41 protein-coding genes, 2 tRNA genes and 3 pseudogenes (1 of these 46 running past the window's edge) are annotated in these 57671 nt (G+C 40.3%); 21 read left to right on the forward strand and 25 right to left on the reverse strand.

All coding sequences use genetic code 11. The features are described from left to right. Nucleotides 1–84 (reverse strand): transposase (locus JW841_12145; protein MBN1961690.1); only part of this gene is annotated, 84 nt, incomplete at its 3' end. 8 nt (nt 85–92) lie between these two features. Here JW841_12145 and JW841_12150 point away from each other — a divergent pair. From JW841_12150 to JW841_12175, 6 genes are all read left to right on the forward strand, one after another. Further along, nucleotides 93–308, forward strand: a complete 216-nt coding sequence (locus tag JW841_12150; GenBank protein ID MBN1961691.1) for a hypothetical protein — start codon at nt 93–95, stop codon at nt 306–308. A gap of 546 nt (nt 309–854) precedes the next feature. Continuing rightward, nucleotides 855–2357: a hypothetical protein gene (locus tag JW841_12155; protein MBN1961692.1), complete on the forward strand. Its 1503-nt coding sequence runs from the start codon at nt 855–857 to the stop codon at nt 2355–2357. An 8-nt stretch (nt 2358–2365) separates the two neighbouring features. Continuing rightward, nucleotides 2366–2674 carry a hypothetical protein gene (locus JW841_12160; protein ID MBN1961693.1) on the forward strand — a complete coding sequence of 103 codons (309 nt, stop codon included), beginning with the start codon at nt 2366–2368 and terminating at the stop codon, nt 2672–2674. Between the two features lie 345 nt (nt 2675–3019). Further along, nucleotides 3020–7558, forward strand: a complete 4539-nt coding sequence (locus JW841_12165) for a peptidoglycan-binding protein (GenBank protein ID MBN1961694.1) — start codon at nt 3020–3022, stop codon at nt 7556–7558. 290 nt (nt 7559–7848) lie between these two features. Further along, nucleotides 7849–9402: a hypothetical protein gene (locus JW841_12170; GenBank protein ID MBN1961695.1), complete on the forward strand. Its 1554-nt coding sequence runs from the start codon at nt 7849–7851 to the stop codon at nt 9400–9402. 70 nt (nt 9403–9472) lie between these two features. Beyond that, entirely contained in the window at nt 9473–10180 is a 708-nt protein-coding gene (locus JW841_12175; protein ID MBN1961696.1) for an SDR family oxidoreductase, read from the forward strand. Between the two features lie 356 nt (nt 10181–10536). On the opposite strand, the gene JW841_12180 is transcribed toward JW841_12175, so the two are convergent. After that, entirely contained in the window at nt 10537–11565 is a 1029-nt protein-coding gene (locus tag JW841_12180; protein MBN1961697.1) for an NDP-sugar synthase, read from the reverse strand. 157 nt (nt 11566–11722) lie between these two features. Continuing rightward, nucleotides 11723–13699 carry a (Fe-S)-binding protein gene (locus JW841_12185; protein MBN1961698.1) on the reverse strand — a complete coding sequence of 659 codons (1977 nt, stop codon included), beginning with the start codon at nt 13697–13699 and terminating at the stop codon, nt 11723–11725. A 420-nt stretch (nt 13700–14119) separates the two neighbouring features. On the opposite strand from JW841_12185, the gene JW841_12190 reads away from it, so the two are divergent. The 5 genes from JW841_12190 to JW841_12210 all read left to right on the forward strand — a co-directional run bounded on the left by JW841_12190 (nt 14120) and on the right by JW841_12210 (nt 19436). After that, a complete protein-coding gene (locus tag JW841_12190) occupies nt 14120–15922 on the forward strand; it encodes a zinc-ribbon domain-containing protein (protein MBN1961699.1) in 1803 nt (600 codons plus the stop codon). An 86-nt stretch (nt 15923–16008) separates the two neighbouring features. Beyond that, nucleotides 16009–16293, forward strand: coding sequence for an Asp-tRNA(Asn)/Glu-tRNA(Gln) amidotransferase subunit GatC (gene gatC, locus JW841_12195; GenBank protein ID MBN1961700.1), 285 nt, complete (start codon nt 16009–16011; stop codon nt 16291–16293). 3 nt (nt 16294–16296) lie between these two features. Beyond that, a complete protein-coding gene (gatA, locus tag JW841_12200; GenBank protein ID MBN1961701.1) occupies nt 16297–17754 on the forward strand; it encodes an Asp-tRNA(Asn)/Glu-tRNA(Gln) amidotransferase subunit GatA in 1458 nt (485 codons plus the stop codon). After that, nucleotides 17751–19196: an Asp-tRNA(Asn)/Glu-tRNA(Gln) amidotransferase subunit GatB gene (gatB, locus tag JW841_12205; GenBank protein ID MBN1961702.1), complete on the forward strand. Its 1446-nt coding sequence runs from the start codon at nt 17751–17753 to the stop codon at nt 19194–19196. Before gatA ends, gatB begins: the two co-directional genes overlap by 4 nt. A 69-nt stretch (nt 19197–19265) precedes the next feature. Then, a complete protein-coding gene (locus JW841_12210; protein ID MBN1961703.1) occupies nt 19266–19436 on the forward strand; it encodes a hypothetical protein in 171 nt (56 codons plus the stop codon). A gap of 43 nt (nt 19437–19479) precedes the next feature. On the opposite strand, the gene JW841_12215 is transcribed toward JW841_12210, so the two are convergent. From JW841_12215 to JW841_12275, 13 genes and pseudogenes are all read right to left on the reverse strand, one after another. Continuing rightward, nucleotides 19480–20505, reverse strand: a complete 1026-nt coding sequence (locus JW841_12215) for a hypothetical protein (GenBank protein ID MBN1961704.1) — start codon at nt 20503–20505, stop codon at nt 19480–19482. 354 nt (nt 20506–20859) lie between these two features. Then, nucleotides 20860–23853, reverse strand: a complete 2994-nt coding sequence (locus tag JW841_12220; GenBank protein MBN1961705.1) for a UvrD-helicase domain-containing protein — start codon at nt 23851–23853, stop codon at nt 20860–20862. Nucleotides 23854–24713: 860 nt separating this feature from the next. After that, nucleotides 24714–25175: a type II toxin-antitoxin system HicB family antitoxin gene (locus JW841_12225; protein MBN1961706.1), complete on the reverse strand. Its 462-nt coding sequence runs from the start codon at nt 25173–25175 to the stop codon at nt 24714–24716. Continuing rightward, nucleotides 25141–25350 carry a type II toxin-antitoxin system HicA family toxin gene (locus tag JW841_12230; GenBank protein ID MBN1961707.1) on the reverse strand — a complete coding sequence of 70 codons (210 nt, stop codon included), beginning with the start codon at nt 25348–25350 and terminating at the stop codon, nt 25141–25143. The genes JW841_12225 and JW841_12230 overlap by 35 nt, the downstream gene beginning before the upstream one ends. A 599-nt stretch (nt 25351–25949) precedes the next feature. Beyond that, nucleotides 25950–26011: transfer RNA gene (locus JW841_12235), tRNA-OTHER, on the reverse strand. 134 nt (nt 26012–26145) lie between these two features. Beyond that, nucleotides 26146–28830: a DEAD/DEAH box helicase family protein gene (locus JW841_12240; protein ID MBN1961708.1), complete on the reverse strand. Its 2685-nt coding sequence runs from the start codon at nt 28828–28830 to the stop codon at nt 26146–26148. A 133-nt stretch (nt 28831–28963) separates the two neighbouring features. Beyond that, nucleotides 28964–30085: pseudogene (locus JW841_12245) on the reverse strand (Fic family protein). Between the two features lies 1 nt (nt 30086). Further along, a pseudogene (locus tag JW841_12250) lies at nt 30087–30656 on the reverse strand (site-specific DNA-methyltransferase). A 3-nt stretch (nt 30657–30659) separates the two neighbouring features. After that, nucleotides 30660–30848, reverse strand: a pseudogene (locus tag JW841_12255) (site-specific DNA-methyltransferase). Further along, entirely contained in the window at nt 30845–31060 is a 216-nt protein-coding gene (locus tag JW841_12260) for a hypothetical protein (GenBank protein ID MBN1961709.1), read from the reverse strand. Before JW841_12260 ends, JW841_12255 begins: the two are co-directional and overlap by 4 nt. A gap of 12 nt (nt 31061–31072) precedes the next feature. Further along, entirely contained in the window at nt 31073–31648 is a 576-nt protein-coding gene (locus JW841_12265) for a recombinase family protein (GenBank protein ID MBN1961710.1), read from the reverse strand. Nucleotides 31649–32060: 412 nt separating this feature from the next. Continuing rightward, nucleotides 32061–32137, reverse strand: a tRNA-Thr gene (locus JW841_12270). A gap of 68 nt (nt 32138–32205) precedes the next feature. Beyond that, the gene (locus JW841_12275) at nt 32206–34149 is read right to left on the reverse strand and encodes a DUF3857 domain-containing protein (GenBank protein ID MBN1961711.1); all 1944 of its coding nucleotides are present in this window, start codon (nt 34147–34149) and stop codon (nt 32206–32208) included. A 137-nt stretch (nt 34150–34286) separates the two neighbouring features. Here JW841_12275 and JW841_12280 point away from each other — a divergent pair, with 137 nt between their 5' ends. Further along, nucleotides 34287–35909: a HAMP domain-containing protein gene (locus tag JW841_12280; protein MBN1961712.1), complete on the forward strand. Its 1623-nt coding sequence runs from the start codon at nt 34287–34289 to the stop codon at nt 35907–35909. Nucleotides 35910–35964: 55 nt separating this feature from the next. On the opposite strand, the gene JW841_12285 is transcribed toward JW841_12280, so the two are convergent. The 3 genes from JW841_12285 to JW841_12295 all read right to left on the reverse strand — a co-directional run bounded on the left by JW841_12285 (nt 35965) and on the right by JW841_12295 (nt 39915). Beyond that, the gene (locus tag JW841_12285; GenBank protein MBN1961713.1) at nt 35965–36729 is read right to left on the reverse strand and encodes a hypothetical protein; all 765 of its coding nucleotides are present in this window, start codon (nt 36727–36729) and stop codon (nt 35965–35967) included. A 50-nt stretch (nt 36730–36779) separates the two neighbouring features. Next, entirely contained in the window at nt 36780–38606 is a 1827-nt protein-coding gene (dnaK, locus tag JW841_12290; GenBank protein MBN1961714.1) for a molecular chaperone DnaK, read from the reverse strand. A 253-nt stretch (nt 38607–38859) separates the two neighbouring features. Continuing rightward, nucleotides 38860–39915 (reverse strand): DnaJ domain-containing protein, encoded by a 1056-nt coding sequence (locus tag JW841_12295; protein MBN1961715.1) that lies wholly within the window; start codon nt 39913–39915, stop codon nt 38860–38862. A 123-nt stretch (nt 39916–40038) separates the two neighbouring features. Between JW841_12295 and queD the strand changes: the two genes are divergently transcribed. Together queD and gap are read left to right on the forward strand one after the other, a co-directional pair. Continuing rightward, nucleotides 40039–40401 (forward strand): 6-carboxytetrahydropterin synthase QueD, encoded by a 363-nt coding sequence (gene queD, locus JW841_12300; GenBank protein MBN1961716.1) that lies wholly within the window; start codon nt 40039–40041, stop codon nt 40399–40401. A gap of 237 nt (nt 40402–40638) precedes the next feature. Beyond that, on the forward strand, nt 40639–41634 hold the full coding sequence (gap, locus tag JW841_12305; protein MBN1961717.1) for a type I glyceraldehyde-3-phosphate dehydrogenase: 996 nt from the start codon (nt 40639–40641) through the stop codon (nt 41632–41634). 27 nt (nt 41635–41661) lie between these two features. On the opposite strand, the gene JW841_12310 is transcribed toward gap, so the two are convergent. After that, nucleotides 41662–42261, reverse strand: a complete 600-nt coding sequence (locus JW841_12310) for an HNH endonuclease (GenBank protein MBN1961718.1) — start codon at nt 42259–42261, stop codon at nt 41662–41664. Nucleotides 42262–42809: 548 nt separating this feature from the next. Between JW841_12310 and JW841_12315 the strand changes: the two genes are divergently transcribed. From JW841_12315 to JW841_12325, 3 genes are all read left to right on the forward strand, one after another. Beyond that, nucleotides 42810–43076, forward strand: coding sequence for a hypothetical protein (locus JW841_12315; protein MBN1961719.1), 267 nt, complete (start codon nt 42810–42812; stop codon nt 43074–43076). Nucleotides 43077–43182: 106 nt separating this feature from the next. Beyond that, a complete protein-coding gene (locus tag JW841_12320) occupies nt 43183–45114 on the forward strand; it encodes an Hsp70 family protein (GenBank protein MBN1961720.1) in 1932 nt (643 codons plus the stop codon). Between the two features lie 142 nt (nt 45115–45256). Further along, nucleotides 45257–47581, forward strand: a complete 2325-nt coding sequence (locus JW841_12325; GenBank protein MBN1961721.1) for a tetratricopeptide repeat protein — start codon at nt 45257–45259, stop codon at nt 47579–47581. Nucleotides 47582–47688: 107 nt separating this feature from the next. Here JW841_12325 and JW841_12330 read toward each other — a convergent pair whose 3' ends face one another. After that, entirely contained in the window at nt 47689–49185 is a 1497-nt protein-coding gene (locus tag JW841_12330; GenBank protein ID MBN1961722.1) for a SpoVR family protein, read from the reverse strand. Nucleotides 49186–49326: 141 nt separating this feature from the next. Between JW841_12330 and genX the strand changes: the two genes are divergently transcribed. The 3 genes from genX (at nt 49327) to JW841_12345 (ending at nt 51665) form a co-directional block, all read left to right on the forward strand. Further along, nucleotides 49327–50298 carry an EF-P lysine aminoacylase GenX gene (gene genX / locus JW841_12335; GenBank protein MBN1961723.1) on the forward strand — a complete coding sequence of 324 codons (972 nt, stop codon included), beginning with the start codon at nt 49327–49329 and terminating at the stop codon, nt 50296–50298. Beyond that, nucleotides 50298–50936 carry a tRNA (guanosine(46)-N7)-methyltransferase TrmB gene (gene trmB, locus JW841_12340; protein MBN1961724.1) on the forward strand — a complete coding sequence of 213 codons (639 nt, stop codon included), beginning with the start codon at nt 50298–50300 and terminating at the stop codon, nt 50934–50936. The genes genX and trmB overlap by 1 nt, the downstream gene beginning before the upstream one ends. 138 nt (nt 50937–51074) lie before the next feature. Continuing rightward, nucleotides 51075–51665 (forward strand): hypothetical protein, encoded by a 591-nt coding sequence (locus JW841_12345; protein MBN1961725.1) that lies wholly within the window; start codon nt 51075–51077, stop codon nt 51663–51665. 39 nt (nt 51666–51704) lie between these two features. Here the strand turns inward: JW841_12345 and JW841_12350 are convergent, their stop codons facing one another. From JW841_12350 to JW841_12365, 4 genes are all read right to left on the reverse strand, one after another. Beyond that, entirely contained in the window at nt 51705–53105 is a 1401-nt protein-coding gene (locus JW841_12350) for a hypothetical protein (GenBank protein MBN1961726.1), read from the reverse strand. Nucleotides 53106–53259: 154 nt separating this feature from the next. Then, nucleotides 53260–54672 carry a penicillin-insensitive murein endopeptidase gene (locus tag JW841_12355; GenBank protein MBN1961727.1) on the reverse strand — a complete coding sequence of 471 codons (1413 nt, stop codon included), beginning with the start codon at nt 54670–54672 and terminating at the stop codon, nt 53260–53262. A 164-nt stretch (nt 54673–54836) separates the two neighbouring features. Beyond that, nucleotides 54837–56084, reverse strand: a complete 1248-nt coding sequence (locus tag JW841_12360; protein ID MBN1961728.1) for a serine hydroxymethyltransferase — start codon at nt 56082–56084, stop codon at nt 54837–54839. 173 nt (nt 56085–56257) lie between these two features. Continuing rightward, on the reverse strand, nt 56258–57190 hold the full coding sequence (locus tag JW841_12365) for a rhomboid family intramembrane serine protease (protein ID MBN1961729.1): 933 nt from the start codon (nt 57188–57190) through the stop codon (nt 56258–56260). A 410-nt stretch (nt 57191–57600) separates the two neighbouring features. On the opposite strand from JW841_12365, the gene JW841_12370 reads away from it, so the two are divergent. Further along, nucleotides 57601–57671, forward strand: partial view of a hypothetical protein gene (locus tag JW841_12370; GenBank protein MBN1961730.1) — the 5' portion only. The gene runs 184 nt beyond the window's last position; 71 of the gene's 255 nt are visible here — the first part of the coding sequence; the start codon lies at nt 57601–57603; its stop codon lies off the right edge, out of view.

A 57671-nucleotide genomic window follows, 5' to 3' on the forward strand; every position in this document is an offset into this window, starting at 1 on the left:
ATATTGCATTAAACGACTGATACATACTTGTGGCGGTATTGATATAAATAAATGAACATGATCTTTTGATATATGACCTCGCATTATTTAGTATGTCAATTCGTGGTGCCCAAGTAATGACAGCAATAGCATTAACAAAGCCAGGAGTTGCATTAGGACTTGCTGGTACTGATGCCAAAGGCAACGGTATCGTCCATGAACATCGATTATATCAATTAATAAGGCAAAAAAATCTCAACCATGACCACGTGATTAAAATTGAATTTCTCGATAAAGGTGTTCAAGCTTTTGCTTTTACTTTTGGTTAAAATTCTCTAAACCTGAATAAATACATGCACACCATTTAACAAATACTTATACGCGTTTGTTAAAACTATGATATAATTTTTTATTTAATTTATCATTATTAACTACTTGTTCGCCAATGTTTTATAAATTGACCAAAAGTTTAACCTTAATAATTAAATGCATACGCTTCTTGCTTATACTTTTTTTTCTTGTTAGCAATTTTTTCTGCACCTCGGCTTTTGCTCTACAGATTCATAACCTTCCAAAAAAATGGGAAATATATTTAGCCGTTGATAAAAATGATACGCTTTGGGTTATCTCAACAGGTCAATTCGGGCTTTATAAATATGAAAATGATAAATTTATTTATTATATGCAACCATACAATGTAAAATTATCAACCAATTCAATTTTTATTGATAGTCGAAATCGTAAATTGGTAAGTATAGGAAATGGAAATATTTTATTGTTTGATAATAATTTATGGAATCGTCTTCATATTCCAACCGGCATGAGTTTTTATAATCACATAAGCTTCGCAGAAGATTCTACCGGTAGATTCTGGGGTGGGATATCTAAATCCTGTTTGGCATCAAATTATAGCGCGCCAAGAATTTAATCTTTATCCTATCGACGGACCTGATACCAAAATGATGATTAGCAATGTTTACGACTTTGCTGCAGATGATAGTGGTAGACTATGGGCATTTACTACTGATCATGGCTTTAAGGTTTTTGCTGACAATAAATGGACAAATTTACCTATGCCATGGAAAAAACTGCCCGGATATGCTCATCTTGATTTTGATCCAATATTTAAAATAATGTATCTTGTTACTGAAAATACGGATAATTTTGATACTTCGACTAAAATATATGAACTATCTACTGAGGTAATAAACACTTCTATAATAGCAAGCAATAACAATTCTATTATTGCATCTATGCCTGCATGTCAGCATATTAATTATCTCCAACGTGATAAACGGAGCAATCTTTGGATACCGTGTCAATGGCCACGCGCAGTTTATATGCACAACGGTAAGCATTGGCAAACATTTTTACAGCACCGCCAACTTCACGGACGGATGGTATATGCAAATGATGGTCATGCTTATGTCGCTACAAATGATGCAAAAATTCTCGCATTTAATGGCACACAATGGCAAGAACTACCCGACGATTACCAACCACAAGTGTGGCAACAAAAACAACCACTATGGCAGCTTTATCAAGAGCCATCACAACGCGTTTCTGCTCATGAACTATTAAGTTGGCCAGATAAATACCATGATCAAAAATTCAGAGTAGTTGGTACCATTGCTACTAATTTTTTGCCTGGTGGTATTTGTGCTCATTTCGGTAAAGCGAACACTATAATCATGCCGATAATGCACGAGCAACTCCATTTTTCTTGGTGTCATCCGCAAGTAACTGGCGATGTGATTAAACATTGTCGCAAAAATCAATATGCCCTGTTAAATGAATCAATGAAAGAATATGTTGGATATTTTAGAACGCAGCCAAATCTCGATATCAATTCAGCACCAGAGAGAAGCTATCTCTACATTACTGAATGTTATCCTTTACCAGCTAAAGAAAACCAAGCCGCACATAAAGCTTATAGCGAATACATGCTGGTAATGCGCAAAAGCGATGAATATGATAGACAAACAAATCAATATCGTTCAGCAATCGCTACTATTGAATATCTTGATAACCAACTGAATATGCGTGCCTCGCGGCCACAGCAAATTGAATTGCCACAAATAAATTATCAATACTTGTTGAAGGACAAAACACTTACGTCAATTTCTCATAAAAAAATGGCCCCCAGAATAGCCCGAGCCATTATATTTTCTCCAAATGGGCAGCTGGTTGCGGTAGCTATTGATAATAATATTGAATTAAGATCACTAGATGGTAAGATATTGCGTATATTTAGTGGTCATCAAGACCGCATTGAAGCAATCGCATTTTCTCCTGATGGTATGCAGCTTGCGAGTGTCAGCTATGACCGAACTTTGCGTCTTTGGGATATTAGTGGCAAGCTCAACATACCACTTTAGCCGCAAGCATGAATGGGCATGGCAGTACAAGACTATGGGATTATACGCACCGTTTTTCTTTATTTTTTGATTCGCAATATTCAGACCGAAACACTAAAGTAATATTCTCACCTGACAGTCAATATTTTATCACTATAGGATATCCAGCCAATCTATGGCATCGTGATGGTGTCTTACTACGTACAATTGGTGGGTGGAGATTTACTGATGCTGCTATTGCTGCTGACAATAGTTATTTTGTTGCTATTGTAAATGAGTACATAGTTGCTTGGCCGCTTGATAGCAGCATAAAACCGATATTTGCCATACCTTATTAAAGCTCGTCGAGTTACCATTTCTCCGAATGCCAAACACTTCATAGCTATCGATGCAGCAGGAAAAACTACTATGTTATCAAGCCAAGGAAAACTGATTTTCTAGCATTGCTTTGCGCTGTAAAAGAATATTAAATTATTATTTGTATCATTCGTTTTTTTAAAAAACCAAACTAAGTATTTGTCTCACTGCAGCAGAAATTTTTTCATCTAGCAATTCATTTTTTTTTAAAAAAAAAAGTAACCACACTATCTTTATCAAACGTAAGTCCAGTTAATTGAAGTCTCCGGCCGTTGTTTTTACTCTTAGCGCCTAGAAGGCATATGCCTATCTTGCAGGAGCTACCTATGTCAGAGTTAAATTCTACTTACGAGAATGATGCTAGATTTAATTTTTTACGCTATCAAGAAGAACTACAGCGCGAACTTGAACGGCAACGCGAACTCGAAAGACAGCGTGAATTAGAAAGACAACGCCAACTTGAATTGCAAATGCTGGCCTTAGAACAGGCTGAAGAAGATGCGCGTCAAGAGTCATTAAAAGCCATAAAAGAACAAGATCAGCTCGAAACAAACTTCAACAACACCGCCCAAAAAGACGAACAAACCACTAAAGCGCAACAGGCAATTAGACAAAATGATCTATGTTTAAACAGTTCTGAGGCGGAAAAAGAACCTTCATTATGTATTATCTCTGCAAAACAAACCGACACCTTAAACAAAATAGCAGATGATCTTGCAATTGATTGTGCAACACTACAAAAGCTTAATCCTCAAATACTCGATACTCAGGCGCCTCTTATCGAAGGGCAAACAATAATTACTGGATACGAGCAAAATGAATCGACAATTAATAATACAACTATTACAGAAATAGATGTCGATTCGCTTGGAAATAATCTGCCACAGCCACCACCACGCGCTTTTTGGAATATTGGTACGGTTGGCTTCGGTATGAACACCGATGAATTCAATGAAACAGCAAACACCTTAACTAATCAGGTACTTGAGTTATCAAATAGTCAACTTACAGATCCACCTAAACCCCTGACAGCTAGCGAATTGGTTTTTGCTCTTGAAAATGCCGGCATTCCTCAAGATCGTATGGACCCTGCACAAATTAAAGCTGCGGTTGCATACATAAATGAAAGTCCTGCCGGAGCAGTTGCAGAATTTGGCGGTGGACCACCTAAAGACCTCGCAGAACAATCGATGCGATTAAGTCTAGCCATAAAGCAATTTCTTTATCTTGATCAGTATGGTGCGCCAGAGCTTGATCGCGAACAAGTAAAGGCCGTACTTTGGAGTGCTGCGCGAGTGCCAAGTCATGCACTTGATAATGTTGCTGATACAGATTTGCAAACAACTGTGCAAAATGTAGCAAATGCCCTAGTTACTCCGGGTAAACAAGAATTTAAAGTAGGTGAACATACACAACATCTTACCATATCAGACAATTTTCATCTTGATGCTACTGAATGTAATCCACCATCAAAATTAGGCACTATAGTTAAAATTGGTCTTGGCGTTGCTAGTTGGATCCCAGGTCCGGTTGGTATGGGCGCGCGCTTAATTAATGGTGCTGTTTCGCTCTATGAGGGAATTAAAGATGGCGATGTTTTCGGTGCTATTACTGGCGGCGCCGCTATGGTTGGCGGTGGCGCAAGTCTTCTTGGTAAAGCAGGAGCTATAAGCAGCAAAACTGCCGATACAATAAATCGTGTAACCGACGGTGTCACTTCTGCTACAAACGGAGTTGAAAAAATAAATGAAGGTGGCTTTACTAATATTGTCGCAGGTGTAGCTGATATTGCTACTGGCTCTGCAGGGGCAAGCGGTAAGGGTCTAAATGCCGCTAAAACTATAAACACTGTTGCTACTGGCTTAAGTACTGCTGAAGGTTATATACAAGCTAATAAAGCGGTTAATGATGCCAACGCTACCCTAGCTGCAGCTCAATTAAGTGGTGACCAAGATGCTATTGCAGCAGCACAAAAATCTCTTGATGACGCTAAGAACGCTCGTACAAATGCTTTACTTGGCGGACTAGCGACTGGGGCTAATTTTGCTGCAAATAACTTAAGTAAAAATGCTTCAGGTGATCTTAAAGCTGGTTTACATACTGCGGCTACAACGTTAACTGTCGCAAGCAATATCAATAACGATAATTACTTAGCAGCAACACAGAGTTTAGTAGCTGGTGCTGGTGTGGTAACCGGTGATCTAGGTAATAAAGATTTATCTTCGCGTATGGGTCATGCTGCTACTGGTTTGAATGTAATTACTAACTATGTTAATGCCGACAAACAACTTGATCAAGCACAAGCACTTTTGGAGGCTGCTTTTATTTCAGGTGATGATGAAGCTATTGCGGCAGCGCAAACAAATCTTGATGCTGCCAAACAAAATCGTAACAGCGCAATTATTGGTGGCGCTGCCACATTAATCAGTACCACATCTAATATAATTGGTTCTCAAGATCCTCAAGCTCAGAAATCTAAGCTGCAACAGCAACTTGATACTTCAGCCCATATTCTAACTACTCTGCAACAATTTCACGATGGCAATTATATTGGCGCGTCGCAAGCGCTCAACGCTGCAATCGCTGATTTGTCATCTGTTTATGGTGCAAAAGACCTTTCGCAACGTCTTCATCATGCAGATGGGGTATTTAATGCAATAGATACATGTTACAAAGCTGACCAAGCAGTATCCCAAGCACAAGATGAACTCAACCGCGCAAAAACAACGGGCGATCTTGCAGCTATCGAGCTTGCCGAGAAGAATCTTGAAAATGCAAAAAATAATCGCGAAACAGCGCTGCTGGGTGGTATGGCAACTTTAGCTACTACGGCTAGTAATGTAGTTGGACCTCAAGACCCAAAAACTCCTCGATCGTCGCTGCAAAATCAATTGGCCGATGTTGGTAAAGTATTTACAGGTATTAATGCGATAAATACTGCACTTAATAATGACGACTATATGGCTGCTACTGCTGCTGGGGTTGGTCTTGTCGCGGTTATCGCCAAAGATGGCAGCCGTAGTGAAGCTGATTTATACGCTGCGCAAAAAGTAGTAACAAGCGCCAATGCCTTAAGCCAAGCTCTTGAAAGTGGCAATACTGATGCAATCAATGCAGCGGGAAAAATGTTTCAAAATACCTTGCAAAACGAAATAGAGGCTTTTAATAAAAGAAGACTTCCACCTGAGCCTACTCTTATTGCAAACAATGCTACAGATAAGTCAAATACATCTGCCAGCGTGCCAACTAATTACCAAATAGATAATTCTACTGATAATAGGTCTAACACTTCAGATAGTAGTGCAAACAATAAAATTGGCGAAAACGAAGTGGTAATCACTGACGAAATTATATCAGTTGAAGCGTTAGTGCTACCCTACTCTGATGAAGTCCTCAATTATCAAAAACTCATCAATCAAACTAATAACTATTACGGTTGGGATAGTATTGCTGAAGATGGGCTATATGGACCGCAATCACGTCTTGCAGTTGCGCGCATACAACAAGCTTTTGCTAATGAATATCAACTTGCAGTAACTGGTGAGCTAGATACTGCAACGCAAAAAGCTCTTGAAGACTTAACCATGCGTATCGCTTACGCGCAAACCGGTGGTTTAGATACTGCCCCAATACCAACCAATGGTGATAATACACATGGTATAAACGATAGCGATGATGCATCAAAATCAGTTAATGCTCTAGCTATTGATAACAGCCGCATTACTTCTATTGATAGTGCAATCATTACCGCTTTGCAACTTGAACAATTGCCCCCTGGTGGCAGCATTAGATTTAAAGGTGAAATTACTGCTGAAGGCAAAGCTATTATTGGATTCTATGGTGCTGGTAATACTGAAATAACGATTACGCGCAGTAGTACTAAACCTAATCAATTTATAACTAGTTTTCAGTTAGGTGGCAAAGCCGGTGCTTTACTTGGTGCTGACAGTACTGTTGGGCCAGCGGGTTATGATCTTAATGGTAAATTAGGAATAGGCGGTGCAAGTAAGTTTGAAATTACTAGCGACTTTTCACAACCTGGTGAAGCTACCGCTTGGCTTGCTTTTATGGCTGATATGGTTGGTATAGATGTTCTACCCGATGCTGTGCATACTGGTCTGGATGCTATTGCCAGTGCTACTGGCTTAAATATTCCTGGGGCATCGCGTACCTATTTACAAAGACATTTTACAGCTATTGAAGGCACCGCAAATATACATGGCAAAGCAACCGCTAGTGCCACAGCTGCAGCCGGTGCTAAAGGTGAAGGCACTAGCTACACTGAAGGGAATTTACGCTTTGAAAAAAACAATGATGGTACTTATAGTATTATCGGTAGCGGCTCAGCTGGTATTGATATAACCGGTAAAGCAAAATTCTCTGATACTATTTCTGTAGAGATTAAAGCAGGTGAACTTAAATTAAAAGTTGGTGTACGTGGTAAGTTAACTTACGACAGCAGTGGTAATTTAATTAGTAATAACACGTCGTTAACTGTTAGCGGTTCATTTATGGCTCTTGGTAAAGGTGTCAATGTAACAGGCACAATTGATCTTGATGCTATACTGCGCAGCACCCCGGCTTTAGCCGATACGGTTATGCAGGCATTAAGCACAAATAATCCCACTCTATTACAAAATGCTCTTGAACAATATTTTGCCAGTGGTGGTGCCTTAATTATCAATGGCACGGTGAAAACTTTTGATGAGAAAGAGGCCAAACTTTGCGGCAAGGCGGAAGAATTAGGCGTTGGTGGTAACGTTGGGTTATCTGGTGGTTATCTTAGCAGTACTCAGGTAATGCAAGGTCAAATTATTATCGATGCTAATGGTTTAATGATTAATGAAAAATATTTTAAAATATAATTAATAACTCAGTTTTATCTACCTAAAATAACTTCTTGACTATCTCTGACATATGCCTACCTTTAAAAGCAAGTGCTGGGTCGACTCTTGCCCAATATGTTTGGTCGCCGAATTGGTCTTTTAGCAAATATTTAATTCGGCTAAAATCAAAGCTTATTGCCTTGTAATTTAGGGGTGTCCCTAATTATTCTAGCAAGCTTTAATATTTAATAGTACAATTGATAAATATCGTAACGCATATGAAACAAAGTAAATTCAAGATGATGCATCATCTATTTCCAGGAATTAAAATGGCCAGTCGTTTTACTTTTATATTCATAATCTTAGTTACTAATAGTTGCACCAATAGAAGCAAAAAGAATGATGCAAGCGACACTAACCCAGATTTAAGTGCACTTTGTAACAACAACATTAAAGAGGCCAACGAAATTTGTGATGGTACTGACTTAGGCAATGCTACTTGCGCTAACCAAGGTTTCACCACTGGACAACTTTTCTGCGCTAGCGATTGTAAAAGCTTTGATTACTCTAATTGCGTTGGCAGAACTCTTGGTTGCGGTAACCACATTATCGATGGTTATGAAAGTTGTGATGGTGATATTTTTTTAAACGGCATCACAACTTGTGAAGCCGCAGGCTTAGGAGTTGGTATGTTAAAATGTAATGACCGCTGCGAAATTGACTATAGCGGTTGTGCAAAAGCAAAAACTAGTTGTGGTAGCCAAGGCAATACCGCCAATCTCTGTGACCCTTGTGACCTTTGGGGTGGCCCTCTTGACCCTGATTGTATAACTTGGTGTGGTGCTGACAGCATCGTGTGCGCTGATTATTTTGATTATACAAATCGAGTATGGACTTGCGAACACACCATGCAAATGCGTGATCCTGATTGTGGTATCTGCAATAATGGCATCTTAGAAAACCATGAACTTTGCGATGGTGATAATATTGGCAAAGGCAAATGCAGCGACTGGGGATATACTGGCGGTATTTTAGCTTGTCGCCATGACTGCGCTTATGATTTTTCTAATTGCACTTTTGACGAATGTCATGATGGCATCATCGGGGTTACCGAAATATGCGACGGTGATCAATTATCGGATCAAACCTGTCAAAGCTTAGGCTATAACGCTGGTGAACTTAAATGTCAAAATGATTGCTTAGCCTTTGATACTACAGCATGTACAACTACCGCTATCTGCCCTGATGATATAGTAAGTGGACCGGAAACATGTGACACCCTAAATATGAATAGTGAAACTTGTGTTTCACTTGGTTTTAATGCAGGCACTTTAGCTTGTGCTTCTGACTGTATGTCTTTTAATGTTTCAAATTGCCATGGCATTTCAACTTGCGGCAACGGACATCGCGATCCCAAAGAGTATTGTGAAGGAGACGAATTTGGCCCCTGGGGAATTTTGTGCATTAGTTTAGGTTTGGGTAGTGGAACGCTCACTTGCAATATCGACTGTACGGTAAACACTTCTACCTGCAATGCAGCTGATCCCTGTGCTGCTACTCGGTATGCTAACGGGTTGTGTGATGTCTGCGATATAATTGGTGGTAAACCTGACCCTGAATGTTTAAGCTTATGTACAGCCAATGGCGTCTGCGCTAACCGCTTTGATTTCAATACTAATCGCTGGACATGTACTCATGCTGGCTTAGTTGATCCAGATTGCGGCACTTGCGGTAATGGTATAATTGAGATTAACGAATTGTGTGACGGTAACCGATTTGCGCATGGTAAGGATACTTGTATGGCTTATGGCTATTTAGGCGGTACGCTTAGCTGCCGACCTGACTGTGTGCCAAATTTTAATGCTTGCATTCATACAAATTAAATTATTTTATGTAATAAAAAGTGTCCCTAAATATCTCATATCTAAAACCACAATCAATGAGGAATCTTTTATGAATAAGGCTGACATTAATGGTAAATGGGCTTTAGTAACTGGCGCCAGTCGTGGTATCGGTCAACAAGTAAGTTTAGGTCTTGCGCAATATGGCTGCAATTTAGTGCTACATAGTCGCAATCTTGAACATACAGCTTCACTAGCTAAAGAGCTTATCTCTAGCGGCATTCAAGTTTATCAAGTTGCAACCGAATTATCAGATCAGCAAGCTGTCGATAAATTAGCAAAAAAAGCCCAAGATTTCTCTGGTGGCATAGATATTCTTTATAATAATGCTGCAGTAATGCCGCCATTCCGCTCTAATTGGTTGAAGGTACCACCTGACGATTTTCGCTTAGGCTTTGAGATAAACGTCATTACTCTTGTACGTCTTTGTCATTTACTAATTCCAAATATGATTGATAAACATTGGGGACGTATCGTTAATGTATCTTCAGGCATTACTAATCAACCCGAACTCATCGCTTATGCTCTCACTAAAGCCGCCGTCGATAAATTTGTAAAAGATAGTGTTGTACGCCTAAAAAGCACTGGAGTACTAATGAACCTCTTAGATCCTGGTTGGTTACGTACTGATATGGGTGGTATAAACGCTCCGAATTCGGTAGAGTCCGTTCTACCTGGTGCTTTAGTACCAGTGCTATTAAATGATGAAACAAGTGGTGTACTTTTTCATGCACAAGATTATGTAAACCAGGTTATTTAGGGGGTGTCCCTAGTAATTTTACTTATTGGGATAATTGAGTATCGCGAAAAAAATGTCACTACTATGCATTTTTTACATCAAATGTAACATACTCTAACATACATCAGATATAATCTCTTCTTGATATTATCATATTTTGACGCCACCTATAAGCAATAATCCTATGGCATAAATATTGCTAATTTTATTTAATAGACAAGAGTAGCTGCTTGTTTCTGCCCATCAAGTAGCCCGCTTGTTTTTGAAGAACTGGCCACGAGAAAATTCGAGGTCACCTCTTCTTCTTGCGTGCGGGCCGTAAAGATGCTCTTTAGGTCTTTACGGCCCATCATCATCAGTTTGCATTACAAATATGGTTAATTGCCTAAAGGCAATGACGATTTACGACTGACAAGCTGCCAAGCGATTTCGCTCTCAGCATCAATACGAGCATCTTTTAAAGCAATACAGTGATGTAACTCAGCATGATGACCTACATGAACATCGTCTTGCAATATCGCATATGGCCCTACCCGCACACCTTCAGCTAAACGAACACCATTACCAAGCAATACTGGAGGGACAATATTTACCCCAGGAGATAACTCAACATCCTTACCCATACGCACAACCTCAGCCACCGCTCGCCTTGGTGAGATAGCAAAACCAGCTAATGGGTCGGCATGCGCAAGCTTAACGTTTTGTTCAAGTACATCAAGGTTGGCTTGAAAATATCGTTGTGGTGTTCCAGCATCCGCAAAGTATCCATCAACGATATAACTATTTAGAACTTCGTCATTATCTAAAGCTTTCATATAGGCATAACGATTAATGCAGGTGTTCACTTCTAATGGAATATAATCAAGAAAACGAGGTTCAAGTATATGTACACCTGCAAACATGTATGCTTTAAGAGATTCAGAATTTGCACCTTGACCTAAAATGCGCCGTATGCGCCCAGTTGCATCGACCTCAATTTGACCGAATTCATTTTGATTTTCATCTTGGCGTAAAACCATGGTCGCCAATGCCCCACTATAGCGATGATGATTAATAGCTTGCTTAAGATCTACATCGATAATTGTATCGCTATTGACTACAACAAAGGTCTCTTCACTTAAGAGCTCATACATGCGTTTGAGCCCTCCACCGGTACCTAAAATTTCATCTTCTTCGCTATAAATTATCTTCACACCATAATTACGACCTTTGCCTAGAGCATCACGAATTTGTTTGCCATGATGATGTACATTAATAATCACTTCATTAATACCATGATGTGCAAGCAATTTCAGCGAATATCCGATTAGAGGTAGGTTACCAACCGGTAAAAGCGGTTTAGGCGTGCTCTCAGTAATAGGACTTAATCGCTTGCCAAAACCAGCAGCTAAAATGAATCCTTTCACAGTGGCCTCACCGTACACCGGGTAACAGCCGGACGTCAAAGCACAGATGACATTTTTCTGAGTATTTTTTACCCAGGGTATAAACACAACAGAGTATTTTTAGCATAACGTTATCTTGGGGCTGTTAATCATACATCACTTTTACTATGAAAGGTTATTATTCTTTTGTGGACAAGGCTTGTGCGACAATTTCAGCCAGATCAAGCACCTTAACATTATCATCTTTATCAAGGGCAGCTACACCGTCTTTTAACATAGTAAGACAAAACGGACAATTGGTGCCAATCGTATCGGTATTGCAAGCTACAGCTTCACGAGCGCGATGAACATTAATACGCTCACCGATTTTTTCTTCAAGCCAAAAACGAGCGCCTCCTGCACCGCAACACACCGCACGTGATTTATTGCGTGGTAACTCAACTAATGTAGCGCCTGGCACCGCTGCAATAACTTCTCGTGGATCATTATAATTATTTTGATAACGACCAAGGTAACATGAATCATGATAGGCAATATTAATAGTAACAGTATTCTTCAACTTCAGTTTACCGCTAGCGATTAGTTCATTAATTAAAGTTGTATGGTGCATAACTTCATAATTGCCACCAAATTGTGGGTATTCTTTGCTAAAAGTATGAAAACAATGCGGACAGGTAACCAGTATTTTTTTGACCTTATAATTATTTAACAACTCAACATTAGTTTCAGCCATCATTGCAAACAGATATTCGTTACCAGCTCGGCGAGCACTATCGCCAGTACAGCCTTCTTCTTTACCGAGAATGGCAAAATTCACCCCGGCAGCTCGTAAGATATTCACCATTGCTACGCTAACTTTTTTTGCACGATCATCAAAAGAGCCAGCACAACCTACCCAATATAATAGTGGTGTTTCACCGTTACCGGCAACGTCAGCTATTCTCGGTATATCTAAACCTTCGGCCCAGGTATCACGTTGGTCAGAGCCTAAACCCCAGGGATTTTGATTTTGTTCAATACCTTTAAAAGCTCGCGCAAGTTCGGGGGCAACATCGCCCTCCATCAAAACCTTATGTTGGCGCAACCCAATAATTCGTGGAGTTTGTTCGATTAGTACTGGGCACTCAGTCTCGCAAGAACCACAGGTGGTACATGCCCAAATAGTATCGGGGCTAATGCGCTCGCCAACTAATTCAGGTAATGCACTTTTAGCTTCTTTATCGCCCGAGATTATCGTTTTGCGATCAGCCGCTAACGCATGCTTGAGATCGAGGTTAAGCTGACGATGTGATAACGGTTTATCGGTAAGCTTAGTTGGACAATACATATTACAACGGCCACACTCTGTGCACGAATAAGTGTTAAGGGCCATATGCCAAGTTAAATCAGCCGTTGAGCGAATGCCAAACTCTTCTGCCTCTTCGAGATTTATTTTTTCTATTTGCCCATATGGTCTTAAGGTTTTAAAAAACACATTAGGAAAAGCAGTAATGACATGAAAATGCTTGCCTATGGGCAAGAAATTTAAAAAAACTAAGATTAAAGTGCAATGAATCCACCATGACGCAACGCCAATGAAGTGCGCTGTGTCAACTCCTAAAGGAGCAAGCAACATTGCCGCAGTGGCGCCAGCCGGGCTGTAATCAAGTGAACAAGGAGCACATCCATTGCGTGCTAGTAACTCACCACCGAAAGTGAGAAAGTCAGTGATCATGAGCGTGAAAATCATGCCCAAAACAAAAATACCTTCCCATGAACGACCAACGCGAGATTCATGAGGCTTCAGACGTCGCCACAATCCGTAAATAACCCCTATTAATACTAATATTTCAAAAATATCTTTAATTAAGATGTAAATCTGCCCTGCTCTGCCCCCAAGACCGGGTAGATGCCACTTTGGATCATAGGCATGCACAAAATGAGTAATGGTCGCGATGGCCACCACCAAAAAGCCACTAAAAATGAAAATATGTGCGATGCCAGCAATAAAATCGCGTGGCATGCGCCACTGACCAAGGGCGAATTTTAAAGTGTTGATTAAACGTTTAGGAATTTGGTTAAAGCGCATATCACGTTTTAAATGTAAAAGTACGCGAAAACGCGGGCCTATTAATAACGCAAAAACCGTTAACGCCACTACAATCATTACAGTCATAATTGCGGCCGTTACCATGACGATGCCTGCTCCTTTAGTAAGCTACTTATGATACTAAAAGACAACTGCAACAGGCGAAAACCATGTCATTGGGGTTTTGGTCAAGGGTTTGTAATGTCGAAACATATAATAAGCTATAGCAGCATGAGACTTAGTTACATATTCATTACACTCTGGTTACCTTTGCAGCTTGTAGCTGCACAAAATTAACTTATCTAAGTAAGGTGATGTTCAATCCACCCGAATGTTCACATGTTATTTAGGCAATGGAATTCAGCATCGTATGGATACTGCAAAAACTCAATGTACTCATTAAACTTATGCAATCTAAAGGCGTCAAAAAAACCAACAAAGTTGCCAACAACGCCAAAATAGCGATATCTATTAACTCAGCAAAAAACCTAACCAAGAAAATCAGCGATGGACGTACGCTGCGAAAAATGCCTGACTTTATACGAGCTTGAAACAGCTCGCGTACCGCCTGAGGGTGTTGCGGTAAAATGCGGCAATTGTAATCATGTCTTTCGTGCCTACCCTGTACCAGAAACAATTAATAAAAGTGCCCTACGCTTGCGTTATCCAAACGGTGAAATTACCCCTGTTGATGATATGGCGACTTTGCAGCGTTGGATCGTTGAACGACGGGTTTCTCGCAATGACGAATTAGCTATTGGTAACGATAATTGGCAACATTTGAGAGATATTGATGATCTTGCACCTTTTTTTGCATTAGTAGGCGATACCGAACCTTTATCAACTAGCGATACTACAAATAAATTGCCTCCATTAACTTTAAAACCACCACCAATCAGTACAAATTCAGCTTCAATCACCAACTGGAAAAATAACACCCAACCGCTACCGCAGTTTTTAACAGCGGGTATAAAACTTAATTCTAAATCTGTTGAAAACAGTGATTCACAATATGTAGTTTCTGATATTCGCAGCAATTGGCAAAACCAAGAAGAATACGTTTATAACTTACGTGCGCAGCCCAAGAATCACCTTAATTTAATAATTTTATTAGCTGTTTTATTAATCACTCTGCTTATTGGGACAATTTTATTATTACGCCCTGAAATAAAAAAACGTGTATTCGGCCATAAAGTAAATTCTCTTATTTTGCAGCAACTACACAATGCTAACGTAGAATTACATCGTGACAGCTATGCTGCTATTGAGCATGCGCGCAGTATTTATGAAACTATTTTAATAGCTGAGCCAAAATATGCTTTAGCAAAAGCTAGTCTCGCTCAGGCTGAACTAAATCGCGCTGATTATCTTGCAGAAGAAATTAATGAAATTGAAGTTGCCCTAACTACTACTTTCGCAGATGACCGTGAAGTAGCTGCTAAACAACATGAAGCAATTGTTGAGCGTAAAAAAGAATTTCAACAAAGAGTTAATAATGCTTTTAATCAAGCTAAAGGTGCAATTGAATTAGACCCAGATGGTGCTGCTGGTTTGCTCGCTATAGCTGACTACTATCGCATTATGAAAGCATTTAATCGTATGCGACCGCTACTTAAGCAAGCACGACAAATTGCACCGCAAGACCCTTGGTTAGCCTATATCGAAGGTACAAGCGTTGCTGATGATCCCACACTAACCGAACGTGCTATTCGCCACTTCGACGAAGCTCTTGAAGCTGCGCCCGATTTGATGCGAGTACGTTATCGGCTTGCTCGCATTTTTCAAACTCAAGGCAATAGCAGTAAAGCCTTATTTCATGTTGAAACCATATTAAAAACTGTGCCTGATCATGAAAGGGCACGTGCTCTACTAAATGAATTAAATCCACCACCACCACCACCGCTTAAACCCACACTATCGAATCTATCAACAGATTATGAACTTGATAGCGCTACGTATCTGCAACATTTTACTCTTGCTGAACGCTTGCGGAGATCTGAAAAAACTGAGCTTGCCATTAAGCACTACAATCTCGCATTAGCACAAAAACCAAACGATGCCGCTGCATATACTGGCATCGGCTTTTGCAATTTAGATACTGACAATTATCAAAATGCCTTGCAAAGCTTTAAAAAAGCTTTAGCAGCAAAACCAGATTTTGCTGATGCGCATTTCGGCATAGCCGAAGTTTATCGTATGCAAGATAAGAAAGCAGACGCTATTAAACACTATCGTAAATATCTCGAAATTACTCCCGAAGGAGATGACGCATCCTTAGCTAAGCGTATGCTTTCTAAACTTACTCAATAGACGCAAATAGTTTTTTAAGCTTTGGCCTTTGCTTTTTTGCTATTTACCTTTTATAGCCCTCAAAAGAACTGGTATTTGGAGTCACTATGATCGACAAAGACCTAGTGTTATATGTAGCGCGTTTAGCACATTTACGGCTCTCAGAAGCAGAGATCGCCGCTTTTACTCAAGATCTCGGTAAAATTCTCGACTATGTACATAAGCTTGACGAACTCGACACTAGTAATATTGCCCCTACAGCCCATGCAGTACCATTACCCACAAAATTTCGTAATGACCAAGCACAATCCGGTATTGGTCTTGATAAAGCTTTGGCTAATGCACCTGAACCGCTTGGCAATGGTTTTGGGGTACCAAAAATCATCGAGTAAACTATGACAAAGTTATATGAATTAACCGCCCATGAATTGGCGCAAAAGCTAGCTCAAAACGAAATATCAAGCATCGAAGCTACGCAAGCATGTTTAGAGCGTATTGAGGCTACCAATAACCTCGGTGCGTATTTGCATGTTGACAGTGTTGGTGCCTTAGCTTTGGCTAAAGCGAGTGATGAGCGACGCCGCGCTAATAATACCAACGGTCCACTTGACGGTGTGCCAATGGCTCTTAAAGATATTTTTCTTACAGAGGGCATGCCAACAACTTGTGGATCAAAAATCTTAGCAGGTTTTAAACCGCCATATAATGGTACAGTAGTACAAAAACTAAAAGATGCTGGAGTGGTGCTGCTTGGCAAACTCAATATGGATGAATTTGCCATGGGCTCATCTAATGAGTACTCTGGCTTTACTCCTGCACGTAACCCTTGGGACCCTGAACGTGTACCAGGCGGTTCTTCAGGTGGTTGTGCAATTGCGGTAGCGGCTGGTTTGGCATTTGCCACTTTAGGTACTGATACAGGTGGCTCAATTCGTCAACCAGCAGCTTTATGTGGTGTTGTTGGGCTTAAACCAACTTATAGCCGGGTGTCACGTTTTGGGGTTATTGCTTATGCAAGTTCTTTAGATCAAGTTGGTCCACTAACCAAAGATGTGACTGATTGTGCGCAGGTCTTGCAAGTAATTGCGGGGCATGATCCACATGACTCTACTAGTGCAGATGTAGCAGTACCAGATTATACTAAAGATATAGAGCAAGGTGTGTCAGGGTTACGCTTAGGCATACCTAAAGAATACTTTGCTCCGGGTATCGATGCACAAGTGCGTGCTGCGGTTGAAGCGGCTATTAAAACCTACGAGCAACTCGGTGCAAAAATAAGCGAGATTTCATTACCTCATACAGACTATGCCATCGCTGCTTATTATTTAGTAGCAACAGCAGAAGCCTCAAGTAACCTGGCTCGTTATGATGGCGTTCGCTATGGCCCACGACGTGACCCAGGTTTAGGCTTAAATGAAATGTATGATGATACACGCTCACAGTTTGGCAGTGAAGTTAAGCGACGTATCATGCTTGGCACTTACGCTCTATCAGCAGGTTATTACGATGCCTATTATGGCAAAGCCCAAAAAGTTCGTACTTTAGTACAACGTGATTTTGCTAATGCATTTGCACAATGTGATGCATTGATTACACCTACCAGCCCAAGCCCTGCATTTAAATTGGGCGAAAACGTCAGTGATCCTATTAAAATGTATCTCGCTGATGTTTTTACAGTAAGTGTGAATATGGCCGGGCTACCAGGTATCTCGCTACCTTGTGGTTTTACCAAAGACGGTTTACCCATCGGTATACAGCTAATTGCTGCCCCAATGGCTGAGGCTTTACTTTTACGTACAGCTCGCGCCTATGAGCGTGAGCATAAATGGCATTTGCAAAGGCCAGCATTATGACTCGCTACGAACCTGTTATTGGCTTAGAAGTTCATGCGCAACTGCGCACCCAGAGTAAACTTTTTTGCAGTTGCTCAACTGCGTTTGGCGCCGATGTCAATCTTCATACTTGTGCAGTTTGCCTTGGTATGCCCGGTGTCTTACCAGTGCTTAATCGTCATGCAGTTGATTTAGCGATACGTGCTGGTTTGGGCTTAGGTTGCACCATACATCCACGCAGCCAATGGTCGCGTAAAAATTACTTTTATCCCGACCTACCTAAAGGTTACCAAATCAGCCAGTACGATCAACCGATTGCTACTGATGGTCAATTAATTGTTGAGGTTGACGGCGCAACAAGTACCGTACGCATTATGCGTATTCATATGGAAGAAGATGCTGCTAAAAATGTTCACGACGACCTTATTGCTGGCAACCGCAGCTATGTTGACTTCAACCGTGGCGGCACTCCTTTAGTTGAAATAGTCAGCCAACCAGATATTCGCTCTGCTGCACAAGCTGCCGCTTATATGAAAACCTTGCGGCAAATCTTGCGCTATCTTGGGGTTTGTGATGGCAACATGGAAGAAGGTAGTTTACGCTGTGATGCCAATGTTTCAATACGTCCGGTAGGTGAAACTAAGCTAGGGACTCGTACCGAGCTTAAAAACATTAACTCTTTTCGTTTTGTGCAACAGGCAATAGAATACGAAATTGAACGTCAAAAAGAGGTATTAGCATCTGGCGGTACCATCGTTCAAGAAACACGACTATGGGATACCCAAGCTAAAGTTACCCGTTCGATGCGCTCAAAAGAAGAAGCCCATGACTATCGTTATTTCCCTGACCCTGATTTGCCCAATTTAGTGCTTGAACCTTCATATATTGAAAATATTAGAACTGAGCTACCAGAATTACCCGCGGCAAAATTAAAACGTTATACTACCGAACTCGGTTTATCAAATTATGACGCGAATATCCTCACCGAAGATGCAGAAATAGCGCTGTTTTTTGAAAAAGCATTGGCAGTATTTAAAAAGCCAAAAGCTATCGCCAATTGGGTAATAAACGAAGTGTTACGCAAACTAAAAACTCAAAACGATGATACTGCGGCTGCTGCAACCTTGACTGATGCATATGCACAACAAATTGGCGAGCTAGTTGAGCTTGTCGAAGATAATATCATTTCTGGTAAAATTGCCAAAGATATCTTTGCTGATCTTAAAGCTGGTGATTCACCGAAACGCATTGTTGATGAGCATGGTCTCAAACAAGTTAGCGATGTTGGCAGCATTGAACCACTTATCGACGAAGTACTGGCTAAAAATCCTGAATCGGTGGCTAAATATAAAGCAGGCCGTACCAATATGCTGGGCTTTTTTGTCGGCCAAGTAATGAAACAAACCGGCGGTAAGGCTAATCCTAAGCTAGTAAATGAGTTGATCCAAAAAAAGCTAAGCTAGTCAGGGAGTGTCCCTTAATTATTCCTTAATTATTATTACTTATGTACACATAATAATCAGAACTTTATAATGGTAAAAGTATTACCAGCGGCTGAAAAACTTACTGCCGCTGATTACGCTGATGTAGTGGGAAATTTATCAAGCTACGAAAGCGGAGGTTTGCATGCTCAAGATGCCGGATTATTAACCAATTTTGATCCTAATCAAGAAGCAATCGAAACAACGAAGAATATCATTTAGCGCTATTACAGGCTGCTGATGCTTTAACTTCTGGCTGATTTACTTACGGTGTAGCTTTAACTTTTTTCTTTTTACCTTTTTTACCCTTTTTACCTTTGACTTTTGGAGCTTTTTTCATCATTTTCTTCATCATTTTTGCTTCTTTAGAACCTGGCGGAAATGCCCCAGGTTGCATCGCACCATCTGGTCCTTTAGCTGGGATAGGAGTAGCTCGATGAACTCCTAAACCTGGCATTGCTTGCATTGCTTGAGTTAAAGCTGCATTGAATTCATCTTTGGTTTTTGTTGCAGCAAGTTTATCTAAAACCTCCTCGATTTTAGTTTTCATCTGCTGAAACATTGTAATCATTTGTGGTTCAAATTTTATTTTTGCAATTGACGCTTTTGCTCGCTCAATAGAAGCAGCCCAACTGTCGGCAAGTTTTTTAGGGATCCATTTGCCTTCAACTTTAACAAATTCTTCTTCGGTTGGTTTTTCACCTTCGATTTCAATTTTTACCACAGCCTTGTCGCCATCAACACTAACTACTGTAGTCTTAGCACTTTTGAATTTATCAAGATTGCTTACGACACCCGTTGCTTTTTTAGCTTTTGCTGCGGCTTTTGAGGCTTTGATAAGATCCGACATTAATCCAGAGATAGTTCCAGAAAGAAAATTTTCAATATCAATAGCTTTTAATCCAGCAACCGTTTTAACTTCGCTGTTGGCTAAGGTTGTTAAAATTTTCACCATTGCATCATAGCCATCAGGATCGATCTTTACCATTTGCAGCTGGGGCATCTGCAAAATAAAATCTTTTTTATCTTGGGCGACTTTTGTGGCTTTTTGCGCTAGCAAAAATGCTTCATCCCAAACCTTAGGGTCAAGTTTTTCTGCAAGCGCTGTAACTAATCCTTTAACATCATTTTGATAGCTCGCAGGCAAGCTTGCCCATAGGGCTTGCGGCTTACCATTGGCCGCTTCGACGGCAGCATGCACCATAGCATCTGGCTGCTCACTGCTACTACATCCAGTAAGAATAAAAGTCGCAAGTGTTATAATTTGATAAACCTTGGAATGCAGCTTCATTTGGGCTCCTTGTTCCAAATACGCTTTTCAATGTTAGTTTTAAAAACATTAGTCATAAGCAATATTTCAAATGATAAAATTTTGAATTATCTAAGTTTAATTATTAGGCAAAACTATGCTATAAATATCCTCTTATTATTTATGCGAGTCAATTTTAATTTTAATTTAATAAAACTTACGGTAAATAATACTGCTTAACTATTTTTATAGGGTTAATTATGAATCAAATAGCCTCTATCTGGGCCAGTTTTTGCTTAGCTTTAATTATAAAACCAGACGTTCTCCAGTTATTATTAATTATGTTCAAGTTGCTAAGTTGACTTATCTTGAGTTAGATCTTTAATCATATTTTTTCTATAATAACTCAAGTTGTTTTGCGGCAGCTTTTTGGGTTTTTCGTTTTAATTCTTGTTGGCGTTTCTCTAATAATACTTGTTCAATATCATCAATAAATGGCGATGCTGCTGTGTCAATCATTTTCCCGAATCTTAAACGTTTACGTGCCCGAGTTAAAAAAAGCTTATCACGCGCTCGCGTCATACCAACAAAAAACAGACGACGCTCTTCAGCTAAACTTGCAGCAAGTTCATTGCCAAAACGAAGTGGTATTAAACCATCTTCACATCCCACAATAAATACTACTTTAAATTCTAAACCTTTAGCAGCATGTAAAGTTAATAAAGTGATTTTTTCAGCTCTTGGGTCAAAAACCTCTGGGTCATCACCTGGCGCCTGAACTGGCAAACCTGAATTAGCGAAGGCTTCACATAATATCTGGCTTTGACTATTGTTACGAAAGAGTATGGCAAAATCACTAAATGATAAATTAGTAGTTTCATTACCGCTTGCCCGTTTGCTATCAAACGAAAAAAATGAATGGCCTGCAAGCAACTGTTCAATATTATGAACTACAAATTCAGCTTCGGCTCGTTCGCTTGCTGCGCTGTGAATTATTAATTTGCATCCTCCTTTAATTATCGGTTCAATTTCACGCGCTGGTACTAAACTCATAGGTGCAATTGCTTGCAAAGCAGCCTTGATAATTGCATCTGATGAACGATAATTACGGTTAAGCTTAATTTGCTTTGTGCTGGGATAATCTTTTGTAAAACGCCAAAATAATTCGACATCGCTACCCCGAAAAGCATAAATTGATTGATCCGGATCACCGATAACACAAATATTTGCATTTGGTGGAGCTAATAAAGTCAATAAACAATATTGCAAAGGATCAACATCTTGAAACTCATCAACTGATATCCATACAAATCGGTGTTGTAATTGTTCTTTAATTTTTTGCGAATCTTTTAATAATAAAACCGGCAAGCGAATTAAATCATCAAAATCAACAGCATTAGCGTTATGTAGTGCTTGTTGATATGTTTTATATGACCCAGTTAAATCGTTAGGTAAATTATCACCAATATTGCGTTTATAACGTGTAATTTCTTCTCGTAGTTTATGTGCTGTCGATAATTTCTGATTAAAAGCTTTGGCAATCAGTTCTTTTTGCTGCTGTGCATCTAAAACTTCGAAGTTTAGCGATAGCCCTATATACTTACCAAATTCACGTAATATTATTAACCCTAAACTATGAAATGTAGCTATTGTGACGTTTGTATAATCATCAGGTATTAGTTTTGCTAAACGCTCTTGCAGCTCATTGGCTGCACGTCGGGTAAAAGTTATCGCTAGGCACTGCTCGGCAGTTGCGCCATTTTTAATTTGCCAAGCAATCCGATGCGTTAAAGTACGCGTTTTGCCGGTACCAGGGCCTGCAATAATTATTACTGGCCCTTCACGTAATTGCGCCGCTTGTTTTTGCTGAACATCAAGACCGGCTAGCAATGATTTTTTAAAGGTGACTTCACTTTCTAACTCTTTATTATTTTGGGGTATAAATTTATTGGGCAAACCTTCATCCTTGCTATTCTTAATCTCACTTTCATAAGGGTCGACTTTAACAGAATCTATATTATCTTGTTTTTGCATATCATTATCGATCTCTGATTTATCTTGGATAGTATTTTCTTTCTTTTCATTATAATTTGTTACTTTGTCTGGTAAATTAAATAAAAGCGCCGTTTTATTAGTATCCGTAAGCTCTTTGGGTTCAAAAAGACGAATGACGCCATATTCTCCGTCATAACCGGCGTCGCACTTTACTTTGCCATGGCGTAACCGAGTTAAAGCTTCAACTAATAAGCTTGAAGAATTATGAGCAATGTCTTCTAGTGGTGCATGTTCAAGCACATAAAATTCTGAGCCTAAATTATTAAGAAGATTTTGATATGCTCGGGTTACCGTCTGACTAGTAGCACCAACCCGATTTATTTCACCTAAAATTTCACATAACGGCACCAAACTTTTATATCCTGCAGCATGTTCAGGTTTAAAACCATCAGAACGATCCGCCAGCTCTTCTACTCTATGTAATACGCCAACAGTTACAGGCTTTCCACATGTAGGGCACAACCCATTATTATCTATGGTTTCTTTTGGAGAGAGGCGTTGCGAACAATCTCGATGACCATCAAGGTGATATTTACCCTCTTCTGGGAAAAATTCGATAGTTCCATTATAACCTACGCCCGTAGCTAGTGCTTGGCGTATAGCAAAAAAATCCATTGTTGTATTAAAACGACATGATTCACGACCTAATTTTGCCGGTGAATGTGCATCCGAATTTGAGATTAAACGGTAGCTATCTAAAGCAGAAAGGCGCCAATTCATAGCTGGGTCAGATGATAAACCAGTCTCAACTGCAAAAATGTATTTAGTTAAATCATCGAAACATTCTTCAATGCTGTCAAAACCTGACTTTGAGCCAAGCACGGCAAACCATGGCGTCCAAATATGAGCTGGCACAAAAAAACCGTCAGGCACTGTCTCAAGTTGTATTTCTAAAAGGTCATGGGCATCAAGGCCAAGAATAGGTCGCCCGTCTGAAGTTATATTACCAATTGAACCTAACTTAGCAGCGAACGCTTTTGCCTGAATGAAATCAGGTGCATAAATAAGATTATGTACTTTGCGAGTGCATTCAGCTTTTTTATAAATATTTGAAATTTCAACCTGCAGCATAAAACGCACTTCGCTACGACAAATTGCAGGTAAGGTGCTGGCAACCTGTTTTTCAATTTCATGATTAAGACGAAAAAGCCCAGGCTCGGCAGGCACTAATTTTTCGCTAAGTTCTGCCATCCACGCTGGGTGGGTAAAATCACCGGTCCCGATAACGCTAATGCCTTTACGTTGCGCCCATGCTGATAAATGTTCCAAGTCGCAATCACGACTAGTGGCACGAGAATATTTTGAATGGATATGCAAATCTGCAATAAAAGACATAAAATCATCTTTATCACAATTTCTTGATTATCCAATACCTACGATAATATTTAAAAAATAGCTAGATCTTTATTAAATAGCATTATAACTAGCTAAATTATGACATCTTTTATTTCTGCTTTTATGTCGGTTTTGTCCTTCTTATAAGTGTCGGACAACATGCAGCATGCTTAAAAAATCACTTTAAAAATAAAATACGTGAGGATGATCAGCTATTAGATCAAGCTGTAGTTATTGGGCAAGGTTTGCCGGTAGTTGATATTGCATATGATGAACTACAACAGCTTTGGTCATGTCTGCAACGCGATGATAGTTCACTATTACTCTCAGAGTATTATGATTATCTAGTAGTTGACCGCTTTACTTCATCAAATAAATAATAATGTTCTATTCAAACCTTCGCCATTAGGGTATAGCAATAATTGATAAACACGAAGATGCCATTTACCTAATGGTTGGATTATGATTGAGGAAGTCATACGATTTTTAATGACCCCGTTTCCATCCTTTTAGCCTTAATTATTATAATTATCGCCCATCTTTTTAATTAATCAATACCACTTATAATACTATACTTCATGTTCACCACCATAACCCAACAATATCAACTAGTTACCACTTAAAATTGCTCTAAAAACGTCATTTTAAGATATATGGCAATATATGGTAGCAATTATTTATAATTATTCAATGATATCAACTAGTTAACGATTGTGTACGTTTGTTGTTTCCTAATATTACCGACACCAAAATAGCTTTAACTATTTATGGTGTCATGAATCCTCCACAAACCTGTGTAAGTCATTGGAATCTAACTGTTGGCTCACAACATGATTGCAGACGGCTTGAACCCAATAAAATTAAGCATGATGAGATAACTGTGTGGTCTTTTTTTGTTTTCGAGTACGCCAAACCCGTCCTATTTCAATAGTACGTTCAATAACGTTAGCTATTTCGGCAACTTTAGATAATCCCGGAACAGCCTTTCCTTGTTCATATTTAGCATATTCATTACGGGATTTTGCTCCTAATTTTTGAGCAAATTCTGATAGGGACAATTTAGCGTTAATTCTTAGTTGACGAAAAAATAATGCGATTAGATATTTTGAATTTGACCCAGATATTTCAAAGGTTGTTTTATCTATAGGTAACAGTTCAGCTTTGAAATCTGGTTTATCAACAATAATTTCAAGGGCATCTATGGCCATTTCGTGAGCGTCTTTAATTGATGTACCTTGGGTGTATACCCCTAAGTCTGGGACACTAACTTCATAGTAACGACCGTTTTTAATGACCTTTCCTAAAAATCTTACTTGTTCCATTATCGTCTACCTCGCTCGCTTGCTTGATGATTTCTTTCGCTGTGTTTTCTTTTATCTCTTTATGTCTTGGAATAGGGATTTTTCTCCCATCCTTTTCAAATATTTCGTGCCTTTTGCCTCCTATTGAAACAAACCCCATCTTTTTTAGTAGACGGGTCAATTCACGATATTTCATATCATTGTTGTACACTATACAGTGTACACTTTCAAATATAAAGAGTACTTATGTTGTAATCAACGCAACTTATTGGGCTTATTAGGGACATAACTTTATAAAAACACAAGCACAAATATTAGCTAGTGTTTTCAAAATGTTACGCTTAAGTTATTAATACACTGCCCCCATTTAGTCCTCATATAGTCTCGGTAGATATACAACCAAGTGCACCGGGTTACATTCATTATAGCCAGAGTAACGTCTCAGGAATTACTCAAAGAAATTCATTCTCGATAAATTTATATGTCAATTGCCCAAAACAGTTATGCTGCGGTGTTATAAAAGGTAACAAAACCTTAGTGATTAATTAATACTCAAATTGATGTTTTACTAACCTTGATTGGGAGTAATCTAAAATGAAAATCGGTATTAATTTTTTTATTTTTATACATTGGCTCACAACACGATTGCAAACGGCTTGAAATTACCAAGGGAGGTTGTTGCAATCCGGTAGTATTCAATTTTGATAATATTGATTTATCAGATTGTGATTGTTTCGCTAATAATTAAACACTTAATACCGAAGAACCTAATACCGGTTTATTTTTTAAAACTTATGGAGCCAAGAATGGGAATCGAACCCACGGCCTGCTGATTACGAAAGGGACGACATCTTGGCTTAAATTTTCTCTTTCTTCAACAAAATCAGAAATCTTAGAATGATTTCGCTTTTGTCCGTCTGATAAAAATCACCTAGGACAAACACTATACAGCAGGACACCAGCGTTAGTCACGAGGTTGGACACAAAAAATTTAGTCCTTGTACTTCCTAAAATTCTTCACCAAGCCTTCAAACGAATCGGGCTTGTATTTGTTGAAGTCCTCTTCGTCCACAAACACAAAATCAAAATGAATTTTTTTCTGCGCTGCATTGATGTCGTCGCACCATTTTCTAAGACGCTGCATTTTAGGTGGGACATCAAGGTCTTCTAGCCCTTTGGTTTCCACAACAAAGATCTCTCGGTCTGAAGTCTTTACAATGAAATCGGGATAGTAATTAGAGATGTCACCATCAGCATTCACGTAGTCAATGTTAAAATGCACCGCCATGTAGTTCTTGGCATAAGCAACAACATCTTCACACTTCTCAAGAAATGCAGCGAATATCAATTCAAGGTGGCTATCGCCAATGATCTTATTGAAAAGACTTTTTTGGGGAATAAGAAAGCCTTGGTCTTTGACAACGAATGGCCGTGTATGTCGAAGCTTTATTGTGTCGCGGATCTCGGCGCTACCTTTGTCTTGTATCGTCAGATCGTTAATCTTCTTCTTGAAGGTTTCAACAATGGTTTTGCTGGCTTCAAGTTCAGATAAATTTCTCAGTGTATTGAGGTCGTCTATTTCAACAGGACGGGTAAACAAGAAGGCCGAAATAAACTCTTTGACCTTGGCATAAAGCACATCATAACCGCTGATCAAGCGCAGGTCTTTCATAATAACTTGGGTGAAGTATCCGATCACGCTTCTAAAATCAGTAACCGTGTTGGAATCTAGCAACGTGGTATGGTTGATTTCACCTGTAGTGATGTCCTTAAAAACAATCTCGCGTTTTTCTTCTTCTGAAAATTGCCGATAGGCAACTTTCTTTGTGCCAAATGTATTGGGCTGCAATTCTTCAAGGTTCTTGTATTCCCGATAAATGCGCGCTGATAACACTGGGATTTCAATGTCCAGCTTGTCTACGTCTTTCTTGGTGTTCTCATTGTCCACTTCGATAATAATGGGAGCCTTGGCGTCAGTTCCTTCACCCATAGGCTTACGCTCAAGTTCAACGCCTTCGCTTTGAATTGACTCTACAAAATCCATGAAGGCATCCGTACCCACCACGCTGACATATTCAGTAGTTTCAGACCCAAGATACATTCTGCGTAAACCACGACCTAAAGTCTGCTCAGGTAAAATATTGCTTTGGGCAGCATAAGCACGCAAACCAACAATGGTGGTCACATTGCGCACATCCCAGCCTTCTTTCAGCATCAACACGGAAACAATCACTTTGTAGGGACTGTCCCAGCTATCGATCTCATTGGATGCTTTGCGTAACCTTTCAAGCTCATCTTTGCTTTTCTTGGAATCGGTTTCAGACACCTCGCCGTTGTTGTTGGTATGGATGACGAGAATTGAATCTTTGAATTCTGGATATGTTTGTTCAAGGTACAGAGCCACGTCATCACAGTTCTTGGTGTCATCAGTCATCACAAAGAGAACGGCCTTTTTGCCAAGCTTTTCATGCTCAACATAGACCTTGCGCCATTCTTCAACACCAAGGGCAATGTAGTCAGCGTACTTTTCTGTATAGCGAGAACTCCTACGTTCAGACAATTTCGCCCTGCTTGCTGAATCGGGCAACACAGGATGCTTCACCACATTTTGGGTGATTGCTTCAACCAATGGGTAATCACAAACGGTCTGAACAAAGATGGCCCCGTTGTTGTGCTTAGGTGTTGCTGTTACATCAATTTGCAAAGAGAGAAAGTGATCCTTTTGTTTTAATCTATTGTGAATATCGGCAATGGATTTGAACCAAGCCAAGCGACTGTCATGAATATGATGTGCCTCATCATTGATCACTATCAGCTCATTGATCTCACGCACGATCATACCGAGATCAATTTTTGAATCTGTGGTTTTACCTGAAGGTCGTTGACCTAAAAAATATTCTTCAAGATTGTCATCTTCAAAGCTTGGTAGCGTTTCATTGCTTGCATAGACGCGGTGGATATTGGTTAGAAACAGATTGCCAGTCTTCCGTATGATGCTTACGTCATCTTGGATATGCAGTGTCATTTGAAAATCGTCTTGCCAGTTGCGGCCTTCATACCCGTTGTCTGGCAATATTGGGTCACTAAAGAATATTCGTAACCCATCAAAATCAGTGCGCAAGCGATCTAGCACAATGATGTTTGGCGCAATCATCAAAAAGTTCGTAGCCAGTTTTGAATCTTCTTCATAGGTCTTGTGAAAATAACACCACGCAACAAGAAGACTCATGACCTTGGTTTTGCCGCTGCCTGTAGCCATTTTCAAAACAAGACGTAGCCATTCTTCATCAAACATCGAGGCTGATACTGCGCCCGATGAATCGTAACGCATTAAATCGTATTTATCTTTTACCTGTGCTACCTCGTAAATAAAGACAACCGTTTCAATCGCTTCACGCTGGGCAAAATAATATTTGAATTCAAACAAAGATCCGTCTGGTTTGGGTGTAATGTGTTCAGTGTTAAACCACCAGTTAAGCAAGGCTTTAGAAGTGCTTGATGCTCCAGCATAGTTTTTGTTGCGCCATGCTATGACTTCTTTGCGGAGCTTATGAACAAGCGGCGGCAACAATTTGTCATAGCTGGTTGCTCGCAGGGTTTCGTCAGCAGGAAACCAACGGTGTTCAGGGTTCAAGATTTGATACGGAGATGTTGGAAAAAAAGGATGAATAGCCATCGGATTCCTTTAGTTCTTTATTCCCATTGAATTCAAAGGGATAAATGACCGCAAAGGTTTGATGCTCATGTTTGCAAACCAAAAGCTATTGACGCTCAAAAATTGATAAAAGTGAGCGACAAATCCATTTCCCCTACGGCAAAGCATCATAACCATCCGTAATTTTTAACAATTGTGGAAAAGTAAAAACCGCTGATTTCCGACCGCTAGAAGACGATAACTCTTTGATTGTATTTGTTTTTTCTAAAGACTTGATAAGCCTTCTTGCCGTTGGAGCTGGGATCTTAGATTAGTCAATAAAATCAATGACTTTAAAAATTGGCTTACTGAAAATCCAGTCCAGTGCTTTCATAACATATTGAGAATGACTTTTTTCTGGCAGCTCATTTTTTAACTGGTTGTATAGCGCTAAAATCTCTTCAACCTTTTTGCTGTTTTCTTCGGCTTGATTTTTTAGAGCATTCAAAAAGAATAGACACCAAGGCATCCAATCGTGATCTTTTGATACCGCGAGCAAGTTGGAATAATATTCGTCACGGTGGAGATCAAAATAACCGCTCACGTAAAACATGGGGCTGTGGATCAATCCAATCTGAAACATAAAAATTGGGATCAAGATCCGTCCAATGCGGCCATTGCCATCTAAAAATGGGTGAAGCGCTTCAAATTCCGCGTGCAAAACAGCTAATTGGATCAAGCGATCAGGTTGATCGCTGTTGATATATTTTTCCCAAGTGCTGATCCCATCAGGCAATTTGTCCGCTGATATAGGAATGAAGCGGGCATTCTCAATTGTGCACCCAACAGGACCGATCCAATTGGGGATCTTGCGATATTCTCCTGGCGCTTTGTTTTGTCCGCGCACGCTATCTAAAATGGTTTTGTGGATTTCTTTGATGACGCGCTGACAGATTGGCAAGTCTTTGAGTAGATCAACCGCTTGCCGCATGGCTTTGCGGTAATTTAAGATTTCGTGGATATCGTTTTTTCTATCCTCAGAAAAGCGATCAACATTTGAAGTTGCGTCAAACTCTAATACCTCACCAAAGGTTGCTTGAGTGCCTTCGATACGACTTGAGAGCACTGCTTCACGTGTGGTTAAGGGACTAAGCAAGATGGCAGGGTTTGGAATTGCTGTAAGAAGTCCATCGTATCGTGCAACAGAAGAATGAACAGGGCCAAGAAGCGGAATAAATTTTTCCCAATCAAATGTTTGTGGTGGGAATTTCCCGTAATGGTAATCAATTGGAGCCATGCTACACCTTCACATCCACAATTTTCATGGTGTCGTTGCCAAAGATATCTACAACCTTGACGGCAATCTTGTAGCGTTTACCCTTGGTGCATTCATGAGGTGGTGTAACAAGCTCTAACGAACGATCTTTCTTGGTTCTAAAGCTTTGCCATTCGTTTTCAAAAATGAAATCGCCAGTCCAACTCTCTTCCATTTCTGCGGTGGCGGGATTTTTCGTGCGTATAATTTCGCGCTTAGATTCAAAATCAAAATCCACGCTCCAATAATCAATCCAATCAGTCCACTTTTTGGTCAGTACATCTTTTGTAACAATACCATTCTTGTCTTTTGAAACCTTGATGATCTTGCCGCCCTCCACAACAATCTTGTTCTTGCCTTCTTTCAATGATTCGGCAGCATTGTCTACGGAGTCTTGTGCGTAGTTGACGGAGAAATCCGTTAATTCAATGGCAACGGTATTCTTTTTTACGATTGGTTTGACTTCAATATATGAGACATCGTGAAAGACCACTTGGTTCTTTTCAACAGCACGTTTGTCAAACACCTCACGCGGAATATACTTGAGCGCAAGGTGGGGTTCATCCACTTGTTCAATGATCTGAAATGGCAAAACAATATTGCAGACCTCATTGGTCTTGCCGTTCCACACAAGTTCCACTTCGCGCTTGTCGTCGAAAAGCAAGAAGCGATATTTATCGGGCAACGGCTTACCTGAATCGATAAGCTTTTGGATTTCACGTTTCTCGTTATCAGTGAGCTTCATTTGTTTTCCTGTTTTTGTTCTTCGAGGCTTGCTGTTTCTTTTTCTAAAACCTCCAAGCCTTTCAGTAACGCCAGCCTAAGGACATTTGACCGCGAAACCTTGCCGCCCCAAACACGCAAGTCCGCTCTCTTGCTCATAGGCTTTACGAGCTTGTCGGCGCGTTCTAGTAGGTCATGTGGAATACGAACAGCAATTTGAGTTTCGTTCTTCATTGAGAATTCTTCCTACACCGTTGCTTGCGTCAATAACAGGCCATCACCTGCCAAACGAAATCCAAAGGGAAGGCCACCTCTTCTCTCATTGCGATTCTTTTTGACGGCAAGGCCAGCCTTGGTTCTGCTGCGAATTAGTGCACGTTCATATTGGGCAAAAACATCCACGATACCCCGAAGCAACATGGCTTCGGGACTATCGCCGTTGCCAGTGCCATCAGTTGTTAAGACCTTTGCCCCTGTACGCTCGGCCAAACGCTCAATCATGGCAGCAATTACAACATCGCGGGCAAGGCGATCACGTTTTGCAACGAGTAATATGCCAGCCTGTTGTTCCTTCAAGGATTCAATGGCCGAAATTAAACCTGGCCTTTTATCAATGGGTGCCCCGCCTGAAATGCCAAGATCTGAAAAGACGGCCACAAAAATCTTATTGTTTGCTTTGCACCACTTCTTCATTGCGTCACGCTGGGCTTCAGGTCCAAGGTGTTGTTCCTCTGTAGAAACTCGGATGTAACCAATTGCCTTTTGATTATCTGGTTTGCATCGTTGGTTCTTGGCTTTTTGCATTCCTGATTTATACCACATCTAGCCGACAATTGTAATGCATTTCGTCACAACTATATTACGCCCGTACACAAACCGAGCGGTCTGTGTACAACCGCAACGCGAAAAAAAATTGTCACGCAAAAGATTTTCAACAAAACTTCCAGAACAAAAGTGTAATACATATTTGAAGAGACAGGCATGATTGTTTGGCTGAGATGTAAAGTCAGACAATAACTATTTGAATTGATTAAGCTTTATTGTTAGGATGGTGCTAGCAATAGCTACCCGCGTCCATTTTGGTACACGCCCATGATCGCGTCTCCCGTGTTTGGAGACGGACTTCGGCGAAGCCCTGCGCTTCAGCATTTTTGGACACAAATTTGGTCACAAAACGTGACCTATCCTGCTGACGCGTTCGAGCGCTCGGAAGTGGTTGAGTCCAAAAGAAGAATGGAGCCAAGAATGGGAATCGAACCCACGGCCTGCTGATTACGAATCAGCTGCTCTGCCTGACTGAGCTATCTTGGCTCGCGGTCTCCCCAGTAACAAAATAAACTATATTCTGTAAAGTATTTATAAACTCAGTGAATTTTGGTTTAGTTCCGTACGCTAATCAAGGCACCTTGTGAGTCGTATTCTTCAACTTTATCAATAAAACGCTTAAATACATCCCATTGGTTCGCTTTGATAATTGGCGCTTTTAGACGAATGCGGCGCAATAACACCAATGAGCGATCTCGTCTTTCATAAGTTGCAAAATATTCTGCAAAACTGGCTTTAATTGTAATTGTTAAAGGTAAAGTCACATCATAACCCGTTGGCAAATCCACAACAATTACATGTTCAATCGTACGTGGCGCATGTAAAATGGCATCAGCACGGCGGGTAATTCGCCAATCTCCTGGCAAAGCTTGTCCTGATACCTCGGCAGGATGTAAAACAAATCGTTCATAACTCTGCTTTTCAATACGAGTCTTAACTTTTGCAGAAAACACAAAATCTTGCTCTGCCTCGTTGCGCTTTGGTGCCGATAGACCTGATAACTTTGGATGAGGGCTGATCTCACCGTAAATCGCATTTGTTATGTCTGAGTCAGGTCGATTTTTAATTGCCGACATTATCAAATTTGCAGCGTTACCAGTCGCACTTCCCTTAAGATTACCGGTAACTGTGCCATCGCTGTCAATTTTAAGATGATAACGCAAACGCAAACTATGTTGTTCTGGTGAATCTAGGGCAATGGGTATCCAACTCACCTTATCAGGCCAAATTACAACAGCTTCACCACCTGCAAGTTCCCATGAAACCTCACCAAAACGACATTGTGAGCAGCCAGGATCAAGTAGGGCAATTTCTCCATCGCGTATATTACAAGATGGGTCAACTTTAGCATCAGAACGTGAGCATCTGGCACTTTCAGTCGAACTACTAATCACGCGAACAGCGACTAATGCACGCACAAAGCCATATGCTCCAGGAAAATCATGTAAAACTGGTGGACCCGTAGAGCCTGTCGCATACGCTGGAGCTACCTCAATATGATTTGCTTGCAAAGCTTTTAATAACGTCGCACTAGCATCACGATTACAAACCGGCACACCTTTTTTCATTTGAGTTATTTGAACTGGCTTAAGGCTAGCGAGGTTATTTGACGAAATTGTATCAATCGAATCACGCACCGTACGATAAACCTTACGAGGCGAGCCTGAAGCCTGCAACTCACCAAGAGAATACGCCAATATACTCATAAATTGTCGAAAATCGTCCCAAGTTTCTAAACGCCTTGGTTCTGGCTTTCGAACTGAAGTGACAACTAAAGCCAACCAGGGTGCTTGACGAGCAATATGAATTGCATGTGATTCTGGATAATAGGGTGGCAAATCTTGCAGCACAAAAACAAGACGACTTCTGCCATCTTCATTTCGGCGTAAAGGCAAAAACTCTTCACGCTTCTCTCCTTTGCCGAAGCGAAAATCAACCGTCATATCTTGATCATAAATAACTGATAACTCACTTCGGATCACTGGATAGCGACTACCGAAAACCCAAGTTGGCAAAAATAAAGCATCTGGATAAACCTGGCGATAACTATATTCAATCAAACCACCAACTTTTGCGTGCGGAATAACAAATGTTATGGTTTTCAATGGTAACGCTTGCCCTAAGTGAGTTTGCGGTACCACATAGATATCACCACTAGACATATTTATTATGGTGCCATCAGGATAAACGGCGCGCGCATGAATATCTTTAATTTCTGACCAAGCATCAACTTCTAGTTCAACTTTTGAAGCAGCAAGACCAGCATTGCTTAATATTTTTAAACGTCGGCGGTGTTCAACAATAGCAACAGCTAATGGCTGGTATTCACGATTAATTCTAGCTGTTTCAAATTTAATTACGGCAACATCTTCTATTATGGCAGCACCAGCATCAGGCCAATCAGCAGCAACAGGTCGAGATGGAATAACCACTGCTGGAAACACTGAGCTGCCACATCCAACCGTCAGCAATAATAAAAAATATCGTAGATTTTTCACATTGTTATAACTACACAAAAATGAATATATTTCTAGCCTCAATTGCCTCCAATATTAATAATGTATACTTTTTTAAAAAAAGCTGCCTACCCCCTCGCACTAACCTCCATAACTGCGATAGATTAGTGATTAACCTCATGAGTATATCACGTAAGTATCCAGCGTTTTTATTACTCACCACGGTTGGCACAGCATTTGCGATATTTTTTGCAATGCATGAAGTGTTACGTTCAACTTATGAGAAAGAAATAATTAAAGGTGGATCACGACTAGCTGAAGCTTTGGCTGGTCTTAGTGGACCAGCTCTGTCTGTTGATAACGAAAAAGGTCTGCAGCGAATTTTAAAAACTTTAATTAAAGACACCGCCAATGTACTCGATGCGCGCATTGCTGATGAAAATGGTCGCATTATAGCTTCGTTAATGGGTAGTGGTATCAATGACACTCTGCCAGAATATTTACGTGACCCCAAAGGTCCTAACTACTATGCTGATCCCAATCAGCGCGCCTATCATTTACGTGCTGGTATTTGGCATGAAAAATCTAATATTGTTGCAGGGGTTGAAAAAATAGACAAACGTTTAGTGGGATACTTCATTCTAACTCTTTCACGCACTCCACTTGATGCAGCTCTTCTACAAGCCAGAAAACGAGCGCTTATATTCGCCAGCGGGGTTGCTACGGTAATGTTTATTTTTGGTTTGCTATTGATGCGTCGCGAAGTACGCATCCTCCGTATTATTATGGCCGCATTTGAAAACATCGCTCGTGGTGATTTCAGCCAACCTCTCGAAATTAAACGAAAAGATGAGATAGGTGAACTTGCTAGCGGTTTTAATTATATGCTTAAACGCATCGAACTTTTTTCTAGATATAATGATAAGATTATAATTGACCGCTTAATTGCTGATGAATCATTGGCTCGACCCGGCGGGCGACTGCGCGAAGTATCCGTTCTATTCGGCGATATGCGTGGATATACCGCAATGTCAAACCGTAGAACTGCAGATCAAGTAGTTCGCATTGTAAACACTTACTTTCATCTGTTTATTGAGTGTGTAGCTTTCTGGGGTGGCGTTGTTGATAAAACCATGGGTGACGCTATTATGGCCTTGTTTGAACGACCTGATGGTGATCCTGCTGATACGCATAAACGTCGTGCCCTTTTAGCACTATGCTACATGAAAGCCTCATCGCGAGTACTCAATCATTTTTTATATACTAAGCGCTCCTTAGGCGAAGATCTTGATGTTGAAGCACGCGAATTCGGTTTTGCAATGGCTACTGGCCGAGCCATCGTCGGTAATATCGGCTCTGAGCGACATATGGACTATACCGTTTGTGGTCGTGTGGTTAACCTTGGTGCACGGCTTGAAGGCATGACTAAAAACGGTGAAGTAATCATTGATAATTTTACTCTCAAGGGTACAAGTGATTTAGTCCTCTATAAAACCTTACCGGCTGTACAACCAAAAGGTTTCACCGAAGCAGAAATGGTTATCCCTCATCGCATAGTTTCGCTAGCCGATGATGAAGCGCAGCGCTTGCGTATTTTTTTAAAAAAATTATTTACTTATTCTTTTGTGCGCCAAATGCTGATGCCCGGCTATCTTACTGTAGGAGAAGCTCAGTCTTGGTGCAAAGATGCTGAAATGCTATTGCTAAAACTGATTGCTGAGACCGCTACAGAAGATTTCTTTACTCGTGTTGATATCGAAACTGGCTGCCCGCTCGACCAGCAATACGTACCCCTTACGTAAAACTCGCATGCACCTAGTCCCTACCGGGTGCACAAAATTAATATATTTATTATAATTATCTAATCGCACCTTTATTTACCAGGTCGCATAAAATGCTTAATGTTTCTAATCTCGCCATACCTGTTAGTTCAATGATCTCTTCGTATGTTAAGGTTCCATCTACTTGCGCAAAAACAAAGCCTGAACGATGATCGAGATCTAACCAAATAATTTCTTCAGGCGACATGAGCACAGCGGGCTTGTTTGATAGCTCTCCAATTTTATTAAGATACATAGTCTCAAGTTGTTCACGACATATATTCGCTATACGTTGAGCTTCAATATTATCAGGTTCTTTTCTAAGTATTGTCTGTGCAATTTCATATGCACCCGAAAAATTATCAACACTCATCAATTTTTGCATTCGTGCAATCACGGTACTTTTTGACAGCTTTAACGCTAGTGGGTTTGCATGCAAAACTGAGTTAATTAATTTAAGACCTGCATCGTTTGAATCAACCTGCAGCGGCGAATCGTCATTGTCTGTAGTAGTTTCAAGCCACGGATCACTTTTATTAGTGTTATTGGTATTCGTTGTATTATTTAGTTGCGATGATATCTGCACCGGTAATTGTGAGTTTGATGATTTTTCTGACGCTTTCTCAGTAGCTTTCAGTTCATCCAAGGTGGCAGGAGATACTTCATGTAAATGATCAAGATACGCCAATAATAATGGATCGTCTGGTGTCTTGCTATAGGCGTCCAGCCAAAGTCTTCCAGCCCCTAAAAAATCACCAGCTATAAAAAGCTTGAAGCCTTGTTTGATCAGATGCTCACTCACGTTTTCACCTTAATGCTTCACAACAATATTATGAGATGGCATCGCCCTTTTTAATTTTTCAATTTGCCAATCACGCTACGCAAAAGTGTAATCGTACGTTCAAGCGGTTCACGTATACTTTGCATCTCACTAATTTCACGCTTTTTAATAGCAAAACGGGCTTTCTTCAGAGTTTGCTCAGCTTTCTGTAGAGCAGCACCACCGAAATCTGTGCCAGTTGCAATAGGTTGCGCCTCGGGTAATAAGCGTTCGATCTCACGAATTAAACGCTCAATTTCAACACGTTCATTTTCAAAAGCATCACTCGCTTCTGAAGCTAAAAGCACATTTTCGTTTTCAGCTGCCATAATTGCAATCTCTTCTTCAGTAAGACCGCTAGTGGCAGTAACTGTTATTGCTTGTGTTTTGCTGGTTTCGAGATCACAAGCAGACACACTGACTATACCATCAGCGCTAATATCAAATGTTACCTCTATTTTCACTTCACCTTTGCGGCGCTTGGGTAAACCATCAAGTAAAAATTCACCCAGCAATTCATTCTGCTCTCCACGAGCTAACTCACCTTGCAAAACTACAATGCGTACCTGAGTTTGATCATCTCTGATAGTAGTAAATGTTTTTTTCTCGCTAGTAGGTATAGTGGTGTCTTTTTTAATAATTACATCAAATAATCCACCTTGCACCATAATCCCTAAATTGTGGGGGGTTACATCAAGTAATAAAGTTTTATTATCTCCTGATGCTAAAAGATGTCCTTGAATCGCTGCCCCACAGGCAACAACTTCATCAGGATGAACTCCTTTTGATGGTGGCTTTGCAAAAAACTTTTCAACTTCTTCTTGCACGCGTGGCATACGCGTCATACCGCCAACAAGTATCACCGAACCAATATCGCTTTTTTGTAATTCTGAACTGGCTAAGGCACGTTCACAAATAGAAATTGTACGTTTAATTAAATCAATCACTAGCTCAATTAGCGTCTCTTGGGTGAGCTTGGTCTGCAGATGCAATGCTTGGCCAGAATCGCAAGTGTAAATAAAGGGCAAATTGATATCAACAGAAGTAGACGACGATAATTCGCATTTAGCACGCTCTGCTGCATCTCGTAGTCTCTGCAAGGCCATCTTATCGTTGCTAAGATCTATGTTGTGTTCATCAAAAAAACCTTTTCGTAGCCATTCGATAATACGTTCATCAAAATCTTCACCACCTAAAAATGTATCACCAATAGTCGTTAATACCTCAAAAATACCATTTGAAATCTCTAAAATAGAAATATCAAAGGTACCGCCACCTAAATCAAAAACTGCAACTTTTTGTTCAAGACCGCGATCAAAACCATAGGCAAGTGCTGCTGCCGTAGGTTCATTAATTATGCGTAAAACATCCATACCAGCAATACGACCAGCATCCTTTGTCGCTTGCCGCTGATTGTCATTAAAATATGCTGGCACCGTAATCACCGCTTTAGAAATCGGCTCACCAATGGCTTTTTCGGCTAATAAACGCATCTCTTGTAAAATCATTGATGCGATTTCAGGGATAGAATAGATAGTGTCGCCCAGGTTTACTCTTACATCACCATGAGGTCCTTCAATACACCCATAGGCAACAAGTTTCATGGCCCGCTCAACATCAGGCGAGTTAAACCTACGCCCAATAAGTCGTTTGGCACCATGGATGGTATTTTTAGGATTAGTGATGGCTTGCCGTTTTGCTAAATGACCGACTAAACGCTTACCATTTTCGGTAATTGCGACAACAGATGGGGTTGTATTCGGTCCCGTACGACTAGGCAATACGCGAGTTTGCCCTTGTTCAGTAATTGCCACGCATGAATACGTGGTCCCCAAATCAATTCCAATAACTTTTGACATGAGCGCTTTAATTAATTTCGCCTGAAATGGTACATGACTGCAATGGTGTTCACGATATTATTAGGGGGTGTCCCTAAATGTCTCCCGTCGATCTTCACGAAATCCGCTACTTACACCGCGTACTCGCAAAAATCCTGCCTGCGACTTGCCACAAGCAAGCCTTTTGCATGATTTTGCTGCGTGCGCGGTCATCGTTTACGCGGCTTTCGTGAATCTCTCGGTCCAACATTTAGGGACACCCCCCTAGTTACATTTATCTATCTTCTTTAACAACCACTAAATGATTATCATTTGATACACTTTCTCTCCCTATAGACTTTGTAGCGCCCCCATGAACCAGCGCTTGAGTTTGTTCAAAAAGCTGTCGATAAAATGTATTTGCAGGATCAAACAAGGTTGCTCGACGAAAATAATCTAAAGCCGCTTGGTTATCCCCAGATTCGGATAATGCACGACCAGCAGCGGCATAAGTCTTTGCTTGTGATGTTGCATAAGAAGAATCAAGGCGATGTCTTTTTCGCATATCAAGAATTTCTTGACGTCTTCGCTCAAGCTCTTCGTTATCTTTAGCTATTGCCTCTTTAGCTACTACTCCAGAAATAGGCGTTGTCGGCACATTGTTGGTATTACTAGTGGCTGCAGCTGCCATACGCGCAATGATAACATCAAGTGGCACTAATACACTGGGTGGTGGATGCAGTGCAGCATACTTGGCTTTACTATCATCATCTGCAAGTACTTCATATGCTGCTTTTATTACCTTAAAAATATTTTCTAAACGAGCTTTAAATATACCAAGATTTTTGCCAAAATAACGATCCGGATGAAACCTTCGTGACTGGGCAAAATACGCACGCTTTATGTCAACATTACTCGGAGAACCGTATAATTCAAGCAATTCCCAGTGCGTCAAGACTTTATAATGATTGTTTACCGCATTGATTAGTCTTTGCTCGGCTGGTGAAAGATCGGTATCTTCCACCGCATCTAGCCCATCCCCCACATCTAGTTGTGAATCATTAGCGTTATTGGTGATAGGCTCATTGGCTTTATTAATATTTTTGGTAGTTACGTTATTAGAAGCTGTTTCAAGTTGCTTGGTCCAGAGTACAGCCCCGACTGTTTCAAGTCGTTTTAAAGTTGTTACTATTTCGTCTAGCGGTATACCGGCAACATCTGAAAGTAAACGAACAGACATGCGACCATCAATACGAGATAAAACAAAACCGTCGCGAGGAGTTAAATCTAAACTATGCCAATCAATCCCAGCGATTGGCTGAGGACACAAAGACAGAAAAGACTCATCCATGTGTCTTAACATATTTATAAATTCCTATATAACTAAGATAAACCAATCAATCGACTGATTCATTTCTTATTTGCGATCCTGATGTTGTAACTTTAGTAATGCCATAATATTGAGGTAAACGCGATGAGTACTACAATTGTAAAATCTATTAGTTTTGAAGCTGCACATTGGCTTCCAAACACTCCTATGATTCATAAATGCCATAAAATGCATGGTCATAGCTATATATGTGAAATTCATGTTACCGGAGAAATACAAAAAGATCATGGATGGATCTGTGATTTCGCTGAAATTAGTGGGGCTTTTGCGCCTTTACACGTTATGCTCGATCATCAGATACTCAATGAGATCGCCGGGTTAGAAAACCCAACCGCTGAGAATATCGCCAAATGGGTGTGGGAAAAACTTAGTTGCAAAATTAATGGCCTTAGCACCATTGTAATTCATGAAACCCCAACTTCGCGGTGTATTTATACTGGCCCTTAAAACTTATACAAATTTATCTAAAAATATATTTATTTAGGTAACATTTAAGTTTACGGGGCACATGAACTATTGCAACTAAACCGCCATATGTTTATGTAAGCGCTCGGGCACCCGATTAACACCTTTGCCCGCTAGCCAAAAGCAAATGCGGTTTAGGTGAGTGAGGTACTCGGCACCGGGTCCCGCGCAGGCAAAAACTGCATTAACACTCCATACCGAGGTTTAAAGGAACACATCATGGCAATTAAAATTGGTATCAATGGATTTGGACGTATTGGAAGACTCGCCTTCCGCGTAGCTGTAGATCGCAAAGACATCGAAGTTGTCGGCATCAACGATTTAATCGATGTCCAATATATGGCTTATATGCTCAAATATGATTCAACCCACGGTCAGTTCAAAGGCAGTGTCGAAGTTAAAGACGGCATGTTGGTAGTTAACGGCAAAGGCATTCGCGTTACCCAAGAAAAAGACCCGGCCAATCTTAAATGGAATGAAGTTGGCGCAGAGTGTGTAATTGAGTCTACTGGTCTTTTCTTAACTGATGAAAAAGCCCGTGCTCATATTAAAGCTGGCGCTAAAAAAGTTGTGCTTTCAGCTCCTTCAAAAGACAGCACACCAATGTTTGTTATGGGCGTCAATCACAAAAGCTATGCTGGTCAAGACATTGTTTCAAATGCTTCTTGCACCACTAACTGCTTGGCTCCTATCGCTAAAGTGCTTAATGACAAATGGGGCATTATTGAAGGATTAATGACCACCGTCCACGCCACCACTGCTACTCAAAAAACTGTAGATAGCCCTTCATCTAAAGACTGGCGCGGTGGTCGTGGTGCTGGCCAAAACATCATTCCTTCGTCAACTGGTGCTGCTAAAGCTGTTGGCAAAGTTATTCCTGAGCTTGCTGGCAAGCTTACCGGTATGGCTTTCCGTATTCCTACTCCTAACGTCTCGGTTGTCGATTTAACCTGTCGCCTTAACAAAGCTGCTTCTTATGAAGACATCAAAGCTGCCATGAAAGCTGCTTCTGAAGGTGAGCTCAAAGGCATTCTTGGTTACACCGAAGATGCTGTTGTTTCTACCGATTTCTTAACTGATTCACGTACCTCAATCTTTGATGCCGGCGCTGGTATCTCGCTTAACGATAATTTCGTTAAAGTAGTTTCTTGGTACGATAATGAGTGGGGCTATTCAAATAAGATCATCGACCTACTCGTTCATATTTCTAAGTAATACCTAAGTAGGGGCGATCGCCCCTACTTAATCTGTCTCTAGTTCAGTATTCCAATACGACGCATCTACCATATTTAAAAACGGTAGCCACTCGCGATAACAACCTCGCATGCGTAAAGAGTGCACTAATTCGCCCCAGCGTGGTTGACGAGCTGGTCGTATAAGTTTCATATTTGCTTCTTCTGGAGTACGACCACCTTTTTTAAAATTGCATTTGATACAACTAGTGACCACGTTTTCCCAATTGGTTTTACCGCCACGAGAGCGTGGAATTATGTGATCAAGATTAAGATCACGACGTGGCAAACGTTTGTTACAGTACTGACAAGTATGGTTATCGCGGGCAAAAAGATTATGTCGAGAAAAACGAATGCGACCCACAGGAATACGATCATATACCTGTAAAACTACAATACGCGGAATAACAATACGACGATTGGCTGTACCTACAGTTTGATCATCTACATTAGCAGATAAAGCTGCCCAATCTTCAAAATCAAATAAACGGTATTGTTTATCTAATGCACGAGCAGCGCCGATATAAAGTAAGCACATTGCTCGACGCCAGCTAGTCACATCAACTGCTTGGTAATTTCGATTTAGTACTAATACATGGGCATTAATCATCGCCATAACCACATACTAAATTTTATTGCGAACTGCAGCAAAAACCTCCTTTATTAAATGTAACAAATTTATAACTTCTAGTGTTAAGTTTTATTATTAGACACTCTTTTCGAATAAGCTCACCTAAAATTCCTAATTCTTAAGTTTTTAAGTTCTTTAAATCTTCATTTTTATGTTTTAAACTGGGTATTTAAAGAACTTAAGAATAGGAAACTTAAGAATGAAAGGCCATGATATAGCTGATATACTGCTACTTTTATTTTTTCTTATTTGTGATCATTTCTATTGTCTGAATCTAGGGTGTATCTCTATTTTTTTAATTTAAAATCTTTATGTGATTTTTGCCAAACCTTATGCGTAGATACATAATTTGCAGCAATATGTTGCTATAAAATCACTAAAAGATCTTGTCTGTTTTTTTGACGTTGGCCTTTTCGCCACCTAATATCATTAAAAATGCTTAAAGAGGACTGGGCGCGCAGGCTTCTTTAATGCTACTAACTACCCTTCGGGCTTTAAAGCCCGGGCAATTCGGAGGGTGAGTGAGAATGATGACCAAACGTAAGCAAGTAAAAAGTAACCAACAAACCACTGAACGAGTTGCCAAAGTTACAGCTCTCGAAGAACAGGTGATACGCATGCGTAAGGGCCTTAGTGCCCCAGTCGAACTCGTCCTTGAGCACAAGGCCGGTAATAATATCGAACTAAAAGCCAAACTTGATGCAATCGAACGGCGTGTACTTGAAGCAGCCGGTGCACGCACTAGTTCTACCAAAAGCAAGATCGTCAGCGCTTTACGTCGTAAAAACCGTTAAATTACAGCTAGTTATCCCATAAAATACAAGATTGATATAAGCCTTAAGGTGGTTTACTGCTTGATTCGTGGCTGGATTCGGTTTTTTATTTATTACTTAAAACCACATGAAACCTACCGATACTAAACATCGATCTGCACGCCAAGAATTTCAAAGCCGAGTACGCATCGCTGTAGCTGGTGCTGATGAAATTGAAGAAAAATATGCTACCAATCTCAGCGATGGTGGCCTTTTTGTTCGTCACGATAGCCCTCCACCACTTGGTAGCATTGTTGCTATCGAATTTGTTTTGCCTGACGGTAGCAGTCTTGCTTGTATGGTTGGTAGAGTCATTCATGCTCGCCCAGCCTTTACTCCTGGTGAAGCAACTGCAGGCATGGGATTACAGTTTGTTGAAGTAGATCAAAGTGCTGCAGCTTTAATTGAAAAATTTCGCAATAAAGTGCCTGAGCCAGTAATTGACAAAACTCCTCCAACACCACAGTTAGAAACCATCGCCCGCCCTGAAAGAGCGCCACTAATTTCGTTAGATGGTCCTGTGGTCGGCATCGATATTGGAACATCTAATAGTTGTGTAGCGATAATGAAAAATGGCCGTCCACAAGTTATTACTAGCCGCTTAGGCTATCAAATTATCCCTTCGGTTGTTTTTATCGCCCCCAATAATGAAATATTTGTTGGCCACCGTGCTGTTGAAAAAATGATTCTAATGCCAGGCCGTGCAATTTATGGTTCAAAACGCTTTCTTGGGCGTCCTTTCGCTTCAAAAGAAGTACGTAACCTTGGTCATTTTTTCTCATACGATCTTACTTGTGGCGAAGATGGACGCGTTGCCGCTTGTATCGATGACCGGGTAATACGTTTAGAAGAAGTTGCTGCTTATATCTTAAGCTCCCTAAAAGAAATTGCTGAAGATAATCTTGGTTGCACAGTCAATCGAGCGGTTATTTGTGTTCCGGCTTATTTTGGTGAAACGCAACGTCAAGCAGTACGAGAAGCTGCGCGTTTGGCTGGTTTTTACGTAGAGAGAATTCTAAACGAACCAACCGCAGCCGCCGTCGCTTATGGTTGGGGTCGTGATATGCTGGGGACAATAGCCATCTATGATCTGGGTGGTGGCACTTTCGATGTTGCACTCCTGCGAATAGATGGTGCTCGGGTTGAAGTTATAGCTACTGATGGTGATCCCTTTTTAGGCGGTTCCGATTTCGACGATCGTGTTACTGAATACGTAATGATGCGTTTTGAACGCGCTAATAACTGCAACATTCGCCAAGATCCGGTTTCAATACAACGTATTCGTTTTGCTGTTGAGATAGCCAAACGACAATTATCTGAAGCTTTAAGTGCTGAAATAGTTTTGCCTTACATCTATAAAGGACCAAATGGTTTTCTTGAATTAAAAACAAGAATCGAACGTAATACCCTCGAAACGCTTACCAACGATCTAGTGGAACGAACCTTCACCTTGTTGCAATCCGTACTTGATGCTGTTGGAATCAAGGCTAACCAACTTGATGATGTGTTAATGGTTGGCGGGCAAAGTCGTAGCCCCCACGTACGTCGTCTACTTTCTGAGCGTTTCGGTCACACCCCCTCTAGTACTATTCACCCTGATGAAGCAGTAGCACTTGGGGCTGCCCTAATCGCTGACGCATTATATAGCAAACGATCAATTGATCTTATCGATGTGTTACCAGCATCTATCAGAGTTGCTAAAGCAGATGGTGGTACAATTCGCGTATTACCTAGAGGTGCTCGCCTGCCAGCAAGCGCTGAAATTGATATTGTAAGTGAGGCTTCTGGAGATATTGAATATCGTGTTACTCTATATCGTGGTGAAAACGAATCTGTTGATCAAAATACTCTTATCGGTACAGTACGACTTCCAAGCAGTCACGCTTTAGCATTATCAGGGACACGTGCAAAAGCCATTATAGAAATTAATTCAGAAGGTATAATGTCGGTAAAAGTACGACATCCACTTACTGGTCAAATTCAACAACTTGAAGCAACCATCACCACTAATTTACCGTAATCTTATCAACATTTTGTAACAAATAAATCGACAACATTAAAACACCAGCTAAAATTGAAATAGCACTTAGCGTTATGAGGCGATAACGATTGTTGAAACTAACTCCAGGTAGTGCTCTACTATAAATATATCCAGGATTGTCATGAGTGAACTCGATTTAGCAAAACTGCATAGTAACGAAATCAACGGCACCTTTTCGCGTCTTGAAATTCCAAGTCTGATCATGCGCGCAGTGCGCCAGAAATTAACAGGCGCCCTTAAGTTAGTTGAAGGAAGCAATGTTCGTATGATTGGATTTTCTAATGGCGCCCCTACTGTTGCAGCTTCATCATTATCTAGTGAAAGATTAGGCCCTTTGCTGCATGAACGCGGCGCAATTAGTAATCATTTATTAAATCAAATCGATGAGATCATGCACAGTGAAGGACTACAATTTGGAGCTGCTGCGATTAAATTAGGTGTACTGACAAAACTCGATCTCGCGCGTTGGTTAAAAGAACAACATGCTAATGTTGTGACTCAAAGCTTAAATGCTTCATCAGTTAAATCTACCTTTGGTCCCTTAGGCAAGTTGGCAACAAACCGCAGCGGTTTACAGCTATTGGCTGCAATCGAAAGCGGTGTTCGTGCATATTCTTTAGATCTCATCGATTCAATTCAACAAAAAATTGAAGGTATACGTTTTACTCTGCAACCTGGAGCTCTTGATCTTGCCTTAGAACTTGGTTGTTCGGCATCAATATCGCAACTATTACGTACTCAAGGAACTGAAGCGCATTCGTTTCAAGATTATCTCGCTTCTTCTGAAGATGATGATCCAGCCGTACCGATTATCACGTTAATACTAACCAGTATTGTTTTACCTGTTGAACAACAAGATCCAGCACCACTTGATTTAAACGAAACCGTTCCCCAAACCACAGCAACGCTTGCAGCTTCTGAATCACAAAAAGTGCTAGATGAACTACAACCATCTGAGTCCCAAGTTTCGAGTGCAGAGCAAGTCAATGAGTTGACGCCACCTTCGATAATAAAAACCACTGACGCTGACTCAGAAAATACTCCTGGGCGTGCCAAAAATATTGCCGACTTAGAAGCAATGCTAAAAGCGCGTAATCAAATACCGCCAGTAGTAAGCTTTAAACAAAGAGAAGAAATCAATTTTAATGTTCCTGCTACATTAACCAATTCTTTACCTATAATAAAGCCAACAGTTACTCCACCACCCGCTATTGAAAATACTGATACAAAAAAGAATATCTCCCCAAATATTCCAGTACCATTACCGTCTCTTGCTTTAGAAATTGATGATTCTGATATACAAAAGGCTAGAACACCAGAATCACAATTTGACCCTTCATTAATTTCACCTACAGTAAAACAAGCAGCAACTAGTTCATCAGCAGACCAAAACGAAATCACTGCTCGACCAAGCGATTTATCTGAGCCACAACAAGATCAAGATAATGAATCTTCAATTAACGGTACTGTTGCAGTATTTGAGCAACCTAACCCTGCAGCTACAGTTAAACAAAGCGGCGCAGATAATAATTATGTTGTTATCCCAAAAGAATTACTGTCTGTCGTAAATCAGCCACAAACAGGATTACTTAATAGTACGCGAATATTATTAATTATTATAGGTATGCTACTATCTGCTGTAGTTGGAAGTGCCGCGACTATTTGGGCGTTACGCAATCAAGCTTTTGGCCTCGACCAAAAAACCATCGCAGAATTACTTACTAAGCCCAACAATCAGGAAAAACAGAATACAATAGCATCACCGAATACTAATGATGCAATGAACAACACCAATAATGTAGCTATTAATAAACCAGCAACAACACCAAACTCGACTAATGACTCTTCTATTAATACTACTGCTAAGACAAATAATAATGCAAGTGGGCATCACTCTGCGGCTCCAGCAAATGCAAACTCAAACATTTCAACAACAGACGATAGTACCCTTGAGAATCGTAATAATAACAAATGGTCTCGATCGGCAGCATTCACAAAAGGATTGGGCAAAAACAAAAATCGTTTTCGTAATAACCAGCAAAACATTGATGACAATAAATCGGCTAACACCGCAACTACCGCAATACAACCACAACCTGAAAATACCACAAGCGATACAACCACTAAAACTGCTGTTAAAGAAAAAACTAACGAAGCAACCAATACCAACTCTACAGCTGCTGCAAATAAAGAAGAAGTTGCTGCTAAGTTAGCGCTTGTTCGTAGCTCTCTGCAACAAGGTGATTATCGCAAGGTTTTAGCAATATGTAATGAAATACTTGCGATTGAACCACATAATCCTATGGCTTATCGTTCTTTAGGTATTGCTTATTCAGCCTTAGGAGCATCACCACAATCATGTGAATCATTTCGGCGCTACCTGCGCTATGCACCAAAGGCTCGTGACAAAGAACAAATTGAAACTTTATTAACAACCTGTAAATAAGTTTATATGCATCAACATTCTGTCAATCATCGCCACCAGTCTTAAAAAAATACCCAATACTCGTTCGCGTATGCTACTTAAAAAGACTAATCAGGGGGTGTCCTTATTTAAAACTGCTTTTTATATTCTGTCTCGATAAAATCTTGACCGTTGTAACGTACAATAACATTTCGTGCATCGATGCAAGTAATTAGGTTAACCGGACGAGTCCAAACACCATAAATATTGCTTAAAGTGTCACGCATATAATCATTACGTAAATCTGTTCCTTCATGTTGATGTTTAAGTAATAATTCACCACGATTTTCGTGATTGCCATCAATTACATAAACAAATGGTTGCCCCATATTAGTTAGTTGAGTCAGCAACTTGTTACGAATGGCTACAGCATCACGGTCAGTAATCTCCCAGTTGCCAGAATTACGATTATAACCATAATTAAATAACTTATGCTCGCGAATAAAATCTTCCGTAAGAAATTCATCGATAAAAGTCACATCATTATAATGACTACGTACTTCAAAAAGTTTTTGTCTACCTAAACCAGAATGGTTATTCCATTCTTTACGTTGAGTTAACGAATCACATTCTTCCCATTCTTTGCCAAATCGACCACGATTCCAACGGTCTTCAATGTCACGCAAAAGTTCTAAGCCCAGTTTGTAAGGATTTATCGAACCAGGTTGTACCCCCATAGTGCCAGCATGATGATCGGCATAATCAATAACTTCGGCATCAGTAAGCGCTTTTTGGGTCATAATGGTGGTGTGCCAAAAGCTCGCCCAGCCTTCATTAAGTATCTTAGTCTGTGCTTGTGGAGCAAAATAATAAGCCTCTTCGCGTACCATAGCAAGAATATCTCGCTCCCAATTCTCAAGCGGCGCATACTCTAATAAAAAAAGTATAATATCGCGTTCAGGACGATCAGGAAATCGACGCTCACGATCGCGTTCTTCTTTTAGTCGACGTTTTTGTTCGGCAATGAAATCTTCAGGGTTTATATATTTCTGCATATATTCGCGATTAGTTCTTATTTTAGGTACATCAACAATTTCAATATCACGTTCGGGTTTGTCTTTTTTTATATCGTCACGTCGCTTAATAAATGGCGAATGACGATCTATAAGATTATCAACCGAAAGACATTTATCAATAAAGCCTTCAACTTTTTCAACGCCGTATTTATCCATATAACGACGAACTTTAGTGCCATGGTTCGCCATCGTATCCATCATTTTTCTATTTGTATGAGCAAATGAAAAATTATTTTTAAAAAAATCTACATGACCATACACATGCGCCATAACTAATTTTTGATCGACATCTTCATTAGATGACATAAGATAAGCATACGAAGGATCATTATTTATAACCAACTCGTAAATACGTGAAAGGCCATAGGTGTAACTTTTAGCAAGCTGTTCGTACTCCATGCCAAATTTCCAATGCGGATAGCGCGTTGGAAAGCCACCAAAAGCAGCAATCATATTCATTTGTTCAAAGGTTACACATTCAAATACAACATCATAAAAATCTAACCCAAAATCACGAGCATAACCTTCAACACGCTGACGAATAGCTTCTAAGTGTGATGGCAGAGGCATACCACAAATGTAACCCGCCCTGATGGCGTGGGCAAATCCCAAAGGCAATAAAACACCTTTAATCAGAAAGATTAATAACCATTGACATACCCTTTACACCTCCGGCATAGCGCGCCGATTATGTTCACCTTTGCCGAAAAAATGAAACGACGTGCACAGTTAGTGCGCCAATTGCGTCTTTTTTTCGACGACCAAGGTTTTATCGAGGTCGATACACCAATTGCCGTGCCTTCACTGGCACCCGAACCCAACATTGAAGCGCCGCAGGTACAACTACAAACACCTAACCAAACAAATACGCGTTACTTACAAACATCACCAGAACTTAACATGAAACGTCTGCTAGCGCACGGTCTGCCGCTTATTTATCAAATAGCGCCGGCATTTCGACAAAATGATTTTACCAATCTTCATCGACCTGAATTTCGCCTCCTTGAATGGTACCGTTACAATGACAATCTTGATGCCTTAATGAACGATTGTGAGTCGTTACTCGTTACTTTGAATAAAATCATTAACGACGAACCAATACTGACCTATCAAGGTCGCAAAATATCACTTGTACCACCATTTCGTCGTATTAGTGTTGATGATGCATTTCGACAATATGCTGGTTTTTCTATTTTAGAAGCATTAGAGACTGATATTTTAGCGCAGCATCTTCGTAAGCTTAATATTCACTTTATTGTCAGCGAATCCTGGGATGACCTATATAATCGAGTTTTTATTAGCCTTATAGAGCCAAAGCTAATCAATACCGGAGAACCTTTCTTTTTAACTCAATTCCCTCGGCCTCTTGCATCCCTAGCGCGTTTGGCACCTCATGATAATCGTGTTGCCGAACGTTTTGAGCTTTATATTGGTGGTATTGAACTAGCCAACGCATTTGCTGAACTTGTTGATGCTGACCAACAACGAAAACGATTCGTACACGACCGCGAGCAACGTTTAAAAGCCGGTATGCATGATTATCCACCTGACGAAGCATTTTTTACTGCTTTAGCTACCTTGCCGCCCTCAGCCGGAATCGCTTTAGGACTCGACCGCTTATTAATGTTGCTATTAGATGCAATAGATATCGATGATATCGCTTTTATTCCTTGGGGTAATTAATGCTAGTTAGCAATGGTTCTTCTCGACGACGCTATCGTCAGCACGGAAACCCATTTAACTTACACCTACCTATTAAAACCATTGACTTGAACGCTATCTTTAAACGGCTTGCACCAATAGCTATCGATGTAGGATGTGGTAGTGGTGCGTTTACTCTTGAACTAGCTAAACAACATCCTGAATGGAATATAGTTGGCATAGAAATTCGTCAGCACTTAGTTGACTGTATTAATAACGAGGCTAGCACTTTAGGTTTGGCTAATATTCATGCCTTGCTTGCAAATATAAATTTGCACTTAGAAGCCATTATCCCACCTCAAAGCGTGATTTGGGTAAGTATAAATTTCCCCGATCCCTGGTATAAAAAACGTCACCAAAAACGTCGAGTGGTGAATCAAGAATGGGTAAAACTGCTTAAAACACGCTTAGTTACTGGCGCACAAATACATTGCATGACTGATTACCAACCCATTGCCGAAGAAATTAAAAATATTTTTGAAAGCATAAAAGGTTTTATTAATCTTGACGGCAGCGGAAATTTTGCTCATACCACTACTTCTGGAATTATAAGTGAGCGGGAGCGTACACATTTGCGCCGAGGCGAGTCGATTTATCGCCTACGTTTTTGCTTAGAATAACTCAATTAGTACAAAGTATGATTTTTTTAAAGTTGAATATTTAGAAAACCTTGTCGATTATGTAATTGGATGCTATGCTAAAAATGTATCCCACCTAAAAATCACGCCGTAGTGCATGTTATTTACACGGGAGTACCAGTGAATAGATTGACCCAAGAATGGGGCAAAGGTAGTCAAACCATGACAAACCCTAGCCCACGAAGCAAAGTATTTAGTAACTCAGATGATTCAAGTGCCGAGCATCGCCGTAAGCTTGAAGCCCTTTTTGGCAATGGCAGTAACACTAGCAATGGCGGTAATGGCAACAACGAAGGTAGTAGCCCTAGCCCTACAAACGATGCCTCTCGCATGCGTGTCAGTGAAAACAAAGTGTTTTCAAGCCCGCGTAAATCAGTAGGTCGTACACCTTCTGAATACCGAATGCGACTTGAGCGATTACGCATTGCTCGTGAAGTTGAAGAGATTAAAGAAGCTGCCGATGGATTTATGCAATATCATCAACTACCTGATGATGTAGATATTCTGTATAAGGTGCTGCAACATCCATCTGAAAAGGTGGTACGCGAGGCACTTGGCCAAATCTCTTCGCTAATTAGCCAAGGTCGTATTAATGGTAGCATGATTCTTGAAGACCGACTTTGTAGTCTTGCTGAACGAGCAACTGAAAATGCTACTCGCTCTTACATTGAAGGTATCCGTGGACAATTAGAGCGTATTAAAAAAACTTAGCAAATTGCAGGTGACGGCTAATGAATAATCTGGATTATTTTAATGTGTACGTTTGCGTTTTTTAGAGCGCCGGCTTTTCTTCTTTTTGTTATTAGATTTCGCATTTTTTGATTGTACTTTACTATCTTCTTTTTCTGTCGTTGCATTTTCAGGTTTTGCATTAGCTACAGGAACGATATTTTTACTGCCTTCATTTTCGCAAGTCAGAAGACAATCAGAAAATCTTTTTTGACAATGTTCAGAGCAATAAGGATCTTCAGCATCAGAGCTGCAAAATTCACGACATGCTTCAAACTGTTCTTGGCTGCGTTTCTGACAATGTTCAACCGATTTATCAGTTGGCGACCGCGAGCAATCGGCAAAAGGTTTTGATGGTAATGATGGCGGTGCCTCAATACGCAAACTTCGCGTTAAAACATATCCGGCCCTACCAAGGCTATCTATAATTAAACTGTATGCACCATAGCTATCAACAACTTCTACACGTGATCCCGGTTCAATAGAACCTAAATTTTGATATACCTCTCCGGTCATAGGGCCAGAAAAAAGTTCTTGGGATTCTGTCAAATAAGCAACTTCTTTATTAGAACTAAACGCCAATATTATTAATATAGTAAATATAATTATCGGTATGGCCGCAATACCACCAATAATTAGTTTATCTTTTATTGGTGCAGAGCGTAGATATGAAAATAGCTCTTTAGTAAATTGATGCCACGCATCTTTAGGGAATACATGACCACGCGCGCCTCTATGAATTGCTTTATGCTCGCCAGGGATCTTTAACTTAACATTATGTTTTTTATGAAATGACTCGGTTTGAATGACATCAGTAACTACATCAGATGACCAATTTGGTTGCGGTTTTTGAGATTTTTGCTTGGATTGAAAGTCAAGTTCTAGTTCACCGGCTGCTTCATTATCATTAGAATCTGCTTCAGAATTATCTAGTTCTAACTTATTCATCTCTTGTTTTAAATTCGGATCTTCTGCTGGCGCATCTAAATCTGTAATTAATGGCGTAGATGAGGCGGCATGATCATTTGCTAACTCACCAAAATCTATCGAGAATGGTACTGGTGGTACAAACTTTGCGGGCTCTGATTCACTTGACGATGTTGCTGATATCTTTTCACCGCCATTAACGCTTAAATCTATAGCATCATTGTCTTTACTTATAGTATTGAGGTCTTCGATTGCGCTAATATCATCTGCGCTAACGAATTCGATATTATCACCGCTTACTTGCGAGAAAGATGGCGGTGTATTTGCTGATAGATTTGATGAAGACACCAGTGGAATTGTTGGATCAGGGTTATTGTCTTGCAAAGCTGGGCAAAAAGATGCACCACAACGCCGACAAACAACATAAGCACCACCAGCAAGGTCTTTCTCGCTTTTTGAATGGGCTGTCTTGCAATGTGGACATTCAATAATCACGATATTATTGATCGTAAACCGAAAATCCCTCTCAGCGCAAAGAAGGTTTTAATTAATCGACATAACCATTACTGACCTTATGCGTCAAATTAATTAAAACATGATATCAAAAAAAACCTTAAATTACATAACCAATTAAAACATAATGGTTTTTTTAGTGTTGAAAGATAAAGTTTAATGCTACCGGTGGTGTTAGTTGCGTAATATTAGGATCTGGCGTTTTTGGTGTCTCTGAAGAATCAGGTGCTTTCTTATCGCTAGGTTCTTTAGCATTTTGTCCATCAGCAGGCTTATTTTCTTCTACTGGTGGAAGCCGTCGAGCTGGAAGCACTATTGTAGAGGGTAATGGACATTTGGTACAAGGTCCGCGCATCGGTACTACTAAAACTCGCGCAACGCGTAAAAATGTTGAACGCATGCCATTAGCATTTTGAATCATTCGCACCGTACTATTATATTTGCGGGCGATGGTACTTAAGGTATCACCACTACGTACTTTATAAATTAATTTGTTTTCATCAGGACGACTTGCCAATAATGGTTGAACCCGGTACCCCAATTCTTGAGCGCGTGCATTATAAAACCGCACATGAAAATGATCACGATGTCTACGAGCATGTTTTATAATCGGATTAGGCCCTGAAAAAATCGAATCTAACCAAGCACGATCTACACCTTGTTGCAGTGCATAGTTGATTAAAACTTTTTGAATTGCTCGGTCAACTAGGATTAATTGTACATCGGTATTAGTAATTAATGTATGCACGAGCTGCCAGTTTAAAGCAGGATCAATCTTTTTTAGCCAGTATTTACGTGAACCCTCTGGTCTTTGGCCACCTTGGTAATACAAACCTATATCAACATCACGACCTGATTGATGGCTGCGATGAGGTCGAATGTAACCGCCATCCTTTTTGCCTATGTGATTTACACGCAATTTGCCTAATTCACCAAACTTTGCAACTAAATCATGCCCAACTATTTTAATATACTCAATAGTTTCTTTAGTCCCCCATGCGAAGTCTGGTGCTACCACATAAAAGCCATCTCCTGACAGTAATTGCATGCTATTAATAACTCTACCTTCACCAGGGAATCCTACTGAAATTGAACCAAGGTCTTCTAATGAATCAACGAAATACTGAGCAAGTTCGGTATCTGAAATATCATCAGTGTAAATAAATCTATGGGCGTTACTGTTAGTATCATTCTCAACTACTTCATTAGTGCTTTCATTTACACATTCGTCATTATCGCAGATCTCATTAACTTCATTAGAGTTATCATCTAGTAACGATGTCGCGGTTATTGGCAAAGAAGAGTTGTCTTCAGCTTTATCGAGAGTTGCCTGATGGTTAATAGATTCTACAGTTTTTATATCAGTTGCATTATTTGTCGCTGGGTTATTCGTATTATCAGGGTTATCATTAACTGCAGATTTATCGGCAATTGACTTAGAAGCAGCAGATGGTTTTTGAGTAACGAAATAGCCACTAATAGTACTACATGAAACTTGGCTTGCAAAAAATAAACCAGCGGCAACCACAGCTATTAACGGTTTTCGCATACTCCGGTTCTGATAAATATAAAAAATTAGCGGCGACCGCTTGTGTCGACACACTTTTACTAAATCTATAAATCGATCGCAGTTGCGACTTAGCGACATTTTTGCAAATTTAACGACCATTGTTCTTCTTTTTTAAAAAATTTTGAAGTGTTAAATCTCTAATACTAATTTGTAATCCCTGGCACGCTAAAGTGCGAACATAAATTTTTTACTTCGGCAGCAATACGGTCAAGCGCCGCTTCATCTTCACGATGCTGCAATGCTTCATCTAACCAAGCTGCTATCTGCTTCATTTCAGAAGCGCCAAACCCGCGACTTGTAACAGATGGTGTACCAATGCGTAACCCACTTGGATCGCTAGGTTTACGGGTTTCTCCTGGTACGGTATTGTAATTGAGTACCAAACCAGCGCGCTCCATAGCTATGGCTGCAGGTTTTCCGCCTACATCTTTATTGCGCAGATCTACTAACAATAAATGATTGTCAGTGCCACCAGTTGCTAATTGATAGCCAAGGATAATCAACTCTTGCGCTAAAACTTTTGCATTTTCTACAACGTGCTTAGCGTAAACGGCAAATTCTGGTGATTGGGCTTCTTTTAATGCTACTGCTATTGCGGCGGTAGTTTGGTTATGTGGCCCCCCTTGCACCCCAGGGAATACCGCACGATTAATAGCCTTGGCGTGTTCTTGCTTGCATAAAATCATTGCCCCACGTGGACCGCGTAAAGTTTTATGAGTAGTCGTAGTAACTACATCAGCATAGGGCACCGGATTAGAATGTACCCCACCAGCAACCAAACCAGCAAAGTGACTCATATCAACTAAAAGCAAGCATTTTGCTTCATTAGCAATTTCGCGAAAACGGGCAAAGTCAAGTTGGCGAGGATAAGCCGAATGGCCGGCAATTAATATCTTAGGTGAGTGCTCAAGTGCCAGACGTCTAATTTCATCGTAGTCGATCAAACCAGTGTCAGGACTTAGTTTATAATGCACAGCATTAAAATATTTACCAGAAATGCTTGCCTTAGAGCCGTGGGTGAGGTGGCCACCATGACTTAAATCAAGACCTAAAATAGTATCTCCCGGTTTTAAAAAGGCTAAATAAACCGCTAAATTAGCCGGAGAACCGGAATATGGCTGCACGTTAGCATGCTCAGCGCCAAACAAGGCTTTGGCACGCTCAATTGCTAATTCTTCAATACCATCAATGTTTTTTTGTCCTTGATAAAAACGTGCGCCAGCATAACCTTCTGAGTATTTATTGGCGAAAACCGAGCCTGAGGCTTCAAGTACTGCTTTTGAAACGTAATTCTCACTAGCAATAAGCCGGATAGTATCACTTTGATATAATTCTTCAGCCTTAATCAAAGCAAACACTTCAGGATCGCTTAACTTTAAATCTGCGCACATGCTGGAACTCCAAAGAAAAATTAAGTTGAATTGCCCAGACGCGCGGCCAGAATAGCCAACCATACTCCCCCGGGGTTATCCCCGTAAGCGCCAGTTGTACGGTGGCAGTTTTTCATTGCAACATTGTCGATTAGAATTAGATTTGTCAACAGTAGGGTGGATTTTAAATGAATTCATCTCGCACATACCCAAGCAAATATCACTACTGCCATTGAAGCTACGCCAGCAATCAATTGTATCAACCAGTTCGCACGTTTATTAACTGGAGCTATAAATCCAACAACAAGACCAGAAATAAACCCACTAACATGCGCTTTTATATTTGATTCTGGATTAAACGCGGTAAATGCTAATAATAGTACCGCCGCACCACCAATGCGCATTCTTTCACGCCATGCGAAAGATATTTCAAAGCGGCCACGCAAACCATTACCACCAGTAGCGCCTAATAATCCAAATAGGCCCCCAGATGCCCCAACTGTTGCGTTTATGTCAGAAAATAAATAGCCGACGATAAAACCAGTGATTGCAGTGATAAGCCAATAGAATAAAGTAACTCCAGGACCCAAACGCTCACTAGCTGCCCAAGCCAGCACCAGCATAAAGCTAGCGTTACTAATGGCGTGTTGATAATCAGCATGTAGAGTTGCAGCAGTAATTAAACGCCACCATTGACCATCTGACAAAGAACCGGCGAGCAAAGCACCACGCTGAAAAAAACTGCTCGCTCTTGTCACATCAAGAGTGATAATACTGCCTGCGATTAGCAGCAAAGCTAAACACAAGGCAAAAGCGAAATCGGGTTGCAAGAATAAAGGCACCCATTCGGCTGGTGAGCGCACCCTTTGTTTTTTTGAGATATCTTCGCCTAACTGTTCGGATAATATTTCAATAATATTCAATGCATCTGCGGGTTCTACATCGAGCACCATTATATCATATATATCGTTAGGTGTATTTATTTCATTGGCATATTTACACCAATTATATTCAATGCCTTCTGCCTGCAATGCCGCATTGCATTGAGATATCCATAATGAATCGTGACTCGCGAGCAAATGCATTAATATTTTCTCATCAGCATCATTTGAATTATTTTCTACCACCGATAGGCAAAAAAAATTAAGCTTTTTTGCTTTGGTATGCTCTATTGCATGATACGAATCTAATATCTATATGCAACCTGGCACTAAATTAGATAGTAGCTAATAACCAATCAATTCAAGCCTTGCAAAATACCGTAATTCAAATCACTCCCGACATTACCGATAGCAATAAAGGTATACAGACTTTGATATATAATTTTACAACCCCGCCAAAAAATGGTTCGGTAATATAGGCAGGCAACTATTTTTATTACCAGCCTAAAGTTAATTTTACTGGCCCTGATAGTTTTACCTGGATAGCAGCCTTAATGTTAATATTGTTGCTATTGCAAACACCGCACCTACTATTACTGATATAAGCAATCAAACCATACAAGCCGACTCTGTTTCTTCACCGATAAGCTTTACTATTGACGATGCACAAACACCAAATTACAGATTTAATCGCCGCAGCTAGCGCTGACAATATGATTTCTTTATT

The organism is Deltaproteobacteria bacterium (genome assembly GCA_016931625.1).
In the GTDB taxonomy this organism is placed as follows: domain Bacteria; phylum Myxococcota; class XYA12-FULL-58-9; order XYA12-FULL-58-9; family JAFGEK01; genus JAFGEK01.

Excerpts from the sequence above, each read along its gene's own strand:
- JW841_12150 (MBN1961691.1), top strand. The coding sequence starts at position 93 with ATGTCAATTCGTGGTGCCCAAGTAATGACAGCAATAGCATTAACAAAG.
- JW841_12160 (MBN1961693.1), top strand. The coding sequence starts at position 2,366 with ATGAATGGGCATGGCAGTACAAGACTATGGGATTATACGCACCGTTTT.
- JW841_12165 (MBN1961694.1), top strand. The coding sequence starts at position 3,020 with ATGTCAGAGTTAAATTCTACTTACGAGAATGATGCTAGATTTAATTTT.
- JW841_12170 (MBN1961695.1), top strand. The coding sequence starts at position 7,849 with ATGGCCAGTCGTTTTACTTTTATATTCATAATCTTAGTTACTAATAGT.
- JW841_12175 (MBN1961696.1), top strand. The coding sequence starts at position 9,473 with ATGAATAAGGCTGACATTAATGGTAAATGGGCTTTAGTAACTGGCGCC.
- JW841_12185 (MBN1961698.1), bottom strand. The coding sequence starts at position 13,699 with ATGACTGTAATGATTGTAGTGGCGTTAACGGTTTTTGCGTTATTAATA.
- JW841_12190 (MBN1961699.1), top strand. The coding sequence starts at position 14,120 with ATGGACGTACGCTGCGAAAAATGCCTGACTTTATACGAGCTTGAAACA.
- gatC (MBN1961700.1), top strand. The coding sequence starts at position 16,009 with ATGATCGACAAAGACCTAGTGTTATATGTAGCGCGTTTAGCACATTTA.
- gatA (MBN1961701.1), top strand. The coding sequence starts at position 16,297 with ATGACAAAGTTATATGAATTAACCGCCCATGAATTGGCGCAAAAGCTA.
- gatB (MBN1961702.1), top strand. The coding sequence starts at position 17,751 with ATGACTCGCTACGAACCTGTTATTGGCTTAGAAGTTCATGCGCAACTG.
- JW841_12210 (MBN1961703.1), top strand. The coding sequence starts at position 19,266 with ATGGTAAAAGTATTACCAGCGGCTGAAAAACTTACTGCCGCTGATTAC.
- JW841_12215 (MBN1961704.1), bottom strand. The coding sequence starts at position 20,505 with ATGAAGCTGCATTCCAAGGTTTATCAAATTATAACACTTGCGACTTTT.
- JW841_12220 (MBN1961705.1), bottom strand. The coding sequence starts at position 23,853 with ATGTCTTTTATTGCAGATTTGCATATCCATTCAAAATATTCTCGTGCC.
- JW841_12225 (MBN1961706.1), bottom strand. The coding sequence starts at position 25,175 with ATGGAACAAGTAAGATTTTTAGGAAAGGTCATTAAAAACGGTCGTTAC.
- JW841_12230 (MBN1961707.1), bottom strand. The coding sequence starts at position 25,350 with ATGAAATATCGTGAATTGACCCGTCTACTAAAAAAGATGGGGTTTGTT.
- JW841_12240 (MBN1961708.1), bottom strand. The coding sequence starts at position 28,830 with ATGGCTATTCATCCTTTTTTTCCAACATCTCCGTATCAAATCTTGAAC.
- JW841_12260 (MBN1961709.1), bottom strand. The coding sequence starts at position 31,060 with ATGAAGAACGAAACTCAAATTGCTGTTCGTATTCCACATGACCTACTA.
- JW841_12265 (MBN1961710.1), bottom strand. The coding sequence starts at position 31,648 with ATGTGGTATAAATCAGGAATGCAAAAAGCCAAGAACCAACGATGCAAA.
- JW841_12280 (MBN1961712.1), top strand. The coding sequence starts at position 34,287 with ATGAGTATATCACGTAAGTATCCAGCGTTTTTATTACTCACCACGGTT.
- dnaK (MBN1961714.1), bottom strand. The coding sequence starts at position 38,606 with ATGTCAAAAGTTATTGGAATTGATTTGGGGACCACGTATTCATGCGTG.
- JW841_12295 (MBN1961715.1), bottom strand. The coding sequence starts at position 39,915 with ATGGATGAGTCTTTTCTGTCTTTGTGTCCTCAGCCAATCGCTGGGATT.
- queD (MBN1961716.1), top strand. The coding sequence starts at position 40,039 with ATGAGTACTACAATTGTAAAATCTATTAGTTTTGAAGCTGCACATTGG.
- gap (MBN1961717.1), top strand. The coding sequence starts at position 40,639 with ATGGCAATTAAAATTGGTATCAATGGATTTGGACGTATTGGAAGACTC.
- JW841_12310 (MBN1961718.1), bottom strand. The coding sequence starts at position 42,261 with ATGATTAATGCCCATGTATTAGTACTAAATCGAAATTACCAAGCAGTT.
- JW841_12315 (MBN1961719.1), top strand. The coding sequence starts at position 42,810 with ATGATGACCAAACGTAAGCAAGTAAAAAGTAACCAACAAACCACTGAA.
- JW841_12320 (MBN1961720.1), top strand. The coding sequence starts at position 43,183 with ATGAAACCTACCGATACTAAACATCGATCTGCACGCCAAGAATTTCAA.
- JW841_12325 (MBN1961721.1), top strand. The coding sequence starts at position 45,257 with ATGAGTGAACTCGATTTAGCAAAACTGCATAGTAACGAAATCAACGGC.
- JW841_12330 (MBN1961722.1), bottom strand. The coding sequence starts at position 49,185 with ATGCCTCTGCCATCACACTTAGAAGCTATTCGTCAGCGTGTTGAAGGT.
- genX (MBN1961723.1), top strand. The coding sequence starts at position 49,327 with ATGAAACGACGTGCACAGTTAGTGCGCCAATTGCGTCTTTTTTTCGAC.
- trmB (MBN1961724.1), top strand. The coding sequence starts at position 50,298 with ATGCTAGTTAGCAATGGTTCTTCTCGACGACGCTATCGTCAGCACGGA.
- JW841_12355 (MBN1961727.1), bottom strand. The coding sequence starts at position 54,672 with ATGCGAAAACCGTTAATAGCTGTGGTTGCCGCTGGTTTATTTTTTGCA.
- JW841_12360 (MBN1961728.1), bottom strand. The coding sequence starts at position 56,084 with ATGTGCGCAGATTTAAAGTTAAGCGATCCTGAAGTGTTTGCTTTGATT.